General features: G+C 46.1%; 58 protein-coding genes, 1 pseudogene and 1 riboswitch (2 of these 60 cut by a window edge). Of the genes and pseudogenes, 13 read left to right on the top strand and 46 right to left on the bottom strand.

Going from position 1 to position 57,081, the window contains the following annotated elements; translation table 11 throughout:
• Positions 1-725: the 5' portion of an STAS domain-containing protein gene (locus ABDB98_RS03595; protein ID WP_438421383.1), read on the bottom strand. Its footprint begins 142 nt before the window's first position; 725 of the gene's 867 nt are visible here — the first part of the coding sequence; it begins with the start codon at positions 723-725; its stop codon lies off the left edge, out of view.
• Positions 726-887: 162 nt separating this feature from the next.
• Between ABDB98_RS03595 and ABDB98_RS03590 the strand changes: the two genes are divergently transcribed.
• Both ABDB98_RS03590 and hmoA read left to right on the top strand, forming a co-directional pair.
• Entirely contained in the window at positions 888-1,250 is a 363-nt protein-coding gene (locus tag ABDB98_RS03590) for a VOC family protein (protein WP_060963375.1), read from the top strand.
• A gap of 84 nt (positions 1,251-1,334) precedes the next feature.
• On the top strand, positions 1,335-1,661 hold the full coding sequence (hmoA, locus tag ABDB98_RS03585) for a heme-degrading oxygenase HmoA (protein WP_016936945.1): 327 nt from the start codon (positions 1,335-1,337) through the stop codon (positions 1,659-1,661).
• Positions 1,662-1,693: 32 nt separating this feature from the next.
• On the opposite strand, the gene ABDB98_RS03580 is transcribed toward hmoA, so the two are convergent.
• The 8 genes from ABDB98_RS03580 to ABDB98_RS03545 form a co-directional block, all read right to left on the bottom strand.
• Positions 1,694-2,383 (bottom strand): YetF domain-containing protein, encoded by a 690-nt coding sequence (locus ABDB98_RS03580; RefSeq protein ID WP_045927133.1) that lies wholly within the window; start codon positions 2,381-2,383, stop codon positions 1,694-1,696.
• A gap of 104 nt (positions 2,384-2,487) precedes the next feature.
• The gene (locus tag ABDB98_RS03575; RefSeq protein WP_045927134.1) at positions 2,488-2,766 is read right to left on the bottom strand and encodes a YesK-like family protein; all 279 of its coding nucleotides are present in this window, start codon (positions 2,764-2,766) and stop codon (positions 2,488-2,490) included.
• A 30-nt stretch (positions 2,767-2,796) separates the two neighbouring features.
• Positions 2,797-3,330 (bottom strand): GNAT family N-acetyltransferase, encoded by a 534-nt coding sequence (locus ABDB98_RS03570; protein WP_438421382.1) that lies wholly within the window; start codon positions 3,328-3,330, stop codon positions 2,797-2,799.
• A gap of 88 nt (positions 3,331-3,418) precedes the next feature.
• Positions 3,419-3,988, bottom strand: coding sequence for a spore coat protein CotJC (cotJC, locus tag ABDB98_RS03565; protein WP_013351314.1), 570 nt, complete (start codon positions 3,986-3,988; stop codon positions 3,419-3,421).
• A 14-nt stretch (positions 3,989-4,002) separates the two neighbouring features.
• Positions 4,003-4,266, bottom strand: a complete 264-nt coding sequence (gene cotJB / locus ABDB98_RS03560) for a spore coat protein CotJB (protein ID WP_007408934.1) — start codon at positions 4,264-4,266, stop codon at positions 4,003-4,005.
• Positions 4,250-4,498, bottom strand: a complete 249-nt coding sequence (gene cotJA / locus ABDB98_RS03555; protein ID WP_003155704.1) for a spore coat-associated protein CotJA — start codon at positions 4,496-4,498, stop codon at positions 4,250-4,252. The genes cotJB and cotJA overlap by 17 nt, the downstream gene beginning before the upstream one ends.
• Positions 4,499-4,645: 147 nt before the next feature.
• Complete coding sequence (locus tag ABDB98_RS03550; protein ID WP_438421381.1) at positions 4,646-4,945, bottom strand: hypothetical protein; 300 nt, start codon at positions 4,943-4,945, stop codon at positions 4,646-4,648.
• Positions 4,946-5,122: 177 nt separating this feature from the next.
• The gene (locus ABDB98_RS03545) at positions 5,123-5,842 is read right to left on the bottom strand and encodes a YebC/PmpR family DNA-binding transcriptional regulator (protein WP_014469866.1); all 720 of its coding nucleotides are present in this window, start codon (positions 5,840-5,842) and stop codon (positions 5,123-5,125) included.
• 284 nt (positions 5,843-6,126) lie between these two features.
• On the opposite strand from ABDB98_RS03545, the gene ABDB98_RS03540 reads away from it, so the two are divergent.
• The 5 genes and pseudogenes from ABDB98_RS03540 to ABDB98_RS03520 all read left to right on the top strand — a co-directional run bounded on the left by ABDB98_RS03540 (position 6,127) and on the right by ABDB98_RS03520 (position 9,888).
• Complete coding sequence (locus tag ABDB98_RS03540; RefSeq protein WP_438421380.1) at positions 6,127-8,016, top strand: ribonuclease YeeF family protein; 1,890 nt, start codon at positions 6,127-6,129, stop codon at positions 8,014-8,016.
• A 12-nt stretch (positions 8,017-8,028) separates the two neighbouring features.
• Complete coding sequence (locus ABDB98_RS03535; RefSeq protein ID WP_438421379.1) at positions 8,029-8,424, top strand: immunity 22 family protein; 396 nt, start codon at positions 8,029-8,031, stop codon at positions 8,422-8,424.
• Positions 8,425-8,717: 293 nt separating this feature from the next.
• A pseudogene (locus tag ABDB98_RS03530) lies at positions 8,718-9,245 on the top strand (DNA/RNA non-specific endonuclease); the annotation flags it as partial.
• Positions 9,246-9,249: 4 nt separating this feature from the next.
• The gene (locus tag ABDB98_RS03525; RefSeq protein WP_438421378.1) at positions 9,250-9,720 is read left to right on the top strand and encodes an antitoxin YezG family protein; all 471 of its coding nucleotides are present in this window, start codon (positions 9,250-9,252) and stop codon (positions 9,718-9,720) included.
• 90 nt (positions 9,721-9,810) lie between these two features.
• On the top strand, positions 9,811-9,888 hold the full coding sequence (locus ABDB98_RS03520) for an immunity protein YezG family protein (protein ID WP_438422107.1): 78 nt from the start codon (positions 9,811-9,813) through the stop codon (positions 9,886-9,888).
• 214 nt (positions 9,889-10,102) lie between these two features.
• On the opposite strand, the gene ABDB98_RS03515 is transcribed toward ABDB98_RS03520, so the two are convergent.
• From ABDB98_RS03515 to ABDB98_RS03480, 8 genes are read right to left on the bottom strand one after another with little or no spacing between them, the layout of a single operon-like run.
• The gene (locus tag ABDB98_RS03515; protein ID WP_438421377.1) at positions 10,103-10,978 is read right to left on the bottom strand and encodes an ABC transporter permease; all 876 of its coding nucleotides are present in this window, start codon (positions 10,976-10,978) and stop codon (positions 10,103-10,105) included.
• Positions 10,979-11,932: an ATP-binding cassette domain-containing protein gene (locus ABDB98_RS03510; RefSeq protein ID WP_438421376.1), complete on the bottom strand. Its 954-nt coding sequence runs from the start codon at positions 11,930-11,932 to the stop codon at positions 10,979-10,981.
• 36 nt (positions 11,933-11,968) lie between these two features.
• Entirely contained in the window at positions 11,969-12,682 is a 714-nt protein-coding gene (locus tag ABDB98_RS03505; protein WP_438421375.1) for an SDR family oxidoreductase, read from the bottom strand.
• A 10-nt stretch (positions 12,683-12,692) separates the two neighbouring features.
• The gene (locus tag ABDB98_RS03500; protein ID WP_438421374.1) at positions 12,693-13,643 is read right to left on the bottom strand and encodes a beta-ketoacyl synthase N-terminal-like domain-containing protein; all 951 of its coding nucleotides are present in this window, start codon (positions 13,641-13,643) and stop codon (positions 12,693-12,695) included.
• A gap of 18 nt (positions 13,644-13,661) precedes the next feature.
• The gene (locus ABDB98_RS03495; protein ID WP_438421373.1) at positions 13,662-14,861 is read right to left on the bottom strand and encodes a beta-ketoacyl-[acyl-carrier-protein] synthase family protein; all 1,200 of its coding nucleotides are present in this window, start codon (positions 14,859-14,861) and stop codon (positions 13,662-13,664) included.
• A 1-nt stretch (position 14,862) separates the two neighbouring features.
• Positions 14,863-15,303 carry a 3-hydroxyacyl-ACP dehydratase FabZ gene (gene fabZ, locus ABDB98_RS03490; RefSeq protein WP_015239332.1) on the bottom strand — a complete coding sequence of 147 codons (441 nt, stop codon included), beginning with the start codon at positions 15,301-15,303 and terminating at the stop codon, positions 14,863-14,865.
• Position 15,304: 1 nt separating this feature from the next.
• The gene (locus ABDB98_RS03485) at positions 15,305-15,568 is read right to left on the bottom strand and encodes an acyl carrier protein (protein WP_438421372.1); all 264 of its coding nucleotides are present in this window, start codon (positions 15,566-15,568) and stop codon (positions 15,305-15,307) included.
• Positions 15,569-15,586: 18 nt separating this feature from the next.
• On the bottom strand, positions 15,587-16,150 hold the full coding sequence (locus tag ABDB98_RS03480; protein ID WP_438421371.1) for an N-acyl amino acid synthase FeeM domain-containing protein: 564 nt from the start codon (positions 16,148-16,150) through the stop codon (positions 15,587-15,589).
• 612 nt (positions 16,151-16,762) lie between these two features.
• On the opposite strand from ABDB98_RS03480, the gene ABDB98_RS03475 reads away from it, so the two are divergent.
• On the top strand, positions 16,763-17,365 hold the full coding sequence (locus tag ABDB98_RS03475) for a response regulator transcription factor (RefSeq protein ID WP_438421370.1): 603 nt from the start codon (positions 16,763-16,765) through the stop codon (positions 17,363-17,365).
• Positions 17,366-17,504: 139 nt separating this feature from the next.
• Here ABDB98_RS03475 and rlmD read toward each other — a convergent pair whose 3' ends face one another.
• The 3 genes from rlmD to ABDB98_RS03460 form a co-directional block, all read right to left on the bottom strand.
• Complete coding sequence (gene rlmD / locus ABDB98_RS03470; RefSeq protein ID WP_438421369.1) at positions 17,505-18,902, bottom strand: 23S rRNA (uracil(1939)-C(5))-methyltransferase RlmD; 1,398 nt, start codon at positions 18,900-18,902, stop codon at positions 17,505-17,507.
• 147 nt (positions 18,903-19,049) lie between these two features.
• Positions 19,050-19,961 carry a diacylglycerol kinase gene (locus ABDB98_RS03465; protein WP_060963386.1) on the bottom strand — a complete coding sequence of 304 codons (912 nt, stop codon included), beginning with the start codon at positions 19,959-19,961 and terminating at the stop codon, positions 19,050-19,052.
• A 152-nt stretch (positions 19,962-20,113) separates the two neighbouring features.
• Entirely contained in the window at positions 20,114-23,257 is a 3,144-nt protein-coding gene (locus tag ABDB98_RS03460) for an efflux RND transporter permease subunit (RefSeq protein ID WP_438421368.1), read from the bottom strand.
• Positions 23,258-23,385: 128 nt separating this feature from the next.
• Between ABDB98_RS03460 and ABDB98_RS03455 the strand changes: the two genes are divergently transcribed.
• On the top strand, positions 23,386-24,234 hold the full coding sequence (locus ABDB98_RS03455) for a TetR/AcrR family transcriptional regulator (RefSeq protein ID WP_045926647.1): 849 nt from the start codon (positions 23,386-23,388) through the stop codon (positions 24,232-24,234).
• A gap of 63 nt (positions 24,235-24,297) precedes the next feature.
• Here ABDB98_RS03455 and gatB read toward each other — a convergent pair whose 3' ends face one another.
• The 3 genes from gatB to gatC are packed head-to-tail and all read right to left on the bottom strand — an operon-like array spanning position 24,298 to position 27,504.
• The gene (gatB, locus tag ABDB98_RS03450) at positions 24,298-25,728 is read right to left on the bottom strand and encodes an Asp-tRNA(Asn)/Glu-tRNA(Gln) amidotransferase subunit GatB (RefSeq protein ID WP_016936997.1); all 1,431 of its coding nucleotides are present in this window, start codon (positions 25,726-25,728) and stop codon (positions 24,298-24,300) included.
• Between the two features lie 13 nt (positions 25,729-25,741).
• Complete coding sequence (gatA, locus tag ABDB98_RS03445; RefSeq protein ID WP_016936998.1) at positions 25,742-27,199, bottom strand: Asp-tRNA(Asn)/Glu-tRNA(Gln) amidotransferase subunit GatA; 1,458 nt, start codon at positions 27,197-27,199, stop codon at positions 25,742-25,744.
• Positions 27,200-27,213: 14 nt separating this feature from the next.
• A complete protein-coding gene (gene gatC, locus ABDB98_RS03440) occupies positions 27,214-27,504 on the bottom strand; it encodes an Asp-tRNA(Asn)/Glu-tRNA(Gln) amidotransferase subunit GatC (protein ID WP_003155732.1) in 291 nt (96 codons plus the stop codon).
• A gap of 421 nt (positions 27,505-27,925) precedes the next feature.
• On the opposite strand from gatC, the gene putP reads away from it, so the two are divergent.
• The gene (putP, locus tag ABDB98_RS03435) at positions 27,926-29,404 is read left to right on the top strand and encodes a sodium/proline symporter PutP (protein WP_438421367.1); all 1,479 of its coding nucleotides are present in this window, start codon (positions 27,926-27,928) and stop codon (positions 29,402-29,404) included.
• Positions 29,405-29,524: 120 nt separating this feature from the next.
• The gene (locus ABDB98_RS03430) at positions 29,525-30,217 is read left to right on the top strand and encodes an MgtC/SapB family protein (RefSeq protein ID WP_045926645.1); all 693 of its coding nucleotides are present in this window, start codon (positions 29,525-29,527) and stop codon (positions 30,215-30,217) included.
• Between the two features lie 37 nt (positions 30,218-30,254).
• Here the strand turns inward: ABDB98_RS03430 and ABDB98_RS03425 are convergent, their stop codons facing one another.
• The 5 genes from ABDB98_RS03425 to ABDB98_RS03405 all read right to left on the bottom strand — a co-directional run bounded on the left by ABDB98_RS03425 (position 30,255) and on the right by ABDB98_RS03405 (position 37,694).
• Positions 30,255-31,250, bottom strand: coding sequence for a phosphotransferase enzyme family protein (locus tag ABDB98_RS03425; RefSeq protein WP_438421366.1), 996 nt, complete (start codon positions 31,248-31,250; stop codon positions 30,255-30,257).
• 234 nt (positions 31,251-31,484) lie between these two features.
• Entirely contained in the window at positions 31,485-32,681 is a 1,197-nt protein-coding gene (locus ABDB98_RS03420) for a CamS family sex pheromone protein (RefSeq protein ID WP_016937002.1), read from the bottom strand.
• Between the two features lie 15 nt (positions 32,682-32,696).
• Positions 32,697-34,703, bottom strand: a complete 2,007-nt coding sequence (gene ligA / locus ABDB98_RS03415) for an NAD-dependent DNA ligase LigA (RefSeq protein ID WP_016937003.1) — start codon at positions 34,701-34,703, stop codon at positions 32,697-32,699.
• Between the two features lie 24 nt (positions 34,704-34,727).
• Positions 34,728-36,947 (bottom strand): DNA helicase PcrA, encoded by a 2,220-nt coding sequence (pcrA, locus tag ABDB98_RS03410; protein WP_045926642.1) that lies wholly within the window; start codon positions 36,945-36,947, stop codon positions 34,728-34,730.
• A 57-nt stretch (positions 36,948-37,004) separates the two neighbouring features.
• Positions 37,005-37,694: a heptaprenylglyceryl phosphate synthase gene (locus ABDB98_RS03405; protein WP_047476393.1), complete on the bottom strand. Its 690-nt coding sequence runs from the start codon at positions 37,692-37,694 to the stop codon at positions 37,005-37,007.
• A 195-nt stretch (positions 37,695-37,889) separates the two neighbouring features.
• On the opposite strand from ABDB98_RS03405, the gene ABDB98_RS03400 reads away from it, so the two are divergent.
• Positions 37,890-39,464 (top strand): FMN-binding glutamate synthase family protein, encoded by a 1,575-nt coding sequence (locus tag ABDB98_RS03400; protein ID WP_438421365.1) that lies wholly within the window; start codon positions 37,890-37,892, stop codon positions 39,462-39,464.
• Positions 39,465-39,497: 33 nt separating this feature from the next.
• Here ABDB98_RS03400 and ABDB98_RS03395 read toward each other — a convergent pair whose 3' ends face one another.
• From ABDB98_RS03395 to ABDB98_RS03385, 3 genes are read right to left on the bottom strand one after another with little or no spacing between them, the layout of a single operon-like run.
• Positions 39,498-39,809: a YerC/YecD family TrpR-related protein gene (locus ABDB98_RS03395; protein ID WP_003155745.1), complete on the bottom strand. Its 312-nt coding sequence runs from the start codon at positions 39,807-39,809 to the stop codon at positions 39,498-39,500.
• A gap of 2 nt (positions 39,810-39,811) precedes the next feature.
• A complete protein-coding gene (locus ABDB98_RS03390) occupies positions 39,812-40,807 on the bottom strand; it encodes a DUF3048 domain-containing protein (RefSeq protein WP_438421364.1) in 996 nt (331 codons plus the stop codon).
• A 24-nt stretch (positions 40,808-40,831) separates the two neighbouring features.
• On the bottom strand, positions 40,832-42,574 hold the full coding sequence (locus ABDB98_RS03385; protein WP_438421363.1) for an adenine deaminase: 1,743 nt from the start codon (positions 42,572-42,574) through the stop codon (positions 40,832-40,834).
• Between the two features lie 122 nt (positions 42,575-42,696).
• Here ABDB98_RS03385 and ABDB98_RS03380 point away from each other — a divergent pair, with 122 nt between their 5' ends.
• Complete coding sequence (locus ABDB98_RS03380; protein WP_003155749.1) at positions 42,697-42,927, top strand: YgaP family membrane protein; 231 nt, start codon at positions 42,697-42,699, stop codon at positions 42,925-42,927.
• Between the two features lie 112 nt (positions 42,928-43,039).
• On the opposite strand, the gene purD is transcribed toward ABDB98_RS03380, so the two are convergent.
• The 15 genes from purD to ABDB98_RS03305 form a co-directional block, all read right to left on the bottom strand.
• Positions 43,040-44,308: a phosphoribosylamine--glycine ligase gene (gene purD / locus ABDB98_RS03375; RefSeq protein ID WP_438421362.1), complete on the bottom strand. Its 1,269-nt coding sequence runs from the start codon at positions 44,306-44,308 to the stop codon at positions 43,040-43,042.
• Positions 44,309-44,323: 15 nt separating this feature from the next.
• The gene (purH, locus tag ABDB98_RS03370; protein WP_438421361.1) at positions 44,324-45,862 is read right to left on the bottom strand and encodes a bifunctional phosphoribosylaminoimidazolecarboxamide formyltransferase/IMP cyclohydrolase; all 1,539 of its coding nucleotides are present in this window, start codon (positions 45,860-45,862) and stop codon (positions 44,324-44,326) included.
• Positions 45,859-46,446 carry a phosphoribosylglycinamide formyltransferase gene (gene purN / locus ABDB98_RS03365; protein ID WP_049628026.1) on the bottom strand — a complete coding sequence of 196 codons (588 nt, stop codon included), beginning with the start codon at positions 46,444-46,446 and terminating at the stop codon, positions 45,859-45,861. Before purN ends, purH begins: the two co-directional genes overlap by 4 nt.
• Positions 46,443-47,483 carry a phosphoribosylformylglycinamidine cyclo-ligase gene (gene purM, locus ABDB98_RS03360; protein WP_438421360.1) on the bottom strand — a complete coding sequence of 347 codons (1,041 nt, stop codon included), beginning with the start codon at positions 47,481-47,483 and terminating at the stop codon, positions 46,443-46,445. The genes purN and purM overlap by 4 nt, the downstream gene beginning before the upstream one ends.
• 90 nt (positions 47,484-47,573) lie before the next feature.
• A complete protein-coding gene (gene purF, locus ABDB98_RS03355; protein WP_060963397.1) occupies positions 47,574-49,004 on the bottom strand; it encodes an amidophosphoribosyltransferase in 1,431 nt (476 codons plus the stop codon).
• The gene (gene purL, locus ABDB98_RS03350; RefSeq protein ID WP_438421359.1) at positions 48,980-51,208 is read right to left on the bottom strand and encodes a phosphoribosylformylglycinamidine synthase subunit PurL; all 2,229 of its coding nucleotides are present in this window, start codon (positions 51,206-51,208) and stop codon (positions 48,980-48,982) included. The genes purF and purL overlap by 25 nt, the downstream gene beginning before the upstream one ends.
• The gene (gene purQ, locus ABDB98_RS03345; RefSeq protein ID WP_016937015.1) at positions 51,192-51,875 is read right to left on the bottom strand and encodes a phosphoribosylformylglycinamidine synthase subunit PurQ; all 684 of its coding nucleotides are present in this window, start codon (positions 51,873-51,875) and stop codon (positions 51,192-51,194) included. Before purQ ends, purL begins: the two co-directional genes overlap by 17 nt.
• A complete protein-coding gene (purS, locus tag ABDB98_RS03340) occupies positions 51,872-52,126 on the bottom strand; it encodes a phosphoribosylformylglycinamidine synthase subunit PurS (RefSeq protein ID WP_003155758.1) in 255 nt (84 codons plus the stop codon). Before purS ends, purQ begins: the two co-directional genes overlap by 4 nt.
• Positions 52,114-52,845: a phosphoribosylaminoimidazolesuccinocarboxamide synthase gene (purC, locus tag ABDB98_RS03335; protein WP_060963400.1), complete on the bottom strand. Its 732-nt coding sequence runs from the start codon at positions 52,843-52,845 to the stop codon at positions 52,114-52,116. The genes purS and purC overlap by 13 nt, the downstream gene beginning before the upstream one ends.
• Before the next feature lie 75 nt (positions 52,846-52,920).
• Positions 52,921-54,213 (bottom strand): adenylosuccinate lyase, encoded by a 1,293-nt coding sequence (gene purB / locus ABDB98_RS03330; protein ID WP_438421358.1) that lies wholly within the window; start codon positions 54,211-54,213, stop codon positions 52,921-52,923.
• A complete protein-coding gene (purK, locus tag ABDB98_RS03325; protein ID WP_045926633.1) occupies positions 54,213-55,394 on the bottom strand; it encodes a 5-(carboxyamino)imidazole ribonucleotide synthase in 1,182 nt (393 codons plus the stop codon). The genes purB and purK overlap by 1 nt, the downstream gene beginning before the upstream one ends.
• Positions 55,348-55,836: a 5-(carboxyamino)imidazole ribonucleotide mutase gene (purE, locus tag ABDB98_RS03320; protein WP_003155768.1), complete on the bottom strand. Its 489-nt coding sequence runs from the start codon at positions 55,834-55,836 to the stop codon at positions 55,348-55,350. Before purE ends, purK begins: the two co-directional genes overlap by 47 nt.
• A gap of 132 nt (positions 55,837-55,968) precedes the next feature.
• Positions 55,969-56,070, bottom strand: a riboswitch (purine riboswitch).
• 78 nt (positions 56,071-56,148) lie between these two features.
• A complete protein-coding gene (locus ABDB98_RS03315) occupies positions 56,149-56,346 on the bottom strand; it encodes an NETI motif-containing protein (protein WP_003155772.1) in 198 nt (65 codons plus the stop codon).
• Positions 56,343-56,897: a DUF2179 domain-containing protein gene (locus ABDB98_RS03310; protein WP_016937019.1), complete on the bottom strand. Its 555-nt coding sequence runs from the start codon at positions 56,895-56,897 to the stop codon at positions 56,343-56,345. Before ABDB98_RS03310 ends, ABDB98_RS03315 begins: the two co-directional genes overlap by 4 nt.
• 119 nt (positions 56,898-57,016) lie before the next feature.
• Positions 57,017-57,081 carry the 3' end of a Fur-regulated basic protein FbpA gene (locus ABDB98_RS03305; protein ID WP_076982558.1) on the bottom strand. The gene runs 109 nt beyond the window's last position, so the window shows 65 of its 174 coding nt (coding positions 110-174); its start codon lies off the right edge, out of view — the gene reads right to left on this strand; the stop codon is at positions 57,017-57,019.

Genomic DNA, 57,081 nt, shown 5'->3' with positions numbered 1-57,081 from the left:
ACGGTTCTGATGCCGAGGAGAAATAACGTTTTCGACAGCATGTACAATTGCTGCGCCACCATCGTATCGACAATGGGCACACCGGACAGATCAATCACAAGGTTTGTGATCCGTTTGGCGACACAGTTTTCCGGCACCGTCTCCAATATCACGCGCGCCCGTCTCGTATCAATCGCGCCGATGAGCGGCAGAGTGCCGATCGTATCCGCGATTAAAATAACCGGACAGCTCAATTCGGAAATAAGCTCCTGCTGAGATGACAGCCTCGCGATCATTAATGTCTGATACTGTTCAGTAAAATCCGTCATCAGCTGATCAAATGAGCCGTTAACAAGATGATTCCAGCGGCGGACATCCTCTTTTGTTACGATATCCGGATTCTCATCTATAAAACGGGTGACCGCTTCCCAAAAGACGGTTCTTGAATTGCCGATCGCTTCAACGACCTCGTGAACCTGCGCGTCCTGCTCCACTCTGCTTTTCGCTACCTGTGCGGCCCATTTTTCTTTGTTATGCTGAAAAACAGCCGGGTCTTCCAAAAAAGCGCTTGCGACGGCCGTGTTCGTAAAGGTATGCTGCTCGATCAGCAGCCGTTTCATTTCCTCACTTAATTGATCCGCAGAATAAAAATGCCCTCTCAGCTTCCGTCTCAGCTTGAGCCATTTTTCCGTCAGCTCGGCCGAATGTGTAATAATATAATCATGAAGTAATTGGTCTTTGTTCACTGCCGTCTCCTCTTTCAAGAATATGTCCTTTTGTCTAAATTATAAATCGGAATTGCCGATCGTACTAGAGAAATAAAAAAAAAGCCGGCACATTAAAGCTTTCGGTTGCTTTTTTCGCCTGCAGGACACACTATAAAAGAAATGAAACAGGAGGTCAGTAAAATGATCAAAAAAATCGCAACAGTCGCCGTATACACTGACGATCAGCAAAAAGCAAAAACATTCTGGACGGAAAAAGCGGGATTTGAAACCGTCGCCGAACATCCGATGGGCCCTAATGCCTTCTGGCTTGAAGTAGCGCCAAAAGGAGCCGAGACTCATTTGGTTATCTATCCGAAAGCGATGATGAAAGGGGCCGAGCATATGAAGGCTTCAATCGTATTTGAATGCGAAGATGTCTTTGCCGCATACGAACAGATGAAAAAGAACGGCATCACCTTTTTAGATGAACCGAAACAAATGGAATGGGGCAGCTTCGTGCAATTTAAAGATGAGGATGGTCATGTCTTTCTCCTGAAATCGTAATCCGTCAGGCATCTCAATTGACTTTGAGAATTATTTTCATTTAAGATGTTGAATAAAGCGTGAAAAGGATTGGAGAGATGCCAGATGTTCGTGCAAATCAGAAAAATGACCGTAAAAGAAGGACATGCCGATAAAGTGATCGAACGCTTCAGCTCAGAAGGCGTGATCGAAAAGCAGGAAGGCTTGATTGACGTAACAGTCCTGGAGAAAAAAGTCCGCCGCGGCGACGAAGAAGTCGTCGTCTTAATCCGCTGGGAGTCAGAAGACCATTGGAAGCAATGGGAAAAAAGCGAAGATCACATCGCGGCCCACAAAGCAAACCAAGGCAAGCCGAAACCTGATTACATGCTTGGGACGGACGTCGGTATGTATCATGTCAAAGCCGTTAAAACAGGCGTACATGGAAAATAATAAAGAGCGTTTGCCCCAGGGCAAAGCTCTTTTTATTTTTTCTCCTCATACGGCAGGACAAACAGCGGTTTATCGGGCTTCCATTCCGCATACAACACGTCCTCCGTTTTTTTGATGTTTTGCTTTTTCAGGTCTTGCATCAGCTGTTCTTCTTCCACCCCGGCTTCTTTCAGATTTTCGTGCAGCACTTCACCGTCAATAATCAGTGTGACCGGTAAGGAGACCTGCTTCGGCTTGATTTGCATGTCGCCGTTTTTCGTCGTGTCGTACGGAAATTTCGGCAGGACGCTGACCATCCCGTTTGTTTCTAAAATCGCATATTCCGCTTCCTGTATGGAAAAGCAGTTCGCCTGTCTGAGAAGGCTCTGCAGCTGATTTATGTCTAATTTATTCTTTTTCAGCACATCATATTTCAGTTTTCCTTTATGGATGACAATGTTCGGCTCGCCTTCCAACAGCTTTCTGGAGCTTTTCACTTTTTGCGTAATCAGTTCGATGAAATAGATTAAAATCCCCCATAACAGAGAAGCAAAAATGATTTCAACGATCCTGACGCCTTTATCATACACCGCATTTCCGACCAATTCGCCGAGGATAAGCGCCGAAATAAAATCAAACGGCGTAATCTGTGAGAATTGAGTTTTTCCGAGCAATTTTAAAATCACAAATAAAATACCCAAACCGCATACTAATTCCCAAGCCACTGTAAATAAATGTCCCATATCTGCACCTTCTTCTTAAAAGTCATTACCATTATGGACATCCGCCTGTTTTCTATACAGCGGCCGAAAACACAAAAAACGCAGCCGCAGCCGCGTTTCTCAGTTTAATGTTTTTGATTCGATTTCACGACCCGAACGCACGTCTCAGCAACATAACCGACGGCCGCTCCGAAGCCGGCAAACATCGCAGCAAGGCCCAGGCCCATCCCTTCCCAGCCGCCGACACCGAAAATGCTGTAAACAACCGTACCGAATGCAGCAAGGCCCAGAACCGCCAAAAGGCATTCAGGCCACATCTTTTTCGGCCATTTTTTACGGAGAACAGCCGATACGGCAAAATTAAGACAAAACGCGGCCAGACAGATCAGATAAAAATATCCCATGTCTCTTGCACCTCCGTCATGAGGAGCTTTTTATTTGCTCATCTCTTTTTCAAACAAATGGTAACCTGATGCAAATCCTTTTGATTCGTATCCCATCCCGCTGTAAAACGACTGAAGCGCCTTGTTGTCAGACACGCAATCGAGCCGGATTTTCGTTTTTCCCGGACAAGACACCCCCGTCTCCGCCCATGTCATGATCGTCCGGCCGAGTCCCGCGCCTGCAAACCGCCTGTTAATCGCCAGCCGATGCAGATATACGGATTCTCCATGTCCTTCATTGCCCCATAGACGTCTGTCCCACTCGCTTGCTTCGGGAAGCAGCATGACGACACCGGCCAACTCTGCTTTCTGCCTGAATAAAAAAACATGTCCTTTGGCAATCGCCTCCCGCATATTGTGGGTATCTTCCCCTTGCAAAAGCCCGCTCCACTGGTTTGATCCTTTATCCCGAAGCCATTCCGCCGCTGACACGAGCAGCTCCATCACCTCTTTTGTATCATCCTTCCGGGCGGGGGTGACCCGGAAGGCTCCCGCCGTCTCTTCCGTCATCGTAAATGGTGTCATAAAATCCTCCCGTAATCAGAATATTCGACACCTTCATTATAGACCAAACGCAGAAAGGAAAAAAACAGCCGTCATGTTTGAGGGCCGTTTAAAAAATTTTCTTCTTATCACGTTCTTCTTTTAAAATCTCGACCGCTTCCCTGAAACGCATGGAGTGAACGATTTCACGCTCACGCAGAAAACGGAGTGAATCATTCAGGTCAGGGTCATCGGAAATATCAATAATCCATTGATACGTCGCTCTCGCCTTCTCTTCAGCCGCGATATCTTCATATAAATCAGCGATTGGGTCTCCCTTCGCCTGTATGTAAGACGCCGTGAACGGAACTCCGGCCGCATTATGATAAAACAGCGCGCTGTCATGGTTGACGTAATGATCGCTGAGCCCTGCATCACGCAGCTGCTGCGGGGTTGCATCTTTTGTCAGCTTATAAATCATCGTCGCAATCATTTCCAAATGGGCAAACTCCTCCGTGCCGATATCCGTCAGCAGGCCGATCACCTTATCAGGAATCGTGTAGCGCTGGTTTAAATACCGGAGCGCGGCGGCTAATTCGCCGTCAGCCCCGCCGTATTGTTCAATCAAAAACTTAGCCAGCATCGGGTTGCATGTGCTCACTTTAACCGGATACTGCAGCTTTTTTTCATATACCCACATTTACAGATCCCTCCTTATACTTGCCACGGCCAAGGACCGCGGCCCCAATCCCACTGCGCGCCGACCTGACTCACGCCAAATTGCAGAAGCGGTCCGTACTCAGGCTCAAACCGCTTTCTCAGCTGCCTTGAGTACCGGGAATATTCATGAAACTGCTGAAGCGCGAGACGGTCATGGGGATGCGTATCCAGATAAAGCGTCAGCTCCACTAAGACAAAGTCCGCCGCCTGGATTTGCTCCAGCAGCCGATAGTATTCATCATCAATCTTTTTCGCCATATTCGATTCCCCCCCGATAAGGATTATCATAGAAATCGTAAAGATCCTTCCAAAGGGTCCCTTTTCTCAATGCCTCCATCGGAGAAAACTGCTCCAAGTGATACGGCTGAAACCGCATATAAAGATGCGGCGGCGTTCTGTAGTATTTTCTCCCGATCGGCGGGCAGGGATCAAACCGGCTGTGGAAGGGCTTATAAGATTTGACCGGTGTAAACGGCTGATTTTCTTTCATTACGATCCTCCTTTCCTAAACACATGACCTTAATAGGTATGAACCCGTAACGGCATTTATGCCCCGCAAGAAATGAAAAAAGCCCGGCGCTTAGAAACGGTCACAAAAAAACACTCTTGCTGTCCAAGAGTGCTTTTTCCCGAATGGTCAGATATATTGACTGTCCCGATGATGGAACGGGTAGCCGCCGTAGCCTCCGCCATAGCCGCCAAAACCGTACCCCGGATAGCCTCCGAAGCCGCCATGGCCGCCAAAGCCGCCAAAGCCGCCGTAACCTCCGTAACCGCCAAAACCGTATCCCGGGTAGCCTCCGAAGCCTCCGCCGAAGCCGTACCCCGGATAGCCTCCGAAGCCTCCGTAACCGCCAAAACCGTGCCCCGGATAGCCCCCAAACCCTCCATAGCCGCCGCCAAAGCCGCCGCCGTAAATCGGTCTTCTTTCATCCATGATTTATCGCTCCTTCACATAGGTTACAGTCCAGTTTATGACATTCGGAGGGAAACGTATGGGCAGCCGCCCAGTTTTGGCGAATTAATCAATTACAGCTTTTTATGGATTGCAATCAGGCTGAACGCACGGACAAAATAAAAAGCCGGAACATAAGCAGTCCCGGCCTTTTTGTCTTCATTCGCCTAAATCTACATTGTGATAAACCTGCTGTACGTCTTCCAGGTCTTCCAGCACATCGATCAGCTTTTCAAATTGAGCTTTCGCATCTTCGGGAAGCTCGATTTCATTTTGCGCAAGCATCGTCAGCTCCGCAACTGTGAACTCTTCAACACCGGCATTTTTGAATGCCTCTTGTACGGCATGGAATTGATCAGGCTCGGCATACACGATCACACTGTCATCCTCTTCCAAAATATCGCGAACATCCACATCAGCCTCCATCAGCAATTCCAGCGCTTCATCCGCCGTCTTGCCTTCAACGCCGATAACGGCAGTCGCATCGAACATGTAAGCGACAGACCCGCTCACACCCATATTCCCGCCGTTTTTCCCGAATGCGGCGCGCACTTCAGGCGCCGTGCGGTTTACATTATTCGTTAACGCATCCACGATAATCATTGAACCGTTCGGCCCGAAACCTTCGTAACGCAGCTCGTCAAAGTTCTCCTCTGCGCCGCCTTTCGCCTTTTCAATCGCACGCTCAATAATGTTTTTCGGCACACTGTACGTCTTCGCGCGCTCAAGCACCACTTTTAACGCCTGGTTCGATTCCGGATCAGGCTCGCCCTGTTTTGCCGCCACATAAATCTCACGGCCGAACTTCGCGTAAATCCGGCTCGTATTTGCGTCCTTTGATGCTTTCTTTTCTTTAATATTGTTCCACTTACGGCCCATTTTGTTCCACTCTCTTTCACGAATTGAATCTGTATGATTAAATACTCTGTTTCTATTATACCTCAGCGATTGGGTTGTTTCGAGTGTAAGACATTAGAAAAAACAGGCACGCTCAAAATCACCGCGCGCACTAAGCCGAATTTGAGGGTTATTGTACAACCCTTCATACAGGAAGGAAGTCGCAAACCAAAAGATTCATTTTGTTCTCATTACCTATTTCCTACACTGTATACCCCGACTCACGTGGTAAAATTTTGATATCGAACAAAAGAAAGGACATGGTCATGAAAGTTTTCGAAGCAAACAGCCTGCTGTCCGCTGCCAAACAGCGCGCGGGTGAATACAAAAAACTGCGCGGTCAGATGGTCAACCTGAAAAAAGCGTTTCAAGGCATGGCTGATCTTGGTGACAATGATTTCTCAGGCCGGGGAGCAAATAACATCAAAGCCTTTTTCCAGGATCACGCCGGCGTCACAGACAGCTGGCTTGATCTGATCGACATGAAAATCGCATTTCTCACAAGCCTTCCCGGCAAGGTCGAAGACGCCGGACTTTCCAATTCGCATGTGGAGGAATCATTTCTGGAGCACGAACTCACCCATGCCCTCAGTAAATCAAAGGCGATTATGGAAGAGCAAAAGAAGGACATGCGCTCCATCCTCGGTGAGATCAATGACATCATCTCGCTTGATCTGTTTTCAACCGAAAGCACAGATCAGAAGCTTTCTTCAGCTGACAAAAAAAGAAGCGAAACGATACATAAACTCGGCAAGCTCGATCACGATCTAATGAAAGAATACGCAGAAACCGAAGCGAACGAACAGTTCATCCAAGCCGACTTTCAGCAGCTCCAAAACGCCACAGGCAAAGGTAAAAGCGCAACTCCGCTTCACTACAATGCCAAGGCGTACCGTGAGAGCGACATCCATAAGAAAAAAGGCGAGATTTCAAGACATTCGGATGCTTATTTGACGATTAAAAAGGAAGAGGCGAAAGAGCGGGAAATCAAGGATCTGAAGAAAAAGCTGGCTGATGGTGTCACCGATCCGGATGAGTATTTGGAAATCGCGAAGAAGATCGGCTATGAAAACCTTGAACCCGCTCAGGTGGAATATGTGATGCAGCTTGAACAAGCAAAACAACTCGAAGAAGTCGGCGAAACGGCTTGGGACATCGTCAAAGGAATAGGCGTCGGCCTTTATGATGTCGGAAAAGACACCGTAACCGGCGTCAAAGATCTGGCTGTCGGCGCATGGGATTTTTATCATCTCTCTGATGAACAAAAAGTCGCTAAAACCATATCGGCTGTACTGAACACGCCCTCTTACGCAAAAATCATATGGACAAACCTGGCGGATTCATGGAATGATAAAATGGTTAACGGGGATGCGTATTCAAGATCACATTACATCACCTACGCCATCGGGAGCATCGTCGGACTAAAAGGTTCCGGCTCAGCTGTAAAAGTAACAAGCAAGCTCGCTAAAACAGGCGCCTCTAAAGTGGATAACGTCTTGGAAGCCGGAGAAAAAGCGGCGGTAAAACATGTGAAGACAGGTATCCAGAAAACTAAAGATTTCACCAATTCATTATCAAAAGGAAATCAACCAGCTTTTGCAGGAATTCTCCAGGATATTGAAAATACACATAATGTGAAGAATACGCCGCTTTTGAAGAAAGAGATTGATGTACAGAAGTCGAAAGCTTTACAAGAAACTGAGATAATAAAAACCCAGAATGTAAAGAAACCTAGAAAAACAATAGTTCCTACAGTAAAAAGCGGTGAATTTAATAATTGGTTCAACTCATTAACAACAAAACAACTTGATGAACTTTGGGCAGATAAAAAAGTTAGAAGAGCAATTGAAAGACAACTAAGAGCACCCGGCGGCATGCACGAATGGCATTTAGTTTCCCGAGCTCCTACCTTTAAACATTGGAATATTACAGCGGAACAAATAAGAGATTTAAGAACTGCCATAAACGAAGTTGAGTTCGTAAATCCTGTTGGTAAGCATGGGGGATTGGGCTCTACAGCTGCCCATAATGAATTGCTAGGAATTATTGATTCATCTCTAAACTATAATATATTTGTCCGCAGATTGAATAATTGGGCAAACTATAGACTTAAAGGTGGAGTGGAAGCCCTGCCAAAAGGATTGAGGATTAAATAATAGGAGGTTTATATGGAACGCCAAAATTACGTATCATTGTGGATTGGAAGTATAAAGGATAATGAATCATTAAGTAAATATGTTGAATTAGTTTACAATGAAGATGAAGGTGATTTTCTTCCTTCCCAATTTTTAATTGACTTTGATATAGATATCGATGATTTAGATGAGGATTTTATAGAAAAAGTTGCACATGAAAATAATCGTGACAATTTACCTGCACTAATTGACGGCTGTTCATACGATAGTGTCATCTTACCTCGTTTCGAAAACATGGTAGGTACCACACTCCCTGAACAAATCAATGCTGCTGTTCTTTTATATAATTTTGAATATGACGGCAGGGAGAAAGAAATAACTGCAAAAAATTATTCATTTAAATTTATTGGTGCAGTACCCTATGTTTAAAAGAAAAAATCATAATAAAACATAATTCAGAATTACATTTTCAATGTAGCATTTTATTAGATGGTTATTCATACTACTTGGAAGCAAATAAAAAGTAGGATGACTAGAAGAAGGCTCTCTTTTTTTTCAGAGGCCTTTTTTGTTTGCGTGTAAAACCTAAAAGACTATAAATATCCATAGATAAACAAAAGGAGGGGCGTTCTCTCACAGACAAAGTAACTAACTATAACTGGGGGTTATTCTCCACTATCGCCCACTCCGTGCGTGGTACCGCCAAAGGAGTACCTTACACACCGAAACCGTACGGAACAAAAAGAAGACCGGGCTTCGCCAGTAGGGTCAAATACGTTGAGCATTTTGCGAAATGGACCAGAAAGAAAGTATTGAAGCCGAATGTCATCTACAAAACAAAAGAAGGCTACACGTACACCACTGACAACTATGGTAGAATTACAAGTGTCAAAGCAGACTTGCAGCTAGGAGAAGCAAAACGCAACCAATATGCACAGTCAAAAGCAGGCTAACCAGACCGCCTGACAGATGACGACGGAGACCACCTAATCGCCACCCAATTCAAAGGCTCAGGCCAATTCGACAATATCGTGCCGATGAATTCTCAGATTAATAGGAGCGGCGGCCGGTGGTATGAAATGGAGCAAGAATGGGCAAAGGCTCTTAAAGAAGAACCTCCTAAAAGAGTTATTGTTAACATAGAATCTCTATATAAAGGTGACTCTTTAAGACCTACAAAATTCATAATCGAATATACGATTGGCAATAAAACAAAATTCGTGACAATAAAAAACCAAGCTGGAGGTTAAACCTATGGAAACTGAGAAAATGGGACATTTATATCAACAAATAGCAGAACAGCTTAATGAAATGATTCCATCTGAATGGACAAAAATCATTCTTTATGCGGAAATATTAGATGATTCATCAGAAGTTTACTTTTTCTTCAATACACCACAAAGTGAAGAGAATATCTATTCTCATGATATACCGAAACAATTCGATGTTAGTAAAAAAATATACGTGAGTTTATTAATTGAACTTCAAGAGTTATTCGAGGAGTTAAGAGAAGAATTTAAAGCAAACAACCAAGATATTTGGACCAATTTAACGCTTAAACTAGAGAATACTGGAAAATTCTCAATAGACTACGATTACACCGATGTCATCGCCTCAGACTTAAATGGAACACAACGGCAAGTAGTATGGGAATATAAAAATTTAGGAATATTGCCTGAAGATGAGGATGATAAACAGTTCGTAATAAACTACTTCGGTCTATAAATCAATAATGGCTCAGCACTTCTTTGCTGGGCTATTTTTTATACTGGGATTTCTCGACGATTGAAGGTCAAAAGGTTGAAAACTAAAAAAATGCAAGATCTGTACCAGATTATTTGTGATAAATTAAATGACATCATACCTTGTGAATGGACAAAAATGTATCTTTGAAGATTTCATCAAGACTAGCGAAAGAAAAATGAAAAGCTGACAATCAGGATATCTTGACTAATGTAACATGTTATTGCATCAGAATTAACCGGTACACAAAGACAGAACCTGCAGAATCACAAAAATATGGGCTGCTCCCATAAGACTAAGCAAAACAGGCAGCATCCAGTAAACGGATGCTGCCTGTTAAATCGTTATGTATCGTCTGAAGAGGTTATTTATTTTGTTTTTTAAAAATGAAAATAGATATAACGGTAAATATGATGGCTGTAATGACAATGATCCACAAGCTTGCTGCCGTACTGATAAGATGGCCGTTTAACTTGTAGACGATCCCGTAATGCTTTTCATATTCCTGTATTTGGTCCGCTGAGGCATGTTTAAATACTTTGTCAACTGAATCTGTCATAAACGCCTTTCTGAACAGAACAGCGGTATGGCTGATAGGGAAATACATAATAATCTTCTGTACAAAAACCGGTACACCGCCGATCGGCACATAAACTCCGCATAAAAAACCGATGGCTGTTCCGACAATCGTACTTAACGTCGAAAATGCATTTTGTGTGTGAATAAACAGCGTTAAAAATAAATTAATAGAGCTTGACAGTGCAACTGAAAGAATAATGATCCCCAATACTTCAAGTATATCTGTACCGCTTAAAAGCTTGCTGCCTGTTGAAACGAGAAAAATTTCACAGCCTAAAAAGGCGATGAAAGAAAAGATCAAGCCGATGACAAATGAATGAATGACGTAGCTCAATTGGATGGTCGCCCTTGATAAAGGAGCTGTTAAAAAGTCATACGTTCTCTTGCTTTCTTTATCTTTCACCATAATTCCGAAAGCGCCTAAAGTCGTTGTCACAGCTGTAATGGACAGCAATCCCGCCACCATCCATTCGTTCACCATTGCTTTGGAATCATCTGTCGAACCGACCAGAGCCTTAATAGCGTCCAGCTGTGTCTGCTGTAAGAACACGGCATATAACAGAATGACGATAAATACTGACAGCAAAGAAAGAAGCAAAAGCGTTCGATCACGGAAGTAAATTTTTATATTTCTACTGATTAAACTGGATAAAGACTTCATTTACGCAATGCTCCCCTTTACTGGCAAACTGCTTCCTTGTTCTTCGATAATATGGATAAACACATCATCCATATTCCCTTTAATCACCTCGAAAGATTCAATTTTTCCTTCAAGACCTTTCAAAATGTCAAACGCTTGGAGAGTGGACTCTACACGAAGGGAATAAATAGAGTTTTTAACCGTAAAATCCAGTTGTTTATTTTCAAACCATGCAGTCGGATCAACGCCTTGCTTAAATATCATATGCAGACTGTCAAACGCATATTGATCTTTCAGCTGACTCGGTGTACCCTCTGCGATCAGACGTCCTTCTTTGATGACCACAACGTTATCAGCCACAGCGGCCTCCTCCATGTAATGGGTCGTTAAAAAGATTGTCATGTTTGTTTCTTCCTGCAGCCTTTTAATCGCATTCCAAACAAATACTCTCGTTTGCGGATCAAGACCTGTAGTAGGCTCATCTAAAAATAATATAGCCGGTTTATGGATGATAGCACGGGCAATATCAGCTCTTCTTCTTTGTCCGCCTGACAAGTCGCTGTATTTTTTCTCCTTAATATCATCCAATTTTAAATAGTCTGTAACAAACTGATAGTTCTCTTGCACTTGTGCCTTGCTTAAATGATAATATTGTCCGCGGTTCATGATGTTTTCATAAACGGTCAATCGTTCATCCAAAATACTCTCTTGAAAGACAACCCCAATCTTTTTGCGGATATGATTATTCTCTTTCCCCTCACCAAGCGTAAAACCGTCTATTACCACTTTTCCGGATGTCTTTTTAATCAGCGTACAGAGAATATCGATAGTGGTCGATTTCCCCGCACCGTTCGTTCCCAGAAATGCAAATAGCTCGCCGCGTTTGACAGAAAAGGATACCCCTTTCACTGCTTCAAATGATCCATATTTTTTGCGCAGATCGGTTACTGTAATAATGTCTTGTTCTTCTCCCATTCTGTTCACCTCGAAAAGTAAGATTACTAAATTATGCTAGATTGTTAGTCCTCCGTCAACTGCAATCATTTGCCCAGTAATGTATTTGGATCTATTTTCCGCCAAAAAAAGTGATAATTCACTTACATCATCCGGACTTCCTACATACTGCATTGGGATAAGATTGATCATCCTGTCCTCGTCCAAATTACTTGTCATGTCTGATTCTATAAAGCCTGGGCAAACGGAATTGACCCTAACATTATACTTTGCCAATTCTTTCGCTAAAGTTTTTGTTAGCCCGTTAACCCCTGCTTTTGCCGCACCATAATTAGTCTGACCTTCAATACCTTTTATACCTGAAACCGAGGACATATTAATAATTGAACCATAACCTTGATTGATCATATATTTCGAGACGAATTTACAACAATTGAAAGTACCGTTCAGATTTGTATCGATCACTTCTGACCAAGACTTTTGATTCATAAAAGAAATTGTTTTATCTTTATTAATTCCGGCGTTATTAATTAGACAATCTATTCGTTCATGCGTGTTATATATTTGCTCGATAAATTCTTTCACAAGACTGTATTCTCTGACATCGACCTTTATAGCTTTTGTTCCAGGGTATTTTTCTTCAATCATTTTAGCTCTCTCGACATTTCCGAAATACGTAAAATAAACAATATAATTATTATGATGAAATTTATCAATAAGTGATTGTCCTAAATCTCCGGTACCACCCGTTATAATGGCTATTTTTTTCATAATCTGATCCTCAACTAATTTTTGAATTTATTTTAATAATGCTATCGTTTCCAACTTCATTCGTCTCGATCACTAATGTTTCACCTTCCATGTCCATTGATACCAGCAACTTCAAAAACCCAGATAAAGCATTTGACATCCCAGAGCTTCGAGATATATCCAATATATTTAATTCATCGTCAAATTTTTTGCTTTTTAAATAGTTAAAAATGATTTCATCATTGCAATTATTTGAACCATAAATTAAATTTTTTGTTATTCCGTTATTTAAATCTTTTTCTAAGTTCATAATGATTTTATCTCTATTATCTTCAGTATGTTGGAAACTATTTATATTTTCTATATTTGGATAGTTATTTTCATCTTTTTCTATAATAAACGAAATTGCGCCTGTAACAGCATTTACTTTTTTTTGAAGGTTCCCTTGTTGATAAATGGATCCTGCTTCGTTTCCCTCAACAGCAGTTACAATGGCAACATCAATAACATCATTGTTTATATACGAAACTGCCATTTTTAAAGCGTCTATTCCAGAAAGATTTCCTGAAATTACAGTAGAGTTTAGGCCTGTTATTCCGTAAACAATGGAAGCCCATCCGGAAATATTATTTAATACGGAACTAGAGAATTTAACTGGACTCACAAAATCCGGAGAAGCTTCATAGACATCTGTCATAAAATGATAAGCGGCATCCAAAGGGTTTAATGTACTTCCCACAAAAACACCGATTCTTTCTGGTGAATGTTCACTGTATCTGCTTCCCGCATCTGTAATTGCCTCACTTATTGATGCAATTGCTAAATTAGTTGCTTTTGTTAATGAACGGAGTCCTTTATATTTAACATACTGTTTTATATCAAAATTCTCAGGTTCAAGGATACCGCTTATCTCTACGTTATTTCTTATGCTTTCCACGCTTATTGTTTCAGAAAGGACTTTACCTCTTCCAATAATATTCATTTTTACTCATCTCCATTTTTAGCAATTGTCTCTGAATTTCTTAAAAATGATGCTGGAATTGGCGCCGCCAAAAGCGTAAGAATTATTCATAGCATACTCAATAGGAAATGACCGTTTATTATTTGGAATACAATCAACATCACAATTTATATCTTTTAGTTCAAAGTTTATTGTTGGAGGTGCAACGTCTTCTTTTACAGCGTTACAACATACAATCGCTTCAAGAAGACTTGCAGCCCCCATAGAATGACCTATCATGGACTTAATTGAACTCATCGGTACTTTTTTATTAAATAATTGGTTAACTGCAAACGACTCCGCTTTATCATTGGCTTGAGTACCTGTACCATGAGCGCTGATGTAATCTACATCATCAGTTGTAATACCAGCCTTTTTTATAGCTTTTTCCATGGCTTGTATTATCCCTGTCGAATTAGGATGCGGCGCAGTGATATGATAGGCATCACATGAAACTCCATACCCTTTAACTTCTGCCAGGATATTAGCCCCTCTTTGTTGAGCGTGTTCTAATTCTTCTAATACTAAACAGCCCGCTCCTTCAGCAACAAGCATTCCATCTCTGTGAGCATCAAATGGTTTACATTCTTTTGCTGCAATAGCCTTTAATCGGTTAAACCCGTAATAAGCAATAGTCGAGAAAGGATCTTCTCCTGCTGTAAAACAGATAGATTGTTCTCCGTTTCTGATCTTTTCATAGCCTTGAATAATTGCATAATTACCTGCAGAACAAGCATTTGCAACAAGCATTGTCTCTCCCTGTAACTCAAATTCTCTGCAGGCATTTGCTAATAACGTATGCAAGAATCCTTGGTCTAAAAGATGTTGAGGGCTAGCTTCTTCCAAATGACGATTATAGTCAGTTTTTTCAATGGATATTTCACCCATAGTGGTTCCAACATATAAATCTGCCATTTTATAAGTTTCAGGCTTTAATTCAGCATTTTTGATTGCATCATACATACTTGCAATTAATAATTGAGAACCTCTTCCAATTGACATATAATCGTTAACTTTAATCCATTCAGAAGCATTGAAGTTATGAATTTGACCGCCATATTTAGGATCCAATAAATGAAGTCCGTCTTTTTGAATAGGTGAAATGCCGGACTCTCCACTCAAACAAGATCTCCAAAAATCTTTTGAATTAAGGCCTATTGAGGTAATAGCTCCTGTACCGGTTACTACAACTCTTTTCAAATTATTCATCTCCCACAAGTGTAAAGGTCAATTCTCCCGATGCGCATTTAGAATCATCTACTTTCACTTCAGCTTTCACAATTGCAGCCTTACTAATTTTCTTTATTATATTTAATGTAATAATCATTTGATCTCCAGGTACAATTGGCTTTTTAAATTTCACATTTGTGTGGTAAAGGAGAGGAAGAGTTTGTTTTGTTTCTGCTGAATTTTCGTTCTGTGAAAACAAAAGAATAGCTGCTTGAGCAATCGCTTCTGTGATATACACACCCGGAAATATTTTCTTTTCAGGGAAATGCCCTTGGAAGCACGGTTCATTTCCTGATACATTTTTCATAGCTGTTATGTAAGTTTCATTAGCCTCGATCACTCGATCTATCATTACAAAAGGGTATCTCTGCGGTAATTTCTCTAAAACCTCATCATGCGACAATGAATTCATATTATTTTTCCTTTATTCTTTCTTCAATAATTGAAATAATATTATTTACTGTGGTGAAGTTTTGTAACTCTTCTTCCGGTATTTTTAATTGAAACTCCTTTTCGACACAGGCTAAGATTTCTAAAGCCATCATTGAGTCAGCATCTAATTCTTCAACCAGATCTGTATCATCCTTTATTTCTACTGGTTCCACTTCCAAGATTTCCGCGATCATTCCCACTAGCTTTTCTTTTTTTTCTACACTAATTAATGTTTCCAGACTCATTTAGCTCCATCCCTTTCATTAAATAAATTCAGATATATTTACTACCTTTTCGCTTACTTTCATTACGTCAAGTTTCATAGGACATTGGTATGATTTCTCTCTGTATAATTTGAAATCACCAATTTGTTTAAACCCTATTTTTTCGTACATTTTTTTAGATTTCTCTCTGCTCTGCAAGAGAAGATGAGTAATATTTTCAGAGATAATAATATCTTTTACTGTATCAAATAGAAGGTTCATTACTTTACCTTTCATTGAAATCGTTTTAGTAAAAGATGTGTCTAACACGACTAATCTCATGACTTCTGCATATTTTTCATTCTCTTGCGGTTTCAAATTATGAGTTTGTTCAACCTCTAATAATTCATCATCTTTTTTTACAATTAAAGTCATAAACCCAACTAATAAACTGCCTTCATAACATCCGATTTGGTAAGCATGATCATCAGAATGATCCTTTAATAAACCGTCCTTATAATTTGCAGCAGGTACCGATTTTTCCTGTTCAACAAAGATTTTATATCTCGTTGCATATAGTTCTTTTTTCTCCTCTTCGGTTTCTAAGATCTTTACTTTTAACATTATTACCCCTCCCTTTGTCCCGTCTCAAGAATGAATCCTGATTGTAACTCTTTAAAAAGTTTACTCTGTCTACACCTTAGCTGAAGTGCATCACAGTATTTTTTGAGGTGTATCAAAAACACAACATCAGTGAAAATAGTATATTCTACCTCTATTTAACCAATATTTTCTTCTCTATATAAAAATATCAAAATATCGACTCACATGAAATCCGTAAATCCCGCCAAATAAATGGCGTGATATCGCCAACTTATTATTGTTAATTGCATGTTTTTTTGACGCGATTATCAATTAAGGCGATTTGAGTAATTAAAAATATGAGTTGTTAAGAAATAAATAACAAAAAAAGGATAGTATATTATACCTTTATCTAGATTAAAAACAAGGAAAACGATATAATATTCCATAAGGACCGTATTATAGACATATATCTATCAAATAAGTTTATAAACCTTCTTACTAATGCTTGGATCTACATCATTTTAGAAATGACTAAAGCCCAAAGCAGATATCTTATATTCGATCCTTTTCTGTTCTAATTTATAACCAAAGAGAAAAACGTTTTAACACATTATTGTTACAACTACTTTTCCAATGAATGGAGTAAATCAGTTGAAAATCAAAGTATTGCTGTTAGATGATCATTTGATGATGGTACAAGGTATTAAACAATTGCTAGAACACGACAGAGTTATTGAAGTAGTTAGCACTTTATCAAATCCTGCAGAGATATATGATGAAATTGACCACCATCGTCCCAATATTCTAATTATTGATATTAGGATGAAATCTTTCAACGGAATCTCCTTGACAAGAAACATTAAGAAAACATTTCCTGAGTTAAAAATTGTAATATTATCCGGTTATGAGTATGATGAATATATATATGCAGCATACAATGCCGGAGCGGCTGCTTATGTAAGGAAAGAAAATTCAATTAATGAACTAATAACTGCAGTCAAACAATCTTTTGCAGGAAACCATGTATTTCCTCAACATGCTGTAAACCTTTCTGTTGATCGCCTTACTCATAAGGAACTGGAGGTACTGAAGTTGATAGCAGAGGATAAAACAAATATGGAAATCAGTTCTGCATTAAAGTTAAGTAAAAGAACTGTAGAACGTCACATTTCTTCTATTATTCAAAAAATGGACGCCAACTCAAGAGTTGGAGCAGTTGTGAACGGAATTAAACAAGGGCTGCTACATGTATAACTTTAAAAATTATAATGTTATAAAAATGCATTCTGTTTTGTCATAGAGATTCTGATTTAGAGCGGGATTGAAAATAGTGGATTCCTTACAAACGAAAGGAGTAAAGATATTTATTATCTTTACTCCTTCTTCTTTCTTACTAACAGTTACCGTACTGCCTCCCCTGATCATAAAGAACTGCCACACACTCCACATGATTCGTATGCGGGAACATATCCACAGGCTGCACTTCGAGCGTCTGATACCCGCCATCCTCAAGCACCCGCAGGTCTCTTGCTAGCGTTCCTGGGTTGCAGGACACGTACACCACCCGCTTCGGTTTCATGTCGATGATTGTGCGCAACAGCGCTTCGTCACAGCCTTTTCTTGGCGGGTCGACGACGAGGGTGTCGGCCGTGATGCCTTCTTCGTACCACTTTGGAATGACGGTTTCTGCTTCTCCGACTGCGAATTCCGCGTTTGTGATGCCGTTCAGTTCAGCGTTTCGTTTCGCATCCTCGATGGCTTCCGGCACGATTTCGACGCCGTACACTTTTTTCGCCTGCTTCGCCAGAAATAGAGAAATCGTTCCGATGCCGCAGTAGGCGTCGATGACGACTTCTTCCCCTTGCAGCTCCGCGTACTCAAGCGCTTTGTCGTAGAGCACTTTCGTTTGCTCTGGATTAACCTGATAGAACGATCTGGCGGAGATGGCGAATTTGACGTCTCCGATGAGGTCGTAGATGTATTCTTCGCCCCAGATGACATTTGTTTCGTCCCCAAAAATCACGTTTGTTTTATTTGGGTTGATGTTTTGCACGATTGATTTAACGTGCGGGAATTGCGCCGTAATGTCTTCGATGATCTTCGCTTTGTGCGGGAAGTCGTTTGTTCTTGTGATGAAGACGATCATCATTTCGCCCGTGACGACGCCGTATCTGACCATGATATGGCGGAGCCAGCCTTTGTGGCGTTCTTCGTTGTAGGCTTTGACACCGTAGTTTGCGCAGATGTCCTTGACGGCTTGGACGGCTTCGTCGTTTTTGGATTGCTGAATCAGGCAGGCGCTCATGTCGATGATGTCATGGCTTCTTTGCTGATAAAATCCGGCGACGAGTCCGCCTTCTCTTTCACCGACAGGCACCTGTGCTTTGTTTCTGTAGTTCCACGGGTCTTCCATGCCGAGCGTCGGGTGCACGGTGACTTTAGAGAGATCCAGCTTGCCGATCCGTTCTAAGACGTCTTTGACTTGTTTCTGTTTAAATAATAGCTGGCCTTCATAGGTCATGTGCTGAAGCTGGCAGCCGCCGCATTGCTTGTAGATTGGGCACGGAGCATCCGTTCTGTGCGGGCTTTCTTCCTTCAGCTCAATCAAGCGGCCGAAAGCGAAGCCTTTTTTGACGCGTGTCACTTTGATTTGCGCTTTTTCCTCAGGCAGGGCGTTCGGCACGAAGATCGGGAAGCCCTCAACCTTTGCGACGCCCGCTCCTTCGTGCGTCAAATCCTCAAATGTCACGTCATAGTATTCATTTTTTTCTATCGGGGGTTTCATTTTCATCTATAATCACCTCTAGTTTTACCAATAGCCTTGTTTCAGCGTGCTGGCAAACCTTCAAATTCAATATCAGCCTTCAAAGGTTTCCGATCACGCTGAAAAGATGACAAAATCCTAAAACGAATACTGTTTTAGGATTTTGTCCGCGTATTAATCATCCAGCTGTTCCGCTTTCTCCTTCGGCATGATGACGTGAATATGCCGATACAGATTCACGAATTCGCCGGGCAGCATGCCGCCGTATTCGCCGTCCAGGTTCAGCTGCATCTTTTCTGATACATTGACTTTCACACGGTTCGCTTTTGTGTAGATAATGTGCTGATCGTTAATATGATCGCCTCTGAGCGCCATGCTCGCGACTCTGATAAACTCCGCGAGATTGGCTTTTTTCAAAATAATTAAATCAAACATGCCGTCATTCAGGCTGGAATCAGGGGCCAGCTTCTCGAATCCGCCGACCGAGTTGGTCAGCGTCACTAAAAACAGCATAATTTCGCCTTGAAACAGCTTGCCGTCATATTCAATCTCGACTTCTGTCGGTCGAAGTGAAGGCAGCATTTCCATTCCCTTTAAATAATAAGCAAGCTGGCCGAGCATCGTTTTCAGTTTGCTCGGCACATCATACGTCAGCTCCGTCAGACGGCCTCCGCCGGCGATGTTGATGAAGTACTGACCGTTCACCTGGCCGATGTCGATCGGGCGGGCTGCGCCGTTAATGACGGTATCAGCGGCATTCAGTATACTCTCTCTCGGAATGCCCAGCGCTCTGGCGAAGTCATTTGTCGTGCCGACCGGAATGATGCCGAGTGTCGGGCGTTTGTCTAACGGCGCAAGGCCGTTGACGACTTCATTAATCGTTCCGTCTCCGCCGGCTGCGATAATCAGGTCAAACTCCCGCAAAGCGGCTTCTTTTGCGGCGTGAGTGGCATCCCCCGCGCATGTGGTGGCATGGGTGGAGGTTTCATAACCGGCTTGTTCAAATTTTTGCAGGACCTGGGCAAGATTTTTCTTAAAAAGCTCCCGTCCTGAAGTCGGATTGTATATTATGCGTGCACGTTTCATTATCTCATCATCCTACTTAAGAGTATCCGATCCATTATTAACACTAACAACCTTTAATTATACTATGACTTGAGAAAATCGCAACAATATGTACAGGAATTGCCAGAAGAAAAAAGGGCCCGGCTCCTTTTAAGGAGCCAAGGCCCGCTGTCTTACTCTTCTTCTGTTCCTGGTTTTTTCTTACGGAATTTCGCCAATACTTCATATACGATCGGCACAATCAGAAGGGTAAGCAGAGTCGAACTGATTAAACCGCCGATAACGGTGACACCGAGTCCTTTAGAAATGACCTGGCTTCCGCCTTCAAAGCCCAATGCCAATGGAAGCAGGGCGCCGATTGTCGCGATCGCCGTCATCAGAATCGGACGCAATCTCGTAGAGCCGGCTTCAAGGAGCGCTTCTCTCGTCGATAAGCCTTCCGCTTCTTTATGGATGACGCGGTCAATTAAGACAATCGCGTTTGTAACGACGATTCCGATCAGCATCAGCATACCGATCATGGCATTCAGACTGATCGTCTCTCCGGATACATACAGTCCGGCTAATGCGCCGATGATTGTAAACGGAAGCGAGAACAGAATCGCAAACGGCGCTAATGCTCCGCCGAACGTGATCACAAGCACGAGGTATACGATGGCGATTGCGGCAAGCATCGCTAAACCGAGTTTCGTAAAGGAATCAGCAATATCGGCTGATACACCGCCGGTATCAATAGATACATTGTCCGGCTTATCCAGTTTGTCTACTTTCTTTTGAACGGCAGATGACACCTTCGTGATGTTGTCAGATGTGACGGTTGCCGTTACATCAGCGTACACTTTGCCGTCGCGTCTGGAAATGGTATCAGATGTCGTGCCGTTTTTCACTTTCGCCACATCGCCGATTTTTACTTCTTGGCCTGCAGGCGATGTGATGGTTTTATCCTCTAATTCTTTTACACTCTTATACTGGTCTTTTTCTGTTTTGATGTTCACGTCAAGCTCTTTGCCGTCTTTTTTCACCGTTGTCAAAGGAGACTGTGACGATTGCGGCATCAAGGCTTGGGAGATTTGCGAAGCCGTCAGGCCCAGCTTGCTGAGCTTCTCCTGGTCAGCGGTGAACGTGTACTCATCATATGTGCTGGAAAGGCCTGAGTTGACGTCTTTCAGATCCTTCTGCTTTTTCATGATGCCTTCGATGTCTTTGACCGTGCCTTTAATATCAGACTCTGAATCTCCGTACACATAGTACGTTAATTCGTTGTTGTTGCCTGACGAGCTGAAATTTTGTGATTTCCATTCGCCGCGGCTGGATGTTTTTTTGACTTCTTTTAAGACATTGTCTTTTTCTTTGTCAAAATCAGGCGTGTCATCCTCGTATTTCACGTAGAACAATGCCCCGTTTGAGCTTCCTCCGAGCGGGCTTTGCGAGCCTAATGAATACTGGACGGTATCGACATGTTTGCGTTTAAGCAGCATGTCTTCCGCTTTTTGCGCAGCTTTTTCAGCTTCGCTTTTTGTTTCGCCCGGTTCAGGCGTGTATGTGAGCTGCATTGTTTTGTCCGCTTGCGCAGGCAGGTAGCTCGCGCCGATCAGAGGTACGAGGAACAAACTGCCGGCAAGCATCACAACCGCGATAATAGATGTAATCCATTTATGGCTTAATGACCAATTCAGCACTTTTTTATAGAAATCGGCCAATCTGCCCGGCTTATGCTCTTTCGCTTTAACAGGCGCGCCTGTGAGCGATTTTTTGAATAAACTGTGCGCAAGCATCGGCACCAGTGTGATGGAAATCAGCAATGATGCGGCAAGCGCGAAAACGATTGTTAGGGCAAACGGCATAAACAGTTCGCCGATCTGTCCGCCGACCATGGCAAGCGGCAGGAATACGGCAATGGTTACGATCGTTGATGACATGATCGGTTTAAACATTTCTTTTGTCGCTTCACGCACCAATTGCTTCCCGCGTAAAGGCTCATCTTTCAGCCTCATGCGGCGGTAAATGTTTTCGATCACGACAATGGAATCATCGACTACCCGTCCGATAGCGACCGTCATCGCGCCGAGTGTCATAATGTTCAATGTGACATCGAGCTGATTCAGCACCAGAAGCGCAATCAGCAGTGACAGCGGGATGGAAACGATAGAAATCATCGTTGATTTAATATCTCTTAAGAATAAGAGAATAATCACGACCGCAAAAATCGCGCCGAAAATCGCTTTGCTTAACATCGTCTCCACTGACTCTGTAATCGGCTTTGCCATATCAAGAGTCGAGCTGTACTTGAACCCTTTGTGGTCTTTTTTGTATTGATTCAGTTCATCTTTAATCGCATCGGCCACTTCCACCGTGTTGGCGTCATTGGCCTTTACGATATTAATTCCGATGCTGTCCTTTCCGTTCGTGCGGGAAATGGATTCTGCTTTTTTCACATCTTTAATGTCGGCAATGTCAGAAAGCTTGACTGTCGGCACCCCTGCTGATGCGCTTTGCTGTGCCTGCTGCGCAGCCTGAGCGTCCGCCGCGGATGCCGCACCAGCTCCGCCCGCTTGACCTTGAGCGGCAGAAGAAGATGTGACCGGAATTCTCATATCTTTCAGATCTTTAATTGACGTAATATTTCCGTTAACGACAACTGATTTTTCTTTGTTGCCGAACGTGTACAATCCAAGCGGCGTATTGACGTCAGATCCTTGGATCACTTTCTTGACAGTATCTTCATCAAGTCCGTACTCTTTCATTTTTTTGTCTTTGAAAGAGAATTCCACCTGCTCTTCCTGCTGTCCGGAAACTTGCACGGACGCAACGCCCTGGATGCCTTTGAGCTTAGGAACGAGAGTGTTTTCCACATTTTTGGTCAGATCTTCAAGCGAGCTTTTGCCGCTTGTCACACTGAGCGTCAAAATCGGGAAAGAGTTGATGCTGTAACGGGAAATGTCAGGTTTTTTCGCGTCGTCAGGAAGGCTGACACTGTCCAGCGCTTCAGCGACTTCAGTTTTCGCCTTGTCCATATCCTTGCTGTAATCATATTCAATCGTAACCGATGAGACGTTTTCAGAGGATGTGGACGATACGACGCTCACTCCTTCTAAATTCTGCACCGCCTGCTCAATTGGTTTCGTCACGTCATCCGCAACTTGACTCGGAGCAGCTCCGGGATAAGTCGTATTTACTGAAAGGTAAGGCATGTTGACGTCCGGTATGGATTCCTGTTTCATATTCAGACCGGCATACAGCCCTGCTACAGTAACGATAATCGTCATCAGCCAAACTGCGAATTTGTTCTTCAGTACAAAGTTAATAATGTGGTTCATCATGTCCTCCGTTATTTTTTATTGACTGACTGGTCATTCTATATAATACTAAACGGTATAACTCAACATCGTCAACTAATAAGGCAGTAAATTTTTCTAAATTTTTCAGGATTAAGGGGAAGCACGTCATGAACGAAAAAAAAGAGAAAATCATAAAAACAGGCATCCATTTATTTGCCAAAAAAGGGTTTTCTTCAACAACCATTCAGGAAATCGCCGGTGAATGCGGAATTTCAAAAGGAGCCTTCTATCTCCATTTCAAATCAAAAGAAGACCTTTTGCTGTCCGCATGTGAGTATTACATCGGCATGTCTATGGAAGAAATAAAGAAAATCAAAACAGAACATCAGCATAAACCGCCTAAGGACGTATTCCAAAAACAAATCGCATATCAATTCCAGGAATTTATGGAGCATAAGGACTTTATCATTCTCTTGCTGAGCGAAAAGGTCATCCCAGAAAATCAAAAGGTAAAACAATACTTTCATGAGGCGAATATTCAATTTAACATGCTGTACCGGGATGCTTTGCTTTCCGTTTACGGAGATGCCGTCATGCCGTTTTTAGCGGATGCATCCGTTATGGCCCAAGGAATTGTGAGCTCTTATATTCATTTCTTGATTTTCAATGAAAATACGGCATTCCGGACGGAAAACGTGGCCCCCTTTCTGATCGCCAGGATCGATGATCTGATTACCGGACTGATAAAAGACAATCCCGATCCGCTTTTGCCTGAGGATATTTTCACTCAGCCCGCGGCGGACAGAAAGAGACTGCTCGCGGATATTCAAATGGCAAAAGCTCAGCAGGGGCTGCCTGAGGACGTTCTCGTTTCGCTGGAAGTCATTGAAGAGGAAAGCGCAAAGGAAGAGCCGCGCAAACCGATTATTAAAGGAATGCTGTCTAATTTGGCAGGCAGCGGAAATAAACAGATTGAAACGCTGCGTGCTTCCATTGAAACCTATTTCAGCTTATAAAAAAAAGAGACCGGCGCATACCGGTCTCCGTGTCAGCAGCGCCCTTACAGGCGGCTGCTTTTTTTATCGTTTTTTGATTTCTTCAAGTAAGATTTTGTTGACCATCGGCGGGTTGGCCTGTCCTTTTGAGGCTTTCATAATCTGCCCGACAAGGAAGCCGATCGCGCGGTCTTTTCCGTTTTTGAAGTCTTCAATTGACTGCGGGTTGCTGTCAAGCGCATCTGTCACAAGCTTCAGAAGCACGCTTTCGTCAGAAATCTGCACGAGGCCTTTTTCTTTGACGATTTTTTCAGCGTCTCCGCCTTTTTCAATTAATTCTTTGAAGACTTTCTTCGCGATTTTAGACGAAATGGTCCCTTTTTCAATCAGCTTAATCATGCCGGCAAGGCCTTCAGGCGTCAGTGCGACATCCTCAAGCTCTTTTTGTTCGGCGTTCAGGTAAGCTGACACTTCACCCATCAGCCAGTTTGATGCCTGCTTGGCTTCTGCGCCTTTATTGACCGTTTCTTCGAAGAAATCAGCCATTTCTTTCGTGAGCGTCAGAACCATTGCGTCATAAGCCGGCAGGCCGAGCTCTTCGATATAACGTTTGCGGCGCTCATCCGGAAGCTCAGGAATGGTTGCTCTTACGCGTTCTTTCCATTCGTCATCAATGTAGAGCTCGACAAGGTCAGGCTCTGGGAAATAACGATAGTCATCCGAACCTTCTTTGATACGCATCAAAATGGTTTTTTTCGTCGCTTCATCGTAGCGGCGCGTCTCCTGCTGAATGACGCCGCCTGACAGAAGCACCTGCTCCTGGCGTTTTTCTTCATGCTCAAGGCCTTTTTGCACGAATGCGAAGGAGTTCAGGTTTTTCAGCTCCGTTTTTGTGCCGAATTTCTCCTGGCCGATCGGACGGAGAGAAATGTTGGCGTCACAGCGCAGTGAACCTTCTTCCATTTTACAGTCAGACACGCCTGTGTATTGGATAATTGATTTCAGCTTTTCGAGATATGCGTAAGCTTCCTCCGGTGTACGGATATCCGGCTCAGATACAATCTCGACAAGCGGCGTGCCCTGGCGGTTGAAGTCAACGAGGGAATAGCCGTCGCCCGTATGCGTCAGTTTTCCCGCATCTTCTTCAAGGTGAAGACGGGTAATGCCGATTTTTTTCGTTTTTCCGCCGACTTCGATTTCGATCCAGCCGTTTTCACCGATCGGCTTGTCAAATTGAGAAATTTGATATGCCTTCGGGTTGTCCGGGTAGAAATAGTTTTTCCGGTCAAACTTCGTATCCGTTGCGATTTCGCAGTTCAAAGCCATTGCAGCTTTCATCGCGAATTCGACCGCTTCTTTGTTTAAAACGGGCAGCACGCCGGGATACCCAAGGTCAATGACGCTCGTTTGGGTATTGGCTTCCGCTCCGAATGGCGTCGGTGAGCTTGAGAAAATTTTAGATTTTGTTTTTAATTCCACATGGACTTCAAGTCCGATTACCGTTTCAAAGTTCACTTCATTTCACCCCTTACAGTTCAGGTTTCGCTTTATGATGATCTGTTGCCTGCTCAAAAGCATGAGCGACACGGTATACAGTGCCTTCATCGAAATGTTTTCCGATGATTTGCAGTCCGAGCGGCAGTCCGTCCGCAAATCCGCACGGCACGCTGATTCCCGGCACACCCGCGAGATTGACAGGGATCGTTAAAATATCGTTGGCGTACATTGTGAGCGGATCGCTGGTTTTTTCGCCGATTTTGAAAGCCGGTGTCGGCGTTGTCGGTCCGACGATGACATCGTATTTCTCAAAGACGTCTTCAAAATCTTTTTTAATGAGCGTGCGCACTTTTTGCGCTTTTTTGTAATACGCGTCATAGTAGCCTGAGCTGAGCGCGAAGGTGCCGAGCATGATGCGGCGCTTCACTTCGTTGCCGAAGCCTTCTGAGCGTGTCTGTTTATAAAGGTCGATCAGGTTGTCCGCATTGTCTGAGCGGTATCCGTAGCGGATGCCGTCAAAGCGCGCAAGGTTCGCAGACGCTTCGGAAGATGACAGCAGATAATACGTCGCAAGCGCGTATTTGCTGTGCGGCAGAGATACTTCTTCCCATGTCGCTCCAAGGTCTTCAAGCACTTTTAAAGCGGCTAAAACCGATTCTTTCGCTTCTTTGCCGACGCCTTCCCCGAGGTATTCTTTCGGCACGGCGATTTTTAAGCCTTTAATGTCGCCAGTTAATGAAGAAAGAAAGTCCGGCACTTCGACATTGGCGCTCGTAGAGTCCATTTTGTCCGCGCCTGAAATCGCCTGAAGCAGGAATGCGTTATCTTCTACGTTTCTTGTGATCGGTCCGATCTGGTCTAATGAAGATGCAAAAGCGACCAAACCGTAACGTGACACGCGTCCGTATGTAGGTTTTAATCCGACGACGCCGCAGAAAGAAGCCGGCTGACGGATGGAGCCGCCCGTATCAGATCCGAGTGAAAACGGCACTTCGCCGGCCGCAACCGCAGCTGCGGAACCGCCGCTTGATCCGCCGGGAACCGTATCAAGATTCCAAGGGTTTTTCGTCGCTTTGTACGCGGAGTTTTCAGTAGAAGAACCCATCGCGAACTCGTCCATATTCAGCTTTCCAATCGTGACGGCTTCAGCGGCCTGAAGGCGCTCCACTACCGTCGCATCGTAAATCGGATCGAAGTTTTCGAGGATTTTGCTTGAGCATGTTGTGCGAAGCCCTTTTGTCACGATGTTGTCTTTGACGCCGATCGGCATTCCGAAAAGAAGACCGTGTTCAGACCGGCCGTCAACCGCTTCGTCAAGCTCTTTCGCATAAGCGCGGGCTCTTTCTTCGTCAAGCTGCAAAAACGCCTGCACCTTATCATCCACGGATGCGATCCGTTTGTAAGATTCGTCAACAAGATCGGAAATCTTGATGTCTTTATTATGTATCATTTGTTTCAGTTCTGTGATTTTGTGATCAAATAATGACATACTGTCTCCCTCCTTTAATCCAGAATAGATGGCACACGGACATAGCCGTCTTTATGATCGGGAGCATTCTTCATGACATCCTCGACCGGAAGGCCTTTACCCGCTTCATCTTCTCTCATTACGTTTTTCATTTTCAGCACGTGTGTTGTCGGTTCCACGTTATCCGTGTCCACTTCATTAAGCTCCTCGGCAAACGAGATAATGCTGTCAAGCTGTTCTGTGAACATTTCAGCTTCTTCATCTGTAATGGCGAGTCTCGCCAAATGAGCGACATGTTTTACTTCTTCTATAGAAATTCGTGACATAAGATCCACCTCCGCATAATTCTCCGTTTCGTCATATAATACTGATCATATCAAAAACGAGCCCTCTAAAGCAACAAAACGCCGCCTCCTGAGGCATGATGAAACCCTCTCTATTTTATCCTAAATCGGGGAGAAAGAGAAACGAATTATATGTCAGAAAATTTTTACTTTTATAATTTATTGGTAGCGTTTTCATCTTTAAGCTGTTCTATGTTGCCGGGGATTTTTTCCTTGAATGGGCCAGGTTTCGAGAGTTGATTGATCGGGGATACTTTGTTAGGTTTAGTAACCATAGCCTGCACAAAATCATGCATTCGGCATGTCATGATGACTAAAGGCTTGCCGCCGGCGCAAAAGTCCGGCACTACTAATCTGCAGAGGTGATGCAACATTTACTTAAAAGAAGAGAGGGTCCAGAAACGTGAGTATTGAATTAATTATATCTCTTGGCATTTACTTTGCTGCCATGCTGTTAATCGGCTGGTACGCATTCAGAAAGACAACGAATATTAATGATTACATGCTGGGCGGAAGAGGACTCGGCCCGTTCGTAACGGCGCTGTCCGCAGGTGCGGCGGACATGAGTGCATGGATGCTGATGGGAGTTCCCGGCGCAATGTTCGCAACGGGATTATCGACCTTATGGCTGGCGCTCGGTTTGACGATCGGCGCATATTCAAATTATCTGCTGCTTGCTCCGAGGCTGCGCGCCTATACGGAAGTTGCGGATGATGCGATTACAATTCCCGATTTCTTCGATAAACGGTTCCGCCATTCGTCATCATTGCTGAAAATTGTTTCCGCCGTGATTATTATGATCTTTTTCACACTGTACACATCGTCCGGAATGGTATCCGGAGGCAGGTTATTTGAATCGGCATTCGGCGCCGACTACAAATTCGGTTTGTTTTTAACGGCCGGTGTTGTTGTGCTTTACACGCTGTTTGGCGGTTTCCTTGCTGTCAGTCTGACTGACTTCGTACAGGGAGCGATCATGTTTGCGGCATTAGTGCTTGTGCCGATCGTTGCTTTTACCCAGCTCGGGAGCGTTTCAACGACGATTGATTCGATCAACGCCGTAAACCCGAAACTATTGGATATCTTTAAAGGCGCGAGCGTCATTAGCATTATTTCTTACTTGGCATGGGGACTCGGCTATTACGGCCAGCCTCATATCATCGTACGATTTATGGCGATTAAAGAAGTGAAGGATTTAAAACCCGCCCGCAGAATCGGGATGAGCTGGATGGTTATTTCAGTTATCGGTTCACTGCTGACCGGGATTATCGGGGTTGCGTATTCTCATCACTTCGGGGTCTCCGTAAAAGATCCGGAAACGATTTTCATTATTTTTTCTAAAATCTTGTTCCATCCGCTGATTACGGGCTTCCTGCTGTCCGCAATTTTAGCGGCGATTATGAGTTCTATCTCCTCACAGCTTCTCGTAACGGCAAGCGCCATTACAGAAGATTTATACCGCGCCTTTTTCAGACGGGAAGCGAGCGATAAAGAATTGGTCATGACCGGACGCTTGTCGGTATTAATCGTGGCCGTGATCGCCATCCTGCTTTCCATGAATCCGAACAGCACCATTCTTGATCTGGTCGGATATGCGTGGGCAGGCTTCGGTTCGGCCATCGGTCCGGCGCTCCTTCTCAGTCTGTACTGGAAACGGATGAATGAATGGGGAGCGCTTGCGGCGATGATTACCGGAGCTGCGGCCGTTCTAATCTGGATTACGACGGGGCTTGCCGCTTCAACCGGCATATACGAAATCATTCCGGGGTTCTTCCTCAGTCTGATTGCCGGTATTGCCGTCAGCCTGCTGACCAAAAAACCGGCCGATGCTTCTTATCAGCTGTTCAGCCGGATGGAAGCTCTTTTGAAAAAGAAGAAATAGACAAAAAGCCGTCAGATTTTATTCCTGACGGCTTTTTTCTTCCGCACTTGTCCTGCTATAAATACTGTGAGAAAATCATATCAATTTACTATAAGAAAAACTGCGGAGGTGCTGTGCAAATTGAGCTGGCCTATCGATCCGGACATTTTATTAAAACTGGGCATTGCCACGCTGATCGGGATGATCATCGGTCTTGAGCGCGAGCTGAAAAATAAACCGCTCGGACTGAAAACCTGTATCGTCATCGCCGTCAGCTCCTGTATGCTGACGATCGTCAGCATTAATGCGGCCTATCATTTTCCGAAATATTACCGTATCATGATGGACCCGCTCCGTCTTCCCGCCCAAATCATTTCCGGCGTCGGCTTTATCGGTGCGGGCGTGATTCTGCGTAAAAGCAATGACGTCATTTCCGGCCTGACGACATCGGCTATCATCTGGGGTGCAGCCGGACTGGGTCTGGCCACAGGCGCCGGCTTTTATAAGGAGGCGTTCGCAAGCCTCTTGTTTATCCTGATCAGCGTCGAGTTTCTTCCATGGCTGATCAGAAAAATCGGCCCCAACCGCTTGAAGGAGAAAGATATCCGCGTGAGAATGTCTCTTTCCGACAAAGACAAAATGACCGAGATTTTAAAGGAAATGAAAAGCAAACAGCTCCGCATTCACTCCGTCCGGATAGATGATCTGCATGAAAAAGAATTTCCGATTATGGAAGTGAAAATCAGCGTTCATAAAAACCGCTACACCACGGACGTGTATTATGATATTAAAGAAATTCAGGGTGTCGTCGGAGTGAAATGCGATACGTTATAAAAAAACGCCGGACTGATGTCAGCCGGCGTTTTTCTATTTATACGAATGCAGAAAAATGATATTCAGTAATCGGTGTTTCATTTTCAATATCGCGTCTGAAGCCTTTCAGCATCTCAAGCTCTTCATCTCCGAGTGAGTCGAGGTCAAACGCCTGATGCAATAATCCGTAAATCAGCATATGGCGCAGCCGGAGGAAATCCGGGATTTTTTCAAGCCATGCGGGATCAAGGTCATTTTCTTCCCTGTAGCCTTTCATAAAGTGTGTCATGAATTCACCCGTAAACGCGGCCTTGTCTTCATACGGGATGACCGGATACCACAACATGTTGTATAACAAAATACTGATATCATTCACAAACCAATTGTAGCCGATATCATCAAAATCAAAGGTAGTAATTTTTCCGTTGTCCCAGTTGAAATTGCCATGGTGCAAATCGGCGTGCACCAGGCCGTAGCTTTCCGGGTTCTTCGGCAATTTCCGCAGTTCTTCCATTAAAGCATCCGCCCGCTCAAATACGAGATGCTGATCTGCGGGCACGTATTTTCTCAGCTTCAGCTGCTCCTCTTCGTCCCATTCCTGTCTTTTATATTTCGGGTCGCTCAGACGGTAGCTTTTCGTCAGCCGATGCATGTGCCCCGTATACTTGCCAAGCTCATAAAACAGAGTTCCGTTCCAGTCTGATTCTTCTACTTTATGGCCCGGCGCTTTTTCATAGACTCTTAATAAAAACGCTCCGCCTTTTCCATCCGGCACTTCTTCGACATCTCTGCCATTTAATGAAGGAATCGGTTTTGCTGCTGAAAGCCCTCCCTTTGTGAGATGATGAAGCCATTCCATTTCTCCCAGAATATATTCCGGTGTTCTGCGGATCGTATGCGTAATTTTCAAGATATAAGGTTCGTTATCTTTCACAATTTCATATACGTAGTTCTCTGCGTCTGCGATAAATTGAAACTTGGTAAAGCCGTATATTTCACCGGCTTTAGCGAGCACCTTATCTTCCTCAAAAACCGCTTTAATATCTTTATGCATGCTGATTCACCCTCTTCATATCTTTTGGCAGTGACATGTGTACTCAGCATAAGTCATTCATCAACATCCCGCCCTTCTTTTTATTCCTAACAGATTAGTAACATCCGCCTATAAACAAAAAAGTTTTTCCTGTTAATCCCTATTTATACAAATATCATAACATACGTCACTTCTCTCACCAACGATATATACAAGAAAACCCTTGCTCACAAAGAAATGAACAAGGGCGCTTAATTAATCGTAAATATGGACGGTCGGTTCTTTGTCACCCGCATTGCGGACGATCAGCGCTTCCTGGCCGTCTGATGAGGTGATATTGATTTCAACATCGACTGAGCCTTTTGAATAATAATCCATAAGCTCACCCGTTAAGTATTGGGTAAAGGCGATGACTTCGCTTTTTCCGTAAAATTGCATCGGGATTTCTATTTTCATTTTTCTCATTTCATCATTTTCGTACATCGCCGTTCCGACTACTCCGGTGTAGTTCGGGAAGTAGCTGTCGATCGCGTTTTTGAAGCGTTTAAACACTTCGGAATCGTCAGGGTATTTCTTTGCCGTGTCTGTATCCGCCGGATAGAACACGTATTTTTCTTTGACATCATCCCAGTTTGAAATGGTGGATGAGCCGGCTTTGACTTCTGTTTTTGCAATGTAATTTCCCGGTACGATTGATGTTTTCGGCGCTTGTTTATAAAGGGCGACGGTAATCGGCACATTTTTCAGGTTATCCATTTTCCGGAGACGGTTAACGACTTCCTGGGCGATTTCTTCACCGTGGCTGCGGATCGTTTTGTCGCTGAGCTCTACTTCCTGCTGCGGATCACCGGTTTTTTCGCGGTAATAGTAAACAGAGTTGAGAGCGAGACCGATCATGACACCGCCAAGCTGGATGGAATTTTTATCTTTTCTTACTAAGTAATCCTGTTCAAGCATAGACGCTAAGTAAATCGGGCTGTTTTCGTTTTTCTCTTTTGCCGATCCCGAACTTGGCAGCACCGGGTTTAAGCCGAGATTCTGAAAATTGGCGTCTGCCTTTTTCGCCTTTTTCAGATCACTGCCTTCTTTTTTGCGGTCAAGCCAGCTGAGTACCGTATCCTCATCTAAATACTGGCCTTCCTGATACAAATAATCATCCGTCGGGAACGTGTCTTGGGCGAGCCGCATCAGCCCCGTCTCGAATTCGTCGATGTCCAGCCTCGTATTCAGCCGGTCCGCGGTCAGGCCGCGCGCTTTTCCGGCCTTAAACGGAAGCACCATCTTATAGTAGGAATCAGAGATATTATATTTCGGTATGATCGCTTTTTCAGAAGACTTTGCGGTTTTCTGCGTGATCTCTTCCTCTTTTTTTCCTCCGAAACTCGGCGAACAGGCTGACAGCATCAATACTGCCGCGGTCGCCGTCGCCGCCAATGCCAACATCTTTTTCAATAGAAAACACTCCTCTTATTTCTTTAGCTCTCCCAATAGCTGTGCTTCATTCCATACTTCAATGTTTAATTCCTGCGCTTTTTCCAACTTGCTTCCGGCCGCTTCTCCGGCGATCACCAAGTCTGTTTTTTTGCTGACAGATCCCGTCAGCTTTCCGCCGAGCGCTTCGATCTGCGCTTTGGCTTCATTTCTGGACAGCTCTTCAAGCTTTCCGGTTAACACGATGGTTTTTCCGGCAAAATAAGAGTCGCTGTCCTCCGCTTTTACTTTTTTCGGGCCTTTATAGAGTGTGTTCACACCGAGCTCTTCCAGTTCATTCAAAAGCTCAAGCATTTCTTCTTTTCGGAAGTAGGTGATGACGGCATCAGCCATCTTTTCACCGATTTCGTCTACTGCAAGCAGCTCTTCCTCTGTGGCTTGTTTCAGATTTTCCAGGCTTTCAAAATGCATGGCCAGTGTTTTGGCCGCTTTTGAGCCGATAAAACGGATGCCGAGACCGAACAGCAGCCGTTCCAGCGAATTCTCTTTCGACTTTTGGATGGAGCTGATCAGATTGTCAGTTGATTTTTCCCCCATCCGCTCAAGCCGGATGACCTGTTCTTTTGTCAGCTTATATAAATCAGCGACATTACGGACGAGATGTTCACGGAAAAGCTGTGTGATGACACGTTCTCCGAGGCCGTCAATATTCATCGCGTTGCGTGAGACAAAATGAATCAGGCCTTCTCTGATTTGCGCCGGGCATTCCGGGTTGATACAGCGCAGCGCGACCTCTCCTTCAATGCGGACAAGTTCGCTTCCGCACTCAGGGCAGCTGGTCGGCATATTGAATTCTTTTTCTTCTCCGGTCCGCTGTTCAACTAAGACATTGACGACCTCAGGGATGATATCGCCCGCTTTTTTGACGACCACTTTATCGAGAATGCGGATGTCCTTCTCTTTAATTAAATCTTCGTTATGAAGGGATGCTCTTGAGACCGTCGTCCCCGCGACTTTTACCGGTTCCAGGACGGCAGTCGGTGTAATGACGCCCGTTCTTCCGACATTCAGTTCGATATCGAGCAGTTTTGTCACGACTTCTTCTGCCGGGAATTTATAAGCAATCGCCCAGCGCGGGCTTTTTGCCGTATACCCGAGCTCTTCCTGCTGATCGAGCGAATCCACCTTGATGACGATTCCGTCAATTTCATACGGGAGATCGGCCCGCTTCGCCTGCAGCTCTTCGATCATTTCAATCACTTCATCTATCGTGGCGCATTTTTTCCGTTCCTGGTTTGTTTTAAAACCGAGCTCATCCAGAAAATCCAGGCCTTGACTCTGTGTTTCCACACCCATTTCGTCAAGCTCCGCTATACTGTAGACGAAGATGTCAAGATTTCGTTTCGCTGCTATTTTCGGATCGAGCTGTCGGAGTGAGCCCGCAGCCGCATTCCGGGGATTGGCAAACGGCTCTTCTTCATGTTTCAGCCGTTCTTCGTTGAGTGCTTCGAATGACTGTTTCGGCATATACGCCTCTCCGCGCACTTCTATGGAGAGGTTCCGTTTCATTTTCAGCGGAATGTTTCGGATCGTTTTTAAGTTTTCCGTAATATCTTCGCCCGTCGTTCCGTCTCCTCTTGTCGCGCCTCTGACGAAATAGCCGTCTTCATAACGGAGAGAAACAGCAAGACCGTCTATTTTCAGCTCTACATTGTAAGCGACGCCGTCGCCGACAGCCTGACGGACGCGGCGGTCAAAATCGCGAAGATCATCATCGTTAAATGCGTTGCCGAGACTGAGCATCGGCGTGCCGTGCTGCACCTTTTGAAACGACTCAAGCACCGCTCCTCCGACCCGCTGTGTGGGCGAATCAGGCGTTCTGAGCTCCGGGTGCTCTTCTTCTATGGCCATCAGCTCCTGCATCAGTCTGTCGTACTCGGAATCCGGCACGCTCGGTTCATCTAGGGTGTAGTATTCGTAACTGTACTGATCGATGGTGCGGCGCAATTCTTCTGCCCGGTGTTTCGCTGTTTCTTTGTCCATCATGTTCTTCCTTTCCTCTTCAGGTTACTGCTTTTCAATCGGGGCAAAGGCGGCCAGCAGACGTTTCACGCCGACTGGGCTCGGGAATGCGATATCAAGCTCCGTGCTTTCGCCTTCTCCTTTTACGCTGACAACCGTTCCGGTGCCCCATTTTTTATGGCCCGCTTTATCGCCGACCGCCCAGCTGAGCGAGTCGCCGCCTGTTTTGTTCGCGTAGGAAACAGGACGGGATACGGGCCCGCGTTTCGGCTGCATTTTTCTTCCCGGCTGCATGCGCGGGGTTTTCTTCTCATTTAGGTTCTCCAATAAATCGTCAGGTATTTCCCTGATAAAGCGTGATTCCGGATTCATATTGGTGCGCCCGAACAAGGTGCGCATTTTGGCATTCGTTAAGTACAGTTCTTCTTCCGCCCTCGTAATGCCTACATATGCGAGCCTGCGCTCTTCTTCCATCTCAGCTTCTTCCATCAGGGAGCGGCTGTGCGGGAATACGCCTTCCTCCATGCCCATTAAGAACACGACCGGAAATTCAAGCCCCTTAGCGGCGTGCAGCGTCATTAACGTGACGGCATCCTTTCCGCCCGATTCCTCTTCCTTCTGGTCGAGCTGGTCAATATCCGCAATCAGCGCCAGGTCGGTCAGAAACGCGACGAGAGACTTGTCTTCGCTTTTTTGTTCGAAGTTTTTCGTGACAGAAAGAAACTCGTCGATATTTTCAAGACGGCTCTGGGCCTCAATAGACTTTTCAGCCTTCAGCATTTCTCTGTATTCCGTTTTATCGAGAATTTCTTCCGTGAGTTCCGTAATGGACAGGTAATCCTGCATATTCGTCAGATTTTCAATCATCGCGCCAAAGCCGTCAAGCGCGTTTGCCGCTTTCGCGCTGACACCGATGAAATCAATCTGTTTGATCGCCTGGAACATTGACATGCCGTTCATCGCCGCGTATGAAGCGATTTTTTCAAGCGAAGTGGCGCCGACGCCCCGTTTCGGCACATTGACGATCCGCGTAAAACTGATGTCATCGTCCGGGTTTGACACAAGGCGCAGATATGCGAGAATGTCTTTAATTTCTTTTCTGTCGTAGAACTTGGTTCCGCCGACGATATTGTAGTTCAGACCGGCTTTTAAAAGGGTTTCCTCGATAACGCGCGACTGGGCGTTTGTCCGGTATAAAATCGCGATATCGGAAAGCTTCCGCCGGCCTGAGCTGTTCAGCTCATAAATTTTGCCCGCGACGAATTGGCCTTCGCCGAATTCATTGTCGCCGCTGTAATAAGCAAGCTTGACGCCTTCGTCATTCTCCGTCCACAGATTTTTCGGCTTGCGGTTTGAGTTGTTTTTGATCACTTCGTTGGCCGCCTGCAGAATCCGCTTTGTTGAGCGGTAGTTTTGTTCGAGCAGAATCACGTTTGCGCTCGGATAATCTTTTTCAAAGGAAAGGATATTCGCGATATCCGCCCCGCGCCATCTGTAAATGGACTGGTCGGAGTCACCGACGACGCAGATATTTTCAAGACGGGCCGCAAGCTGCTTAACGAGCAGGTATTGCGCTCTGTTCGTATCCTGATACTCGTCTACGTGAATGTACTGGAATTTGCGCTGATAAAACTCAAGCACTTCCGGCACACGCTCGAAAAGCTTGATCGTCGTCATGATTAAATCATCAAAATCGAGCGATTGGTTTTTCAGCAGTTTTTTCTGATAATCGGTATACACGTCACTCGTGACCTGATCGTAGTAGCCGCCGGCCGTTTTTGCGAATTCCTCAGGTTCGATCAGCTCGTTTTTTGCGCTGCTGATCGAGCCTAAAATGCTTCTCGGATCAAACTTTTTCGGGTCGATATTCCGCTCTTTCAGAATCCCTTTAATAACGGAAAGCTGATCAGCCGTATCAAGAATGGAGAAGTTTCGGTTGATGCCGATTCTGTCAATGTCCCTGCGCAGAATCCGCACGCACATGCTGTGGAAGGTGGATATCCAGATTTCATCCGCGCCGGGGCCGAGAATGCTCTCCACCCGCTCCTTCATTTCTCTGGCGGCTTTATTTGTAAATGTAATCGCCAGAATGTTCCACGGCGCCACGTGCTTTTCCGCCATTAAGTACGCGATTCTGTGCGTCAGCACCCGTGTTTTTCCGCTTCCCGCACCTGCCATCAGAAGCAGCGGACCGTCCGTAGTCTTAACCGCTTCCTGCTGAACGGGATTTAATCCGCTTAATAATTGATTGCTAATGTAATTCATATCCGTTCACCGCCTATCAAACATATGTTCTATCATAAATCAAATTCGTCCGCTTGGCTACTTTGTCTTTACAGCCGCCACCGTTTTGAGCGCCTGATCAAAATCTTCATATACGGCATTTCCCACAACGATGACATCGGCATGACGGCCGAACCGTTCCGCCGTTTCCGCGTCTTTAATGCCGCCGCCGTAAAACAGGACGGACTTGTCCAGCACAGCCTTCGTTTTCTCCACTGTTTCTATGTCCGCCAGCATCCCGCTGTATTCCAGATAAAAAATCGGGAGATGAAGCAAATTCTCCGCGACCCGCGCATAGGCGAGAATATCTTCTGTTTCTATATGTGTATCCGCCTCCGTCAAAGCGGCCGCCTTACAATCAGGGTTGACGATGCAATAGCCCTCGGTCACGATTTCCTCCATTGACATGAGCTCGCCGTATTCTTTCATCGCCTGGTGGTGCATGCCGACAATCCAGTCCGCATTTTTGCTGTTAAGCACACTCGGAATGAAATAAAGATCAAACCCGGGCACAATGGAATCAATCGTTGACACCTCAAGTACGCACGGCACTAAAAACCGCCGCACCTTTGACATCAGCCTCAGCACATTGTCCTCGGTGACATTGTCGCTTCCTCCGATCACAATGGCGTCAGTCCCTGATTCACAAAGCCGTTCCAGCTGTTCATCCGGTAAATCTTTATTCGGATCGAGTTTAAAAACGTGCTTCCACTCGTTAACATCGTACATGCGTTTTCGTTCCTCCATTCGTTTCTTGCCATTTAAACATTATAACAAATTCATTTGGCCCGGAAAAACGGAAAAAGACGTCATTCACCTGATTCACAAAAAAAGATTGCGCTCCGCCTGCAGGGATACGGCTATGTTTCAAAAAAGACAAAATGTGGAATGTCAAAGAGAAAAAAGGCAAGGAGTCTGATTTCAATGGAACAAGCCATTATCGTACTGATTTGTATATTAATTTTGATTATTTTAGTTCCCGCCGCATTGTTTCTTTGGATATACATAAGAGACGAAAAGCAGGAAGAGCATTCAGTGCTGCGCAATTATCCCGCAGCGGGAAAGCTGCGTTATATATTTGAAAAAATCGGACCTGAGCTGCGGCAGTATTTATTCAGCAATGATAATGAAGAACAGCCGTTTTCCCGGAGAGAATATGAACAGACAGTCATGTCGGGAAAGTATAAAAGCAGAATGATGGGCTTCGGATCAGAACGGGATTTCGATAAGCCGGGCTATTATATCCGTAACGCCCTCTTCCCGAAACAAAGGGAGGAACTGCGCACGGATCAGACGCCGAAGATCGAGACGATGGTATACAAAATTGACAAGGACAATCTGCTGAAGCGCAGCGAGCACCGTGAAAAAGCGAAAGCAGACCCTTATTACCTGCATCCGGACGATGTGCAAATAATCGGACGTGACACATGCAAAAAGCCGTTTTATGTAAAAGGATTAATTGGACAATCAGCGATGAGCTATGGCTCACTTGGCGACCGGGCAATTACCGCCCTGTCAAAAGGGCTGCACCAAGCCGGAGGCACATGGATGAATACAGGCGAAGGCGGCCTGTCAGAGTATCACCTGAAAGGCGGCGCGGATATTATCTGCCAAATCGGCCCGGGGCTGTTCGGCGTCCGCACCGAAGAAGGAGAATTTTCATGGGAAGAATTTAAGAAAAAAAGCCGTCTCAAGCAGATTAAAGCCTTTGAATTAAAGCTTGCCCAAGGGGCGAAAGCAAGAGGCGGGCATATTGACGGCTCAAAGGTGACCGAAGAAATTGCCGCCATCAGGAATGTGCAGCCCGGACAATCCATTGACAGTCCCAACCGCTTCAACGAATTTTCAAATGTTCCGGACATGCTTGATTTCATTGAGAAATTAAGGACTGTCGGTGAAAAACCGGTCGGCATCAAAATTGTTCCGGGCAGCCGCAAAGACCTTGAAGACCTTATTTCCTGCATGAGTTCATCAGGCAAACATCCCGACTTTATTACGATTGACGGCAGTGAAGGGGGAACCGGGGCTTCTTTCCATGAGCTGGCGGATTCCGTCGGCCTGCCGATTCTGACCGGCCTCCCCCTTGTTGACGGCCTTTTGAAGACATACGGTATAAGAGATAAGCTGAAAATTTTCGCATCCGGAAAGCTGCTCACTCCGGATAAGATTGCCGTCGCCCTCGCGCTAGGCGCGGATTTTGTCAATATTGCCCGGGGAATGATGTTTTCAGTCGGCTGTATCCGCGCTCAAGTATGCCACACCAATCATTGTCCTGTCGGTGTAGCGACAACCGATCCGAAGCTTCAGCGCGCGCTCAGTATCGAAGACAAACAGCACCGCGTCTGCAACTACGTGCTTTCCTTGCGTGAAGGGCTGTTTCACCTTGCCGCGGCGGCGGGCATCAGCTCGCCGATTCATTTCTCAGCTGAACACATCGTATACCGGGAGGAAGACGGAAGTCTGAGGGAACTTCCCAGCCTTATGGATCAGCACGCATAAAAAAACCGCCTGCCGTCACCGGCAGGTCGGTTTTTACGTTGCTGAGGAAGATTCCCCTTTGTTTACACGGTCAAGCGCCATTTCATAAGCGTCATTTCCGTAGTTTAAGCAGCGCTTCACTCGGGAAATCGTCGCTGTTGAAGCACCCGTTTCGCTTTCAATTTTGTGATACGTATTTCCTTCGCGGAGCATTCTTGCCACTTCCAAACGCTGCGCCAGCGATTGAATTTCATTAATCGTACAAAGATCGTCAAAGAAACGATAGCATTCCTCCAGATCTTTCAGCGATAAAATAGATAAAAATAACTGGTCCAGTTCTTTTCCGCGTAATTTATCGATTTGCATCGTCAAACACCTTCTCCTTTACTAATGGAAGCTGCATCGAGATCAGGAACGATATTAATCCATGTCTTTCCCGGCACAAACGGAAGAATCTCACCGCCTTTAACAGGCAGAATACGGCCGTCTTTGTATTCCCAGTCTGACTCAATAACATCGCCGTGCTGAATCAGGAGGCCTTTCCCTCCTGATTGAATATCGATGGCCCGCCTTCCATCTTTGTCTGTCATGCGATGGCCGGCTTCAACAATAAAAATGTTGCGCATGGCTAAAGGCTTTCCGGTCTCCCGGTCTGTCGCTTTCACACCATCAGAGCTTCTTGTATAAGTATCAGCTTTTTTATCATAATCGTATTCGACAAGATTTGTAACGTTTTGTGTTCCATAATCTATCCGAATATTGTAGGTTTCGTTTCCGGGTTTTGCTTCTGATGTCTGAAATGGAAGCGGTTTTGTTTTTCCGTTCAGCTTGTATCCTTTTTGTTCCGCCGCCTTTTTGATATTGTCATAAGACGTGTAGGAATTGTGGGGCGGCTTGCTGAAATCGGCCCGCCAAAACAGGCTTCCGTCAAAATCCAAACCGTTTATATAATCGTAAGCACCGGACTCCAGCTGCTTTTTAGCGCCGGGACTCCAGCCATGATGGATAAATATGCTGTTAAACCCGCTGCTGAGGGTGACAAAGTATTCCCTCGCGCTCCGCACAGGCCCGACCGTTTCCGGCATCTCACTCTGAAAAATCGCGAGAAACCGCGTAATCCTGCCTTCCGCAAGCGCTTCGATGACAATATCCGCCTTTGACAGCCCGGATTGGGGCCTCGCCTTCGGATGATTGTTCACTATCACTGCAATCGGACGGCGTTCTGCAAGTTTCCGGTCAGTTTTTAACCCCGTTAAAGGAGCTTCCGCCTCTTTCGGCTTCACCTGATCGGCATCATTCTGCCGGCAGGCGGCAAGCAGCAAAAACGCAAAACAAAGCATACAAACGGTTTTCCATCTTTTCATATGTCGGCTCCCTGCTTTTATATTTTAACGCATTATCGATGGAAAGAGTACAGTTTTTTTCATCACGTCGAATATTCCTCTCGGCGTAATGCGAATATAAGGCAGGTGTGTGCTCTGCAAAAAGAGCAGCGTATAGATCGGATCGCAGAATCGGTAGCCCCGCTCCTCCAGCAAAGTCCTCAGCTTATGCTCTTTTTCAAGGACGTCTTCAAAACTCTCCGCAGATGCAGAACCGTTTAAGGCAAGGGGAATTTCATGAAGAATCTTCCCGTTTTCGGCAAGCACGATTCCGCCGCCGATTTCTTTCATCCGTGAGAAAGCAAGCAGGATATCTTCCTTATTTTTTCCCGCTGCGATAATATCTCCGGTTGTCGTGTAAGAACTGACAAAGCCCTGCACCCGCTCGGCAAAACCTTTCAGCATTGTATTGACCCGCCATTTTCCATGCTTATCGAGAAGCGTGAGGTAACTTTCATCATGATCAAAAGAAAGCTGGTCAACAGAATTATCAATCGCAATCATATACGGCTCCATAATGACCGCATTGCGCATTTTCACACCCATCGGCATTGAAAACTGTAAATCATCCATCGTCATATCATATGAAAGCTCAAGAGGGACAAGACCGCCTCTTTTCCAATCCGTTTTTGTAAACGCCTTCATATTTCGGCCGTCTTCTTTCAGCAGGATGCCTTTAGAGATCACCGTGACCGGGTCCGGGTTCATCGGGTCGTCAAGAATGTTCAATGAGGCAAGCCGTCCCGGACCGACCACACCGAGAAAGTCATCCATCTGATAATACTTCGCGATATTAAAAGACGCCATATTGTAGGCGTCAATCGCCGGAACCCCTTCCTCCAAAGCGATTTTGATCAATTCATTCGTCATGCCGCCTTTATAAAAATGCGGCGCCGCCCCATCCGTCGTGTAAAAGAAATGATCATAATGCCGGAAGCCTTTTTGATGGAGATCCTGCAATATCGTTCTCAAATCAGGGCGGATGGATGAATGCCTGAGTGAAACATAGTAGCCCAATTCAAGCCGTCTCATCACCTCGTCACCATTCATGGCCTCGTGGTCGGAATCAGCTCCGAACAGTTTCATCTTCGTCAGTGTTTTCTCAGAAGCGCCGGGAAAATGCCCTTCAATCCGCTTGCGCAGTTTTTTCGTCGCCTGCATGCAATGAAGCATTAAGTCATCGCCGTCCATCAGGCGCGGCCACCCGGTCAATTCTCCGCCTTGAATAACATCCGGGTGCTCAATCCATTGTTTGCGGACATCAAAAGAAAGCAGCTGATCCTCATTCAGCACTTCAGTCTGCAGGTCGTATCTGGACCACCAGAAATATTGCACCGGCTGTTTTTTCAGTTCCTCTAATATAGTAAGCGCTTTCTTTTTACCGCTGTTCAAAAGAAAAAACAAGTTATCATTCACAAATGTCGTTGTTCCGAATTGAGACACATATTCGGCGAGCGTTTGGGGATTATATATTTGAAAAGGATGTGTATGCGGTTCAATGTAACCTGGCACAATGTATTTTCCTTCACAATTTATGGTATGAATGTGCTCTGCTGCATCAGGAAGCTCATCACCAACATATACGATTCGGTCTCCGTAAATCCAGATATTCTTATTCAGCCATTGTTTTAAAAAAGGATTTAAAACGAGAGCGTTCCGTAAAAGCAGCGTTGGAAGCAGCTTTGAGTCTACAACATCCGCCTGTGATCTGATGTCTTTATTTTTCCAGTTAAAGGTACGTTCGGACATTCACATACTCTCCTTCGCTTATATTAGACCCATCGTATCACATCCGCACAATTATCGCACGGCTGAAACGTTACAAATTATTGAAGATGAATGAAAAAACTTTTTCTAAGGGAGCTGAAATGATGAAACCGAATATCAGTTTATTGAACGCCGTTATGCGCATCACTTGCGGCCTCACCATTTTGTCTGCTGCGTCAGCGAAATATACGAGGAAACCTTGGTGCAAGATGCATCTCTTCTGTATGATGATGGGCGCGATGAAAGCGGCGTCCGGCATCCTCCGCTTCTGTCCGGTGACATATATGTTCCAAGCCGGAATGAATCAGGATGACAGCCATCAGCAAGAAAAATAACAAGCCGCAACGGCTTGTTATTCCGAGAAGAATCATCTCTCACAGTAAATCAACAACCTTAGTCGTCCTTTCAGAAGAAAACCCGCGTCTTATATGACGCGGGTTTCCCTCTTTATCGCTGCGAAGCTTTCAGCGCACGGACGCCGATGTCGCTTCTGTAAAACAGTCCGGGTTTTGTCAGCCCTGAAACGGAGCTGTACACTTTATCCCTCGCCGTTTCAAATGTCTCAGCAAATGCCGTGACATTGGCGACCCGTCCGCCGTTTGTGACAAATTGGCCGCCGGCTTTTTTCGTCCCGGCATGAAAAACGGCGATCCCCTCTTCAGCGGCCGTCAAACCGCCGATTGGTGTGCCTTTCGCATAGCTTTCAGGATAACCTTCAGAAGCCAGCACAACGCTGACGGCGGCCGTATCCTTCCATCTTAGGTCAACATCTTTCTCATGCAGCAGATCCAAAAGCACCTGAATAAGGTCTGATTCCATTCTCGGCACGACGACCTGTGTTTCCGGATCTCCGAAGCGCGCGTTGAATTCAATGACTTTTGATCCGTTTTCCGTCAGAATCAGCCCCGCGTACAGCACGCCCGTGAAGGAGCGTCCCTCCTTCACCATTGCTTTTGCCGCCGGCTTCACAATCGTTTCGACAGCGCTTTTGACGATATCATCGGAAATGTGCGGCACCGGTGAATAGGCGCCCATTCCGCCCGTATTCGGCCCTTTGTCTCCGTCGAAGGCGCGCTTATGGTCTTGGGCGATCACCATCGGATAGACGGTCTCCCCCTTCACAAACGCCATTAAGGAAAATTCTTCGCCGGCGAGGAACTCTTCAATGACAACAGATGCGCTCGCCTCGCCGAATTTCTCATCCTCTAGAAAATCGTGCAGGCATTCAATCGCTTCTTCTTCCGTCATCGCGACCGTTACACCTTTTCCGGCCGCAAGCCCGTCGGCTTTAATGACAATCGGCGCGCCTTTTTGCCGCACATAAGCTTTCGCCTCTTCAAATGAAGTAAATGTCTCATACTCCGCCGTCGGAATGCCGTATTTTTTCATTAAATCCTTGGCAAACTGTTTGCTTCCCTCAATGATTGCCGCTTTTTCGGACGGTCCGAAAACAAGCAGTCCGGCTTTTTCAAACTCATCCGCTATCCCTTCGATCAGAGGAACTTCGGGGCCGATAATCGTCAGGCCGACATGATGTTCTTTCGCAAAGGCGATGAGTGCGGCATGATCGCTTTCTTCGATGCTGACCAGCGTCGCGCAATCCGCCATACCGTCATTTCCGGGCGCGGCGTACACCGTGTCAACAAGCGGGCTTTGCGCTGCTTTCCAAGCCAGTGTGTGCTCTCTGCCGCCTTTACCGATAATCAATACATTCACGCTTCGTTCCTCCCCTTAATGTTTGAAATGTCTGATGCCGGTGAATACCATGGCGATGCCGTATTCATCCGCTTTTTTAATTGAATCTTCGTCGCGGACCGATCCGCCGGGCTGGATAATTGCCGTGACGCCCGCTTTTGCGGCTTCTTCGACTGTATCCGGCATCGGGAAAAACGCGTCTGAACCGAGCGCGCTGCCTTTTGCTTTTTCTCCGGCCTGCTCAATAGCGATTTTGGCTGAACCGACGCGATTCATCTGTCCTGCGCCCACACCGACCGTCATATGGTCTTTTGCAAGAACGATTGCGTTGGATTTCACGTGTTTAACGACTTTCCAGGCGAGCTTCAAATCTTCCCACTCCTGCTCGTTCGGCTCTCTTTTTGTCGGAATGCTGATGTCGGCGTCATCAAATCCATGCACGTCTAAATCTTGAATCAAAAGGCCGCCCTGTACGGAAGTCAGCTGTTTTTCTTTCTTTCCTGATGCGGTCACATCAAGCGTGAGCAGACGAAGGTTTTTCTTCGCCGTCAGCACGTTCAGCGCTTCTTCACTGAAAGAAGGGGCGATAACGATTTCTAAAAAGATGCCGTGAAGAGCTTCAGCCGTTGCCTGATCAACTTCACGGTTCAGCGCGATGATGCCGCCGAAAATGGACGTTTTATCAGCTTCATACGCTTTATTGAATGCTTCCTCAATTGAAGCTCCCGTACCGACTCCGCACGGGTTCATATGTTTAACGGCAACAGCTGCGGGTTCTGCAAACTCCCGGACGATTTGAACGGCCGCATCCGCGTCCTTAATATTATTGTAAGAAAGCTCTTTGCCGTGAAGCTGTTTTGCCGCCGCAATGGAACCGGAGACAGGCAGTGCGCTTTGATAGAAAACAGCCTCTTGGTGAGGGTTTTCGCCGTAGCGGAGCGATTGTTTTTTTTCAAATGTAACGGTGAATTGTTCTGGATCTTTCTCACCGGCCTCGCGTGTTAAGTAATCAGCGATTAATGCGTCGTATGCCGCGGTGTGGCGGAATACTTTGGCCGCAAGCTCGCGTTTTCTTTTAAGCGAAACGCCGCCGTGTTCTTTGATCTCATTGAGCACTGAGCTGTAATCGGCCGGATCTGTGATGACCGTCACATCCTGATGGTTTTTCGATGCGGCGCGCAGCATGCCGGGGCCTCCGATATCAATGTTTTCTATCGCTTCATCATATGTTACGTCTTCTTTTGAAATCGTTTCTTTAAACGGATAAAGGTTGACGACCACAAGATCAATGGGGGCAATGCCGTGCTCATTGATCTGCGCCATATGCTCTTCATTGTCTCTTACGGCAAGCAGTCCGCCGTGAATATTAGGATGGAGCGTTTTTAACCGTCCGTCCATGATTTCAGGAAATCCGGTCACTTCCGAAATGCCGATGACATCCACACCGTTTTCCTGGAGAAGTTTTTTTGTTCCTCCGGTCGAAATGACTTCGACGCCGAGCTCTGTCAGTTCCTTTACGAAAGGTACGAGATTTGTTTTATCAGAAACACTGATTAGTGCGCGTTTGATTGTCATGCCTTTTCACCTCTGTTATTTAGTCCCAGCAGCTGTTTCACAACGCTCGGATACCATTTGTGCTCAAGCTCGTGTATCGTATGTTCTATATCTTCAAGCGTATCGTTTTCCTGTATCTCGAATGCTTTTTGCGCGATAATCGGTCCGGTGTCCATGCCTTCGTCGACGTAATGAACGGTAATGCCCGCCACTTTCACACCGGCCCGATACGCCTGTCCGACAGCGTCAATTCCCGGAAATGCCGGAAGAAGCGAAGGATGTATATTAACAATGCGGCCCCCGTAAGCTTCAAGAAGCGTATTTCCGATCAGTCTCATATAGCCGGCGAGAACGATTAGTTCCGCTCCGTGCAGACGAAGCTGTTCAATAATGGCCCGTTCAAAGGCGGCCTTGTTTGCAAAAGCTGACGGCTCAAAGGCGAATGACGGGATATGTAAAGCCTCCGCCCTTTCCGCAGCCTTTGCCTGGGGCTTATCCGTCACGAGAAGAGAGAGCTCCGCATCCCACTTCTCTTCTCTCATACGTTTGGCAATGGCCTCAAAGTTCGATCCGTTTCCTGAAGCAAATACCGCAAATTTCTTCATGAAAGAGCCGCACCGCCGAAAGAAATGCCTTCGCCGCGTTTGACCCGTCCGATCAAATAAGCCTTTTCGCCTTGAGCTTCAAGCGTTTCGATAACGTCTGTAAGGTCCTCTTCTTTAACGGCAAGGACAAAACCGATGCCCATGTTAAAGACATTGAACATTTCTTCTTCTTTCAGCTTGCCGTGCTCCTGTAAAAACGGAAAAATCGGCGGGATCGGCCATGATCCGTGATCAATTTCCGCGCTCAATCCGTCCGGCAGCATCCGCGGGATGTTCTCGATGAATCCTCCGCCTGTCACATGCGCCATGCCGTCCACCTTACCGCTTTTCACCGCTTCAAGCACCGGTTTTACATATATTCTCGTCGGTTCCAGCAATTCTTCTCCGAGAGGCCGCGCAAACGGTTCATAGACAGTATCCAAATCAAGTCCGCCATCATCAAGAAGCACTTTTCTCACAAGGGAAAACCCGTTGCTGTGAAGGCCGCTTGAAGTTAGTCCGATTAAGAGATGCCCTTCTTCGATATGTTCACCGGTGACGATTTCGTCTTTTTCCGCAACACCGACTGAAAATCCGGCAATATCGTATTCATCAGCTGTATACAGCCCCGGCATTTCCGCCGTCTCACCGCCGATAAGCGCTGATCCTGACTGCTCACAGCCGTCTGCCACACCTTGAACGATCTGCTCAATTTTCACCGGATCGGCCTTGCCGACTGCCAAATAATCAAGGAAAAACAGCGGCTCCGCTCCCTGGGCGAGCACATCGTTTACACACATCGCGACCGCATCGACGCCGATCGTGTCATGCTTATCCATTGAAAATGCGAGTTTCAGCTTGGTGCCGACACCGTCTGTTCCTGAAATTAAAACAGGCTTTTGATACGGGAGCTCTGACAGATCAAACATTCCGCCAAAACCGCCCAAGCTTCCCATAACGCCGAGCCTTTTCGTGCGCTCCACGTGTTTTTTCATTCGTTTGACGGCTTCATATCCGGCTTCGATGTCGACTCCGGCATTTTTATAAGCATCAGACATCCCTATCACTCCTTGTTAATTCGTTTCTCCTTAAAGGCAGAAAGAGAAAGGCAGCCTGAACTCGCGCTGCCTTTATATCATTTTCAAACTTTATTTTGTCAGCACCGCTTCTTTTACGTGAGGAAGCACTGTATCCTGATAAATTTCCGTCGGATATTTGCCCGTAAAACAAGCGAGGCATTGTCCGCAATTGGTGTCTTCAAATTTTCGGCCGACTCCTTTTAACAATCCGTCTACACTTAAGAAAGACAGCGTGTCGGCACCGATGATCTGGCGGATTTCTTCCACGGAATGGGCGGAAGCGATCAGCTCCTCATGGGTTGATGTGTCAATGCCGTAGAAGCACGGATGGGCGATCGGCGGTGAACTGATCTTGACATGCACCTCTGTTGCTCCCGCTTCTCTGAGCATTGTAACAATCCGGCGGCTTGTCGTTCCGCGCACGATGGAATCATCAACCATGACGACCCGTTTTCCTTCAACAACACCGCGTACGGCCGACAGCTTCATTCTCACGCCTTGCTCACGGAGAGCCTGTGACGGCTGGATAAACGTTCTGCCGACATAACGGTTTTTAATGAGACCGAGTTCGTACGGAATGCCCGTTGCCTCGGCATAGCCGATGGCGGCAGAAATACTGGAATCAGGCACGCCTGTGACGACATCCGCTTCAACCGCGGACTCCTGGGCAAGCATTTTCCCGAGATTCTTCCGGGCGCTGTGCACGTTAATGCCGTCGATATTGCTGTCAGGTCTTGAGAAATAAATGTACTCCATGCTGCAGATAGAACGATTGATATTCATGGAGAAACGCTCTGATTTCATGCCTTCATCATTGATGATCAGCATTTCACCCGGCTCTACCTCGCGAAGGTATGCCGCGCCGACCACATCGAATGCGCATGTTTCTGATGCCACGACGTAAGCGTCGCCGAGCATGCCGAGCGAGAGCGGTCTGAGTCCGTTCGGATCAAGCGCTACAATCATCTCTGTTTCTGTCATGATTAAAAAGGCGTAAGCGCCTTTCAGCATGGACAGCGAATTTTTGATCTGATCCTTCAGCGAAAAGTGGCCGCTGCGTTTAATCAGATGAGCCAGCACTTCCGTATCGGAGGAAGTCTGAAAGATGCTCCCTTGGTTTTCAAGCTGCTGCTTCAATTGTGTAGCGTTGACCAAGTTGCCGTTATGGGCGAGCGCGAGGCTGCCGTTGTTTTGAGAATGGAACAGGAGCGGCTGGACATTTTCATATCCGCCTCCGCCGGCCGTCGCATAGCGGACGTGGCCGATCGCGCCTTTTCCCTTCACTTTGCTCAGTTCGCCGTTTTGAAAAACCTCGGTAATAAGCCCCTGCCCTTTATGCGCCGTCAGTTTTTCGCCGTCGGTCGCCACGATGCCGGCGCCTTCCTGTCCTCTGTGCTGCAGACTGTGCAGGCCGTAATACGTAATCTGCGGAGCCTCTTCATGACCCCAGATGCCAAACACACCGCATTCTTCATTCAGGCCTTTGATTTCAGCAAGCATGGAATAGCTCCTTTCCACGCGCGCTCAAGTTCTTTCGTTTGCGCGTGAACCAATTGTTGTCCTTCTTGGCTTCGGATCGTCAGCTGTCCGTCTCCTGTCACTTCACCGATGTGAACGGCATCTGCCGCAGCCGCTTCAAACGCCGCCTTGTTTTCTTTCTTCACGGAAACGACAAAGCGGGATTGAGACTCAGAGAATAATAACGCCGCTTCCCCTTCTACAGTCACGTTCGCGCCAAGGTGTTCCGTCGTCATGACGATTTCCGCAATCGCCACGCCCAAGCCGCCTTCTGACACGTCATGCGCGGATTGGATCAGACCTTGTTTAATGGCGTTAAGAAGTGATGTTTGGCGGGCTTTTTCAACGTCCAGATCAATTTCAGGCGCTCGGCCATAGATTTTTCCTTCAGTCATTTTCTGAAGTTCACTGCCTGCATACTCAGGCTTCGTTTCACCGATGACGTAAATCAAGTCTCCGGCCGCTTTGACATGCTGTGTCGTAATATGAGCCGTATCTTCAATTAAGCCGACCATGCCGATAACAGGCGTCGGATAGATGGCCGTTCCGTTCGATTCATTATAAAGTGATACGTTACCGCCGATAACCGGAGTGCTGAGCACATTGCACGCCTCGCTGATGCCGTCGGCTGCTTTTTCGATTTGCCAGAAGATTTCCGGTTTCTCCGGATTTCCGAAATTCAGATTATCCGTGACCGCAAGCGGTTCTGCACCTGAGCAAATGATGTTGCGCGCCGCTTCGGCAACAGCGATTTTTCCGCCTTCTTCCGGATCAAGATATAAATAGCGGGCGTTGCAATCCGTCGTCATCGCCAGCGCTTTTTTTGTGCCGCGGATTCTGAGCACTCCCGCATCAGATCCCGGAGCCACAACCGTGTTTGTACGCACCATGTAGTCATATTGATCGTACACCCACTCTTTGCTGGCGATTGTCGGCTGCTGCAACAGGGCAAAAAGCGTCTCTGTCGCATCTTTCACTTCAGGCGCGGGAACTTCCGTTTCCTGAAACTCTCGGTAGTACGCGGGTTCCGCTGACGGCTTGTGGTACACAGGCGCTTCTTCCGCCAGCGCGTCGACCGGAAGTTCGCAAACAACCTCTTCGTTATGGCGGAGGCGGAGCATTTTATCATCCGTAACATGACCCACGGAAACCGCTTCTAGATCATATTTATTAAAAATATCGACAATTTCCTGTTCACGTCCGCGTTCAATGACGAGAAGCATGCGTTCCTGAGACTCGGAAAGCATCATTTCGTAAGCGGTCATACCTGTTTCCCGTTGCGGAATGAGGTCAAGGTTCATTTCAATACCGGAGCCGGCTTTGCTTGCCATTTCCGCACTTGAACTTGTCAGACCGGCCGCCCCCATATCCTGAATGCCGACTAACGCGTCGCACTGAATGACTTCAAGGCAGGCTTCCAAGAGAAGTTTTTCCATGAAAGGATCGCCGACCTGCACCGCGGATCGTTTTTCTTCAGATGAATCTGACATTTCTTCTGATGCGAAAGTAGCGCCGTGGATGCCGTCGCGCCCCGTCTTAGCGCCCACATACATGACCGTGTTGCCGACACCTTTCGCCTGGCCTTTTTTAATATCCTTATGATCGATTAAGCCGACGCACATTGCATTGACAAGCGGGTTGCCCTCATAGCTCGCGTCAAACTGCACTTCTCCGCCGACGGTCGGAATGCCGATACAGTTTCCGTATCCCGCGATTCCCGCCACTACTTCTTCAAACAAGTACTTCACTCGAGGTGAAGTGAGTTCACCAAATCGAAGAGAGTTTAATACAGCTATCGGACGGGCGCCCATTGAGAAAACGTCACGGATGATGCCGCCCACTCCCGTAGCAGCACCTTGGTATGGCTCAAGTGCTGACGGGTGGTTATGCGATTCAATTTTGAACACGACCGCCTGATTGTCACCGATGTCAACGATTCCCGCGCCTTCTCCGGGACCCTGCAGCACGCGTTCGCCGCTAGTCGGGAATTTGCGTAAAACCGGTTTTGAGTTTTTATAGCTGCAGTGCTCTGACCACATCACGGAAAAAATCCCGATTTCCGTATAGTTCGGCAATCTTCCGATAATCGATTCAATCAGTGCAAACTCGTCATCACTGACACCCATTTGCTGATAGAGTTTCTCTTCTTTTATTTGTTCTTTACTTGGTTCAAGCAGTAGCGACATGAGTTTCCCTCCAATTTTTCACAATAGACTGGAACAATGCAAGACCGTCTGCGCTGCCGAGCAGTTCATCGACCGCACGCTCCGGGTGAGGCATCATGCCTAATACGTTGCCTTTCTCATTCACGACGCCGGCAATGCCGCTTACGCTTCCGTTAATATCGCTGCCGTATGTGAAGGCGATTTGATTGTTTTCTTTTAATCTTTCAAGCGTTTCGTCATCACAGTAGAAATTGCCTTCGCCGTGGGCAACCGGAATCGTAATCGATTGTCCCTCTTTATAAGAAGATGTGAACATTGTTTCGCCGTTCTGCACGATTAATTCAACCGGGCGGCAGATGAATTTTAAATCTTTGTTGCGTCTCATGGCGCCGGGCAGAAGTCCGAGCTCCTGCAAAATCTGGAATCCGTTGCAGACGCCGAGAACCGGTTTGCCTTCAGCAGCCGCTTTTTTCACCGCCGGCATGATGTTTGCGAATCTGGCGATGGCGCCGCATCTCAGGTAATCGCCGTAAGAGAAGCCGCCGGGGATGAGCACGCCGTCAAATCCGTCAAGGCTTGTTTCCTCGTGCCAGACATACTCGACTTCTTCGCCGAGTTCGTCCTTCACGGCGTGGAACATATCAATATCACAGTTGGAGCCGGGTAACACAATCACCGCAAATTTCACTGTGCGACAACCTCCTCAACTTCATATCGGTAGTCTTCAATGACTGTATTGGCTAGGAGCTTCTCACACATTTCTTTCACGAGCGCGTCAAGATCACGGTCAGATTTTTCGATCGTCAGCTCCATGTATTTTCCGATTCGCACGTCCTGCACTTCATTGTAGGTCATGCTGTGCAGTGCATGCTGCACCGCGCTTCCTTGAGGATCGAGCACACTTTCTTTTAAGCTGACATAAACTTTCACTTTATACATGATGAAATGCCTCCCAGTCTTTTGAAAATCTCTTCATATCCGTCGGTTAAGCTTCCCAGGTTCTGTCTGAACAAATCTTTATCAAGCTTTTCGTTCGTGTCTTTATCCCACAGACGGCACGTGTCAGGAGAAATTTCATCTGCTAAAAGCACCCGTCCCTCTGCGTCTAAGCCGAATTCCAGCTTAAAATCTATTAATCTGACACCGCAGTCTTCAAAAATATGCTGAAGTTCTGGATTCACTTGTTTTGTAATTGATTTGATCGTTTTGACCTGCTCAGGAACCGCCGCTTTCAAGAGCCAGATATGGTCTTCGGTAATGAGCGGATCACCGAGTGCGTCGTCTTTATAGTAAAATTCGATAATCGGCTGCGGAAGCTCAGTTCCTTCCGGGATGCCGAGGCGTTTCGACATGCTTCCGGCGGCAAAGTTTCTGACCACGACTTCAATCGGAATGATGCTTACCTTTTTGATAAGCTGCTCTGATTCTGAAAGGCGCTCTACAAAGTGATTGTCAATTCCTTTAGCATGCAGATGTTTGAAAATCAGGCTTGAAATTTCATTGTTCAGACGGCCCTTTCCGCTGATCTCCGCTTTTTTCTCACCATTAAAAGCTGTTGCGGAATCCTTGTAGACCACGCGGAGAATCTGTTCGTCTTCTGTTTGATAAATACGTTTCGCTTTTCCTTCATAAAGAAGATTATTGTTCATAATATTCACGGAAGGCCTCCTAACCCGAATGTTGGGAATATTCAATCTATAGCGGCTGAAGAAGCCGCCCCTGGCTGGCTTCTTCTATAAACCTAAACGCTCAAAGATCAAGTCGACGTTTTTCAAATGATAATTGTAGTCAAAGCAATCGGCAATCTGTTCCGGTGTAAGACGGGACGTGATTTTCTCCTCCGCTTCGACAAGCTCGCGGAACGGCACTTGTTTTTCCCACGCTTCCATCGCTTTCGGCTGAACCGTGTCATATGCTTCTTCACGAGGCAGACCCGTGTCGATTAAAGCGAGCAGCACGCGCTGAGAATAGATTAAACCGAGTGTGCGGTCCATGTTGCGTTTCATATTCTCCGGGAATACCGTTAAGTTTTTGACGATATTGCTGAAACGGTTCAGCATGTAATTCAACGCGATTGTCGCGTCTGGAAGAATGATACGTTCAGCTGATGAATGAGAAATATCACGCTCATGCCATAACGGAACATTTTCGTATGCCGTCAGCATGTACCCGCGGATCACGCGCGCCATGCCCGTCATATTTTCCGACCCGATCGGATTCCGTTTATGAGGCATAGCCGATGAACCTTTTTGTCCTTTTGCAAAAAATTCTTCCACTTCACGTGTTTCACTCTTTTGCAGACCGCGGATTTCCACTGCGAATTTTTCAATGCTCGTCGCGATCAAAGCCAGTGCCGCCATATAATCCGCATGACGGTCGCGCTGCAATGTCTGAGTGGAAATCGGCGCCGCTTTCAGGCCGAGTTTTTCACAGACATACTGCTCTACGAACGGATCAATATTTGCATACGTGCCGACCGCGCCGGAAAGCTTCCCGACTTCGATCCCTTCTTTTGCCTGCTTGAAACGTTCAAGGTTGCGTTTCATTTCTTCGTGCCAAAGTGCGAGCTTCAGGCCGAATGTCGTCGGTTCCGCGTGTACGCCGTGCGTGCGGCCCATCATGACCGTGTATTTATGTTCTTTCGCTTTTTCTTTTATAATGTCAACAAATCTCTCAATGTCCTTGAGCAAAATCTCATTCGCCTGTTTTAATAGATAGGAAAGAGCGGTATCCACGACATCTGTTGACGTCAGGCCGTAGTGGACCCATTTTCTTTCTTTGCCTAATGATTCTGAAACCGCGCGGGTGAATGCCACGACGTCATGGCGCGTATCCTGCTCGATTTCCAAAATGCGGTTGATGTCGAAAGACGCGTTTTCACGCATGACTTTAACATCTTCTTTCGGAATGACGCCAAGCTCAGCCCAGGCTTCACAGGCTAAAATCTCGACTTCCAGCCATGCCTGGTATCTGTTTTCGTCCGTCCAGATCGCGGACATTTCAGGTCTTGAATAACGTTCGATCATTATGCTCGTCCTCCGTCTCTTTTCATCCATATGTTCGTGATGTCCTGAATCCATTTTTCATCAGGCTCCCGCAAAAACGTTATATGCCCCATTTTGCGGCCTTTTTTAATCTCATGTTTTCCGTAGAGATACAGTTTGGCTTCTTTTAAAAGCTCCGTATGCTCCTCCGCAAGCTTCACTTCATCACCGAGAAGATTCACCATCATTCCCGGTTTGAGCAGATCGGTTCGGCCGAGAGGAAGTCCGCAGACCGCTCTGATGTGCTGTTCGAACTGGCTCGTTTCACAAAGGTCGAGCGTATAATGCCCCGAATTGTGAGGACGCGGCGCCAGTTCATTGATCAAAAGGTCTCCGTCTTCTGTGACGAACATTTCCACCGCAAGCGGCCCGACAAGCTCCAATTTCTCCGCGAGCTGAACGGCAAGCGCCTCTGCCCGCTTCTGAACCGTTTCCTCCGCTCTCGCGGGCACGATGCTTTGGAACAGAATATTATTTTTGTGGATATTTTCAGCAGCCGGAAAGGTTGAAATCTCTCCGTGCACCGATCTTGTCACGATAACGGAAAGCTCCATCCGGAATGACACCCAGCTTTCCAGTATGCACGTGCCGTTTTCTAGCAGCGCGGCCGCTTCATCTGTCTGTCCTTCTTCCTTAATGACAAATTGGCCTTTGCCGTCATATCCGCCGCGGCATGTTTTCAGCACTGCCGGAAGCCCCAATGACTGAACGGCTTCCTCAAGCTCCCGTCTGCTGTTTACGATCCGATAAGGAGCGACCTGACATCCGGCTGACTGGATCGCCTTTTTTTCCGTTTCCCTGTTTTGGGTGATAAGCAGCAGCTCGCTTCCTTGGGGAAGGTATGCATGTTCTTTGAGCCAGTTGAGCGCCTCGTAATCGATGTTTTCAAATTCGTACGTAATGATGTCGCTGACTCCGGCCAATTTTTGAATCGCTTCACGGTCATTATACTGGGCGGTAATCTCAATATCGGCGATCTGTCCGCATGGCGAGTCTTTAACGGGATCGACGACTGCGACTTTATAACCCATCTGTTTTGCGGCGACAGCCATCATTTTTCCGAGCTGTCCGCCTCCGATAATGCCGATGACGGCGCCGGGAAAAATCGTTTTTTTATCAGACAAGCTGATCACTGCTTTCCAGCACCGTTTGTTTTGTCGCATTTCTTCTCGCCTCTAGTTTATCCGCAATATCACCGTCAAATGCCGACAAAATTTGCGCGGCTAACAGACCCGCGTTCACTGCGCCCGCTTTCCCGATCGCCGTCGTCGCGACCGGCACGCCGCCGGGCATCTGTACGATAGACAGAAGAGAATCAAGCCCGTTAAGTGATTTCGTCTGAACCGGTACGCCGATCACCGGCAGTGTCGTTTTGGCCGCCGTCATACCCGGCAGATGCGCCGCTCCCCCGGCTCCGGCAATAATGACTTTTAAACCCCTGTCCCTTGCGCTTTCTGCATATTCAAACATCAAATCAGGCGTCCGATGCGCGGATACTACCTGTTTTTCATAAGGAATGTGAAGTTCGTCAAGTATGTCGCATGCATGTTTCATTGTCTCCCAATCGGAGGTGCTTCCCATGATGATTCCTGCTAGCGGCTGCATTCTGTTCCCACCTTCTCATGCTTTGTTTTTCAGAAAAAAAAGCCCGGCTTATATTGCAACTATGAGGAAGCAATACAAACCGGGCATGGCGCGCGTATCGTCAGTCGTTCGCTTCTGCGATATCCATGTCAGCTGTTTATCACTTTCCTGCATAGTCCGGCCGTTTACGGCAGCCGGGTAGAAACTTATGGGCCATATTCCCAAGATTATATGAGGTCGTGTTTTGATTTCATGTTTATCTTAACAACGGACTTGGATAATGTCAACGACATTATCGAACGATATAAAAATTCTTTCTTTTAATGTTCGTGTTTAGATCAATTTCCCTTCAAATACGATTTTTTTCCCGCAAGGAACAACTTGAATTGATCCATTTTCTTTCTTTTCTGTAAAGATCGGCTCTTCCATCCGCCGGACGGGCATATAGCCCTCTTCCTTCATTAAAGTGAGAATGGTGTCGATCGTTTCATGTTCCGTTACTTCAAACCGTTTCTTCTTTGGCTTTGTCATTCCTTAATTCTCCTCTTCTTCACTGCTTTCACCCAGAATCCGCCATGGATCGCTTTCGGCTCAAAAGCGATGATAAACGCTTTTTCATCGAGCGTTTTAATCGTATCATACAGCTGAAGCTCATATTTGCGCGGCGTCAGAATCTGCATGGCGGTCCGGTCCCCTTCAAGGCCGCCCGCGACCCAGCTTGTGACTCCGTATCCTTTTTCCCGAAGCTGTTTCGGCAGGTCCAGATCAAGCTCTTTCGTAATGACGTTGACTGTTATGTAGCCGAGCGCCAGTTTTTCTTCAATTTTCATTCCCACTATGACACCGAGGCCGTAGCCGAGCGCGTAGGCAATGACGTTTTGAATCTGATTCAGATTGCCGAGCACGAGACTCAAGCCGGTCACATACACAAGGATTTCAACCGTACTGATGCCTGCTGCGAAATAGCGCTGCCCCTTTAATGTAAGGATCATCCTGATCGTAAAGAACGAGACATATATAATATTAATGATGAGAATAATGAGAACCATACCTATACTGTTGGATAAAATCGTCTGCATCATTGATTCCCCCTCCTCTGATAATTTGAAAAGCCAATCTTTCAATTAAGGATAGTTTACCCTCTTTTGATCATTTTCAAAAGAAAAAAAAGCCCGCCCCAAGGCAGACTTTCAAACTCTTTTCAGTGAAGCTCAGCTTTCTTCAATCGTTTGACCGCTTCATATTCCTTTTCAAGCTCGCTCAGCG

The organism is Bacillus siamensis (genome assembly GCF_051628075.1).
Lineage (GTDB): Bacteria > Bacillota > Bacilli > Bacillales > Bacillaceae > Bacillus > Bacillus siamensis.
This window is presented reverse-complemented; position numbering and strand designations above follow the sequence as displayed.

Coding starts and splice junctions, on each gene's coding strand:
- ABDB98_RS03590 (WP_060963375.1), top strand. CDS start 888: ATGATCAAAAAAATCGCAACAGTCGCCGTATACACTGACGATCAGCAA.
- hmoA (WP_016936945.1), top strand. CDS start 1,335: ATGTTCGTGCAAATCAGAAAAATGACCGTAAAAGAAGGACATGCCGAT.
- ABDB98_RS03580 (WP_045927133.1), bottom strand. CDS start 2,383: ATGGGACATTTATTTACAGTGGCTTGGGAATTAGTATGCGGTTTGGGT.
- ABDB98_RS03575 (WP_045927134.1), bottom strand. CDS start 2,766: ATGGGATATTTTTATCTGATCTGTCTGGCCGCGTTTTGTCTTAATTTT.
- ABDB98_RS03570 (WP_438421382.1), bottom strand. CDS start 3,330: ATGACACCATTTACGATGACGGAAGAGACGGCGGGAGCCTTCCGGGTC.
- cotJC (WP_013351314.1), bottom strand. CDS start 3,988: ATGTGGGTATATGAAAAAAAGCTGCAGTATCCGGTTAAAGTGAGCACA.
- cotJB (WP_007408934.1), bottom strand. CDS start 4,266: ATGGCGAAAAAGATTGATGATGAATACTATCGGCTGCTGGAGCAAATC.
- cotJA (WP_003155704.1), bottom strand. CDS start 4,498: ATGAAAGAAAATCAGCCGTTTACACCGGTCAAATCTTATAAGCCCTTC.
- ABDB98_RS03550 (WP_438421381.1), bottom strand. CDS start 4,945: ATGGATGAAAGAAGACCGATTTACGGCGGCGGCTTTGGCGGCGGCTAT.
- ABDB98_RS03545 (WP_014469866.1), bottom strand. CDS start 5,842: ATGGGCCGTAAGTGGAACAATATTAAAGAAAAGAAAGCATCAAAGGAC.
- ABDB98_RS03540 (WP_438421380.1), top strand. CDS start 6,127: ATGAAAGTTTTCGAAGCAAACAGCCTGCTGTCCGCTGCCAAACAGCGC.
- ABDB98_RS03535 (WP_438421379.1), top strand. CDS start 8,029: ATGGAACGCCAAAATTACGTATCATTGTGGATTGGAAGTATAAAGGAT.
- ABDB98_RS03525 (WP_438421378.1), top strand. CDS start 9,250: ATGGAAACTGAGAAAATGGGACATTTATATCAACAAATAGCAGAACAG.
- ABDB98_RS03520 (WP_438422107.1), top strand. CDS start 9,811: ATGCAAGATCTGTACCAGATTATTTGTGATAAATTAAATGACATCATA.
- ABDB98_RS03515 (WP_438421377.1), bottom strand. CDS start 10,978: ATGAAGTCTTTATCCAGTTTAATCAGTAGAAATATAAAAATTTACTTC.
- ABDB98_RS03510 (WP_438421376.1), bottom strand. CDS start 11,932: ATGGGAGAAGAACAAGACATTATTACAGTAACCGATCTGCGCAAAAAA.
- ABDB98_RS03505 (WP_438421375.1), bottom strand. CDS start 12,682: ATGAAAAAAATAGCCATTATAACGGGTGGTACCGGAGATTTAGGACAA.
- ABDB98_RS03500 (WP_438421374.1), bottom strand. CDS start 13,643: ATGAATATTATTGGAAGAGGTAAAGTCCTTTCTGAAACAATAAGCGTG.
- fabZ (WP_015239332.1), bottom strand. CDS start 15,303: ATGAATTCATTGTCGCATGATGAGGTTTTAGAGAAATTACCGCAGAGA.
- ABDB98_RS03485 (WP_438421372.1), bottom strand. CDS start 15,568: ATGAGTCTGGAAACATTAATTAGTGTAGAAAAAAAAGAAAAGCTAGTG.
- ABDB98_RS03480 (WP_438421371.1), bottom strand. CDS start 16,150: ATGTTAAAAGTAAAGATCTTAGAAACCGAAGAGGAGAAAAAAGAACTA.
- rlmD (WP_438421369.1), bottom strand. CDS start 18,902: ATGAAAATGAAACCCCCGATAGAAAAAAATGAATACTATGACGTGACA.
- ABDB98_RS03465 (WP_060963386.1), bottom strand. CDS start 19,961: ATGAAACGTGCACGCATAATATACAATCCGACTTCAGGACGGGAGCTT.
- ABDB98_RS03460 (WP_438421368.1), bottom strand. CDS start 23,257: ATGAACCACATTATTAACTTTGTACTGAAGAACAAATTCGCAGTTTGG.
- ABDB98_RS03455 (WP_045926647.1), top strand. CDS start 23,386: ATGAACGAAAAAAAAGAGAAAATCATAAAAACAGGCATCCATTTATTT.
- gatA (WP_016936998.1), bottom strand. CDS start 27,199: ATGTCATTATTTGATCACAAAATCACAGAACTGAAACAAATGATACAT.
- gatC (WP_003155732.1), bottom strand. CDS start 27,504: ATGTCACGAATTTCTATAGAAGAAGTAAAACATGTCGCTCATTTGGCG.
- ABDB98_RS03425 (WP_438421366.1), bottom strand. CDS start 31,250: ATGCATAAAGATATTAAAGCGGTTTTTGAGGAAGATAAGGTGCTCGCT.
- ligA (WP_016937003.1), bottom strand. CDS start 34,703: ATGGACAAAGAAACAGCGAAACACCGGGCAGAAGAATTGCGCCGCACC.
- pcrA (WP_045926642.1), bottom strand. CDS start 36,947: ATGAATTACATTAGCAATCAATTATTAAGCGGATTAAATCCCGTTCAG.
- ABDB98_RS03405 (WP_047476393.1), bottom strand. CDS start 37,694: ATGTACGATGTTAACGAGTGGAAGCACGTTTTTAAACTCGATCCGAAT.
- ABDB98_RS03400 (WP_438421365.1), top strand. CDS start 37,890: ATGGAACAAGCCATTATCGTACTGATTTGTATATTAATTTTGATTATT.
- ABDB98_RS03395 (WP_003155745.1), bottom strand. CDS start 39,809: ATGCAAATCGATAAATTACGCGGAAAAGAACTGGACCAGTTATTTTTA.
- ABDB98_RS03390 (WP_438421364.1), bottom strand. CDS start 40,807: ATGAAAAGATGGAAAACCGTTTGTATGCTTTGTTTTGCGTTTTTGCTG.
- ABDB98_RS03385 (WP_438421363.1), bottom strand. CDS start 42,574: ATGTCCGAACGTACCTTTAACTGGAAAAATAAAGACATCAGATCACAG.
- ABDB98_RS03380 (WP_003155749.1), top strand. CDS start 42,697: ATGAAACCGAATATCAGTTTATTGAACGCCGTTATGCGCATCACTTGC.
- purH (WP_438421361.1), bottom strand. CDS start 45,862: ATGACAATCAAACGCGCACTAATCAGTGTTTCTGATAAAACAAATCTC.
- purN (WP_049628026.1), bottom strand. CDS start 46,446: ATGAAGAAATTTGCGGTATTTGCTTCAGGAAACGGATCGAACTTTGAG.
- purM (WP_438421360.1), bottom strand. CDS start 47,483: ATGTCTGATGCTTATAAAAATGCCGGAGTCGACATCGAAGCCGGATAT.
- purF (WP_060963397.1), bottom strand. CDS start 49,004: ATGCTTGCTGAAATCAAAGGCCTGAATGAAGAATGCGGTGTGTTTGGC.
- purL (WP_438421359.1), bottom strand. CDS start 51,208: ATGTCGCTACTGCTTGAACCAAGTAAAGAACAAATAAAAGAAGAGAAA.
- purS (WP_003155758.1), bottom strand. CDS start 52,126: ATGTATAAAGTGAAAGTTTATGTCAGCTTAAAAGAAAGTGTGCTCGAT.
- purB (WP_438421358.1), bottom strand. CDS start 54,213: ATGATCGAACGTTATTCAAGACCTGAAATGTCCGCGATCTGGACGGAC.
- purK (WP_045926633.1), bottom strand. CDS start 55,394: ATGCGACAAAACAAACGGTGCTGGAAAGCAGTGATCAGCTTGTCTGAT.
- purE (WP_003155768.1), bottom strand. CDS start 55,836: ATGCAGCCGCTAGCAGGAATCATCATGGGAAGCACCTCCGATTGGGAG.
- ABDB98_RS03315 (WP_003155772.1), bottom strand. CDS start 56,346: ATGACAAAGCCAAAGAAGAAACGGTTTGAAGTAACGGAACATGAAACG.
- ABDB98_RS03310 (WP_016937019.1), bottom strand. CDS start 56,897: ATGATGCAGACGATTTTATCCAACAGTATAGGTATGGTTCTCATTATT.